The following is a 57671-nucleotide window of genomic DNA, read 5'->3' on the forward strand; positions in this document are numbered from 1 at the left end:
GGAAAAAAACTTTTCATTAAGAAGTAGAATTTAGGCGCTGCGAACCCCTTTACTCATGATTCTAGGATGAAGTGATTATCTTAATCTTTCTCATCCAAAGAATCTACTATGAAGCCAATCCATTTGATTACTCTTTTAGCATTTGCATGCCTTTCAATTTCCGCAAATGCACAGGAGAAAAAACCTGAAGTAGCACCCCGTTCATTCTCTAAAGACTATCAAAAGCCAGTTTTCAAAAAAGATCATAGAGCTGAAAAGATCAAGGAAATCCTACCAGAACTAGAAGCGCTCATGACAAAATACGCCAAGGAAAACCATATTCCAGGAATTTCTTATGGCATTGTGGTGGACGACAAGCTGGTCATAGCATCTTCTACAGGTTTACTAGATGTGGAGAAAAACACCTCAGCATCCACCAATTCAGCTTTCAGGATTGCTTCAATGACCAAAAGCTTTACTGCGATGGCCATCCTAAAACTTCGGGATGAAGGCAAACTGTCTTTATCTGATCCTGCGGAAAAATATGTTCCTGAATTAGCTAATCTCAAGTACTTGACCCAGGATGCAGCGTTAATTGATATCGAAAATCTGTTGACCATGACTGCTGGTTTCCCAGAAGACAATCCATGGGGAGACCGCCAGTTAGATGAGCCAGACCAAATGCTTTTAGATCTGATTAACCACGGCATTTCATTGTCCAATTCGCCCTCTTATCAATACGAATACAGCAATACCGGCTACGCGATCTTAGGTCACATCGTTTCGAAAGTTTCCGGGCAACCCTATCAGGAATACATCACCGACAATATTTTGCTACCGTTGGGAATGACGCATACTTACTGGGAAATTGATGAAGTTCCTGATGAAAAATTAGCAGTTGGATATCGTTGGGAAGATGAACAATGGAAACTGGAGCCAATGCTTCATGACGGAGCTTTCGGAGCGATGGGCGGATTGATTACATCGATTGAGGATTTCAGCAAGTACGTAAGTTTTCATCTATCTGCTTGGCCACCCAAAAATGGCCCAGAAGAAGGTCCGATCAAACGAAGTTCGCTACGTGAAATGCATACACCACAATTCCCGCGGCTTAACTCCAACGGAGACTGCGCTATCATGAGCGGCTATGGTTTTGGATTGGGTATTTATCAAAACTGCAACGGTACCAAGTGGGTGTCTCACGGAGGCGCTTTGCCTGGTTTTGGAAGTAACTTTAGGTTTTTTCCTGAGTTCGGAATCGGGATCATGGCATTTTGCAACTTGACATATACAACCCCCTGGCCACTTGCAGAGATTGAGAAATTGCTTTATGAGAAAGGTGTAATGACCCCGAGGCAGTTACCAGTTTCAAATATTTTAGAAAAGCGAAAGGGTCAAATCGTGCTTTTAATTCAGACAGGCAGCCAAGAAATAGAAGAGTCGATTTTAGCTGAAAATTTCTTTTTGGATCAATCAAAAGAAAGTCGCTATACTCAATACAAAGCTATTTTAGCACAAGCTGGAAAAATCACAAATATCAACGACCTGATTCCTCAAAACCAACTTAGAGGTAGTTTCACGATGGAAGGAGAAAATGGAAATATTTCGATTTTCTTCACCCTAACTCCCGAGAAAGACCCTAAAGTCCAGCAATTGGACATAAGTTTCAAGCCGAAGCAATAAACCTAAGAACCTGAAAATCAATAATCACCAAAAAATATTTTACATGTACATACATTTATCTTCTAAACACGGAACTTAAAGAACCTGTCAGTGTTTAGTAGTCATATCTTTTGATTCTACCATCAAAAGTTTGAAAACTGAACCAACATATTATGCAAGTTTTAGAAAATCTGAATTGGCGATATGCCACCAAATCAATGAACGGAACGCCTGTTCCACAAGAAAAAGTAGATTACATCCTAGATGCTATTAGACTTTCAGCTTCTTCCTCAGGATTGCAGCCTTACGAGATTTTGGTGATCACTGATCAGGAAGTAAAGGAAAAAATCAAACCTATTGCTTGGAACCAAAGTCAAATCACAGACGCATCACACGTTCTTGTATTTGCTGCCTGGGACAATTACACTCCTGAGCGTATCAACGGCGTATTCAAATACAACAATGAGCAGAGAAATCTTCCAGACTCTGTCACGGATGATTACCGCAACATGCTTTTGACAAGCTATACTGCAAAAACTGCAGAAGAAAACTTCACTCACGCAGCTAAGCAAGCTTACATAGCGCTTGGCACGGCACTAATCGCTGCAGCTGAGCAGGAAGTTGACTCCACTCCTATGGAAGGCTTTGACCCAGCGGCACTGGATGAGATTTTGGATCTAAAATCCAAAGGACTCCGAAGTGTAGTGGTGCTACCACTTGGCTATAGAAATGAAGAAGGCGACTGGTTAGTCAACATGAAAAAGGTACGTACTCCAAAAGAGAAATTTGTGACAGTTATCTAACTGAAGCTTTTTCCACACTTACAAAGCGGATTGGGTTAGCACTCAATCCGCTTTTTTTATTTATAAAATCTTAACCTATATAATAAAGCCTAAAAATACACCTGACTATTAACCTGATAGAAAACCAAGGCCAATCTAAACCTTTTGGCGTTCATATTTCTTTTACTTTAACTTAGTGACTCTTAGAAATACTAGCCCATGTCTCCTTCGATACGCAAGAATATCCAAACCCAAAGCTCCAAAGAATTTACTGGAATTGACTTGAAGAAACCAGCTGTTTACGCTGCCGGATTTACTGGAGTAAAAGTAGCCCTTCAGCATACGTTCAAGGAAATGGGAGTGATAAAATCCTTCCAGACTCTTTCTCATATGAACCAGAAGGATGGGTTTGACTGTCCTGGTTGCGCATGGCCTGATCCTGAGCATCCATCCAAAGTGGCAGAATACTGTGAAAATGGAGCTAAGGCTCTGGCTGAAGAAGCTACTTCCAAAGTGGTGGATAACGCATTTTTCTCAAACTATTCCGTACAGGAGATTTCGCGCTGGTCTGACTACAAAATCGGCAAAAGTGGTCGCTTGGTGGCTCCGATGATATTAAAGCCAAACTCAAATCACTACGAGGAATGTACCTGGGAAGAAGCTTTTAGAGTGATCTCAGAGCATCTTCATGCGCTCGCCAGTCCTGACGAAGCCATCTTCTACACTTCTGGAAGATCGAGTAACGAAGCAGCATTTTTATACGGACTATTCGTCAGAGCTTTTGGCACGAACAACATGCCTGATTGCTCCAATATGTGCCACGAGTCCAGCGGAGTCGGACTTTCTGAAACGCTCGGAATCGGAAAAGGCTCTGTGAAACTCGAAGACTTTGATAAAGCCGAAGTGGTAATAGTCATGGGTCAAAATCCAGGAACGAATCATCCAAGAATGCTTTCTGCATTGGAAAAATGTAAGAGAAACGGCGGAAAAATCATTAGCATTAATCCACTTCAGGAGGCCGGACTCATACGATTCAGAAATCCGCAGGAAATCAGCGGAATGCTTTTGAATGGCCATGGATTGACTGATAGTTATCTTCAAGTGAAAATCAATCAGGATGTCGCGCTTTTAAAACTGATTGAGAAAAAACTGGTTGCTTTAGACAAGGTTGACGGGAAGGTATTTGATCATGAGTTTATTGAGAAGTACACCGAAGGCTACGAATCTCTTTTAGCACATCTGGACAGGCATTCAGAACAGGAATTACTAGAACTCTGTGGCGTTGACGAGAAATTGATAGACGAAGCAGTTGCTCTTTTAGCCAAGAAAAGCAAAATCATAATCTGCTGGGCGATGGGTTTGACTCAGCATAAAAATGGAGTGGAGAACATCAAAGAATGCGTCAATCTATTACTCCTTAAAGGAAGTATCGGTAAACCTGGCGCAGGAACATGTCCCGTTCGCGGGCATAGCAATGTGCAAGGTGACCGAAGTGTGGGTATCATGCACTACGTTTCAGAGGAACTGAATGCTGCGATCAAAAACACATTTGGATTTGAAGCTCCTGAGCATGCTGGAGTCGATGTGGTCAAGGCCATTCCTGCCATGCATGAGGGGAAGGCTAAAGTTTTCGTCGCACTAGGAGGCAATTTCGTGTCTGCTGCGTCTGACACAGAGTACACAGCCAAAGCACTTCAGAACTGTGACCTCACGGTGCAGATCAGCACCAAACTGAATCGGAGTCATTTGATCACCGGGAAAACAGCTTTGATTTTACCCACCCTTGGAAGATCTGACAAGGATCTCAAAGACGGGAAGCAACGGCATTTTACAGTGGAAAATAGCATGGGAATAGTCCACCAATCTAAGGGCTTCCTCGATCCAATCTCTGATGACCTCAAAAGTGAACCCGAAATAGTAGCAGGAATTGCCTCCACCTATTTCAAAGGAAATCATCCTGTAAAATGGAAGTTGCTTGGTTCGGATTATGAATTACTCCGTGAGAAACTTGGCGAGGTGATTTCCGGCTTCAAAGACATGAATTCAAAGTCTGAAGGGTCTGGATACTACTTGCCAAACAATGTACGAGAGCTTGATTTCAGCAAACTCCCAAATCAAAGAGCACAGTTCAGCAACACCACTCTTCCAACTCACAATCTTAAAGAAAACGAATACCTGTTGATGAGCATACGCTCACATGATCAATTCAATACGACTATTTATGGCTTGAACGACCGGTACAGAGGTATTCATAATGAGCGCAGGGTTCTTTTCATGAATGAATCCGATATGCTTCGGGAGAACCTCAAGAAAATGGACGTGGTCAATATCCTAAGTAATTATGACGGACAAGAGCGTAAAGTTTTCCAATTTTTAGTCATCCCCTACCAGATCCCAAAAGGTAATTTGGCAGCCTATTTTCCAGAAACAAATCCGCTAATTCCCATTCATGAATACGCGGATAAGAGCAATACTCCGATTAGTAAGTCGGTGCGAGTAAGTGTGGAGAAGGCTGGGTGAATTTTGTAAACAGTAAGTAGTCAGTAGTAAATTTTGTTCTACTACTTACAAAGTTTACGACTAACTACTTACAAATCCCTCCGCTCCACATGCAATCCATTTCGTAAGAAAATCAGCATCCAAGCATCAGCACAGGTTAGTATTAAAAAAGATAATTGCTATTTTAAGCCGATCTTAAAATGATTTTTAGGCAAAACCCAAATTATCCAAAATAACCTTAACCTATTCCCATGCAATCCAAACAATGGAAAATCTTGGTGCTCGCTGTCATTGTACTGACGGTTTGTGCATTCCTCCTTTTATTTAAAGAAAACAAACTTCAGCCCACTCTAGCAGGCATACCCTTCGTGTTTTGGAGTGGATTTCTTGTAACCGCCCTCGTGGTGTTTGCTACATTTCTGGGGTCGAAATTCTTTCCATTTGAAGACCCAAAGAAGCAATGATCGGCTGGTTAATATTCTTCTTTACGCTGTTCCTAGCCATGCTGGGATACGCCTCTTACAGATCGTACAATAAAGAAAGGACCTCGGATGACTTCATCTTCGCAGGATCAAACATTGGCACCATTCTCGGATTCCTGACGTTCTCGGCGGCACTATTCTCCGCATTTACCTTTATGGGAATGCCGGATTTCTTCCGAACACATGGCGTAGGAGCATGGATTTTCTTGGCTTTATCAGATGCTTTGATGGTGTTTTTCCTGATTTGGTTTGGTTATGCGCTGCGCAAAAGAGCTACAATCAATGGGTATAAAGGAGTCGCGGGATTGATGAAATCCTGCTATGGCAACTCCTTTGCTGGCTATTTAGTCTTCGCCAGTGCCTTTCTCTTTTTGATTCCTTATGTAGCAATTCAAATCCGTGGAATTTCCATCTTTCTTGATGCCGCTTTCCCTGACATGTTTCCTTATTGGGCTTGGTCGGTATTGTTGGTGTTCATCATGTTGATCTACTCAGAAATCGGCGGCCTAAAAGCCATCGTATATAGCGATGCAATTCAGGGAGTGATCATGCTTACAGTGATTTGGATTATCGGAGTGACTTGCCTCAGCATGAGCGGCGGACTGGAAGCCGGACTTGAAAAAGTATCCGCTACAAACCCAGATTTGCTTACACTTCCTGGACCGAAAGGTTTATTCACTTCGCCATTCCTGATCGCTTCAGCCATTGCGATTGTTTTGATTCCAGTTTCACAACCTCAGTTCACCACGCGTTTGGTAGTGATGAAAAACCTGAAGTCAGTCCACAGAATGGCTTATGCCGTAGGAATTTTCGCGATGCTGGTAATTTTACCTACAGCATTTATTGGACTATATGGAGCGATCAAGTACCCTGAAGCGAGTACTGCAGATTTCCTGACAAATGCATTGTTATTTGATCAAGCTGTCCCGGTGGCTGCTTTAGCAGTGGTTGGTTTATTTGCTGCCTGTCTTTCTACAACCAACGCGCAGATTTTTGCTCTGGGCACCGAACTTAGATCTTTACTTACTGGATCTGACAAAACCAATATGCGGATCACCAAGATCTCTATTATGGTCTTCTCTCTGATCGTATTAGTGTTCTCTACTTATATGAGCGATGAGCTCGTTTTACTTGCGCGTGTGAGCTTCACCGGCACGTCTATGATCGCACCAGTAGTATTGGGAGCAGTGATTTTCTCTAAGCCTCCCAAATCTCTAATAGTACTTTCCACACTTGCTTTAGCAACTTTTATCGGTTCGCTTCTGGAAATTGTACCAGGAAAAATAGCCGGACAACCTATTGATTACTTGATGTACGGAATCTTATTTATTCTGACTACCATCATTATGATCACTCATTCTCAATCACAAAAGAAACAACATGCAACTCAATCCTAACTTTTCCATAAATGATCTTGAAGTTCAACTCAAACGATTTTGGGAGCTTTCTGGAGAAAAAATAAATTTGATAGAAACATCCTTTGATACGGCGAATGGAGCGCCTGTTTTCACAGAAAAAGGAAAATATGTCACAAGAGGCTGGACGGAATGGACTCAAGGGTTCCAGTACGGCTCGGCAATTCTCCAGTTTGATGCAACTGGCGACGAGCAATTTTTGAAAATCGGCAGAGATAATACCTTGAACAAAATGGCTCCGCACCTCACGCATACTGGTGTGCATGATCATGGTTTCAACAATGTGAGTACCTATGGAAATCTGCTTAGACTGATAAAAGAAGGTAAAATTGAAGGCGCTGATTGGGAGAAAAACTTCTACGAATTAGCCCTGAAAATTAGTGGAGCTGTGCAGGCCATGCGCTGGACACCTACGGTTGACGGAGGCTATATTTATTCATTCAATGGGCCACACTCTTTATTTGTGGACACCATTCGCTCATGCAGAGCTTTGGTCGTCTCACACGGTTTGGGGCATGTGCTACAAGGTGAAAATGACAAACGAATTTCACTGATCCAGCGAGCTATTCAGCATATTTTGAGCACAATTCGATATTCGATTTACTACGGGAATGGCAGAGACACCTATGATGTTTCTGGTAGAACGGCGCATGAAATCATCTTCAACACCAACGATGGAAATTACCGTTGTCCAAATTCTCAGCAAGGCTACACAGGCTTCAGTACCTGGACTCGTGGCTTGGCTTGGGCTATTTGTGGAATTGGGGAAACGTTGGAAATTTTAGATCAAATTGATGAAAGTGATTATGCTGAGATCATTTCTAAAAATGACTTGATCAAAGAACTAACTGAGGCCGCAAATGCCACAGCTGAATTTTACCTGGCAAATACTCCTACAGATGGAATTCCTTACTGGGATACCGGAGCTCCCAATTTGCATAAAATGGGAGATTACCTAAACGAGAAATCTGATCCTTTCAATGCGCACGAACCTATAGATTCTTCTGCAGCTTGTATCACCGCTCAGGGATTGATCAGAATTGGGAATTGGCTGAAAAGCTCCGATCCTGAGCGATCAGAAAAGTACATCAACGCTGGAATTCAGATAGCGGGTAATCTTTTCGCAGAGCCCTATCTATCAACTGATCCAACTCACCAAGGCTTGATCTTACACTCCATTTATCATCAACCGAATGGCTGGGACTATAGACCAGACCCAACTAAAGCTCCTTACGGGGAGTCATGTATGTGGGGAGATTACCATGCCCGGGAGTTGGCTTTGCTTATTCAGCGCATGCAAAAAGGAGAAAACTACTACAGCTACTTTAACTGCGTAAGCCAATGAGCACTGGAAAATACAAACCACAATACCCACGAGTTGCCCAGCTGAAAACAGCAGAAAACCTTCGTGACCATCTGAATAAAGAAGGTATCAACCTAGGTTTTGATGAAGAGTTAAAAACCGGAGACAACTCTCCTTTTGCGAAAGCCCATACCACGCGAGCCGGCAATACGATTGGAAATGCGTTCTGCATTCTTCCAATGGAAGGTTGGGATGGGACTACGGACGGTAAACCTACCGAACTTACCAAAAGACGCTGGAAGAACTTTGCTATCAGCGGAGCCAAATTACTCTGGGGCTGCGAAGCTGTAGCAGTGCAGCCTTCTGGACGTGCCAATCCGAATCAACTCATGATCAATGAGCAAAATCTCGGAGACTTTGATGAGTTATATCAAATGGTGGAAAGTGAGCACAAGGCAGCATTTGGAAGCACCGATGATTTGCTTACAGGCCTGCAACTCACACATTCAGGCAGGTTTTGCAAACCGAATAGCAAAACTCAGATGGAGCCGAAGATTCTATATTCGCATCCAGTGTTGAATAAGAAATTTGGTTTGGCGGATGATTACCCGCTTATGACGGATGGAGAAATATCCGAGCTGATCGATGCTTATGTGATTGCAGCAGTTCGCGCACAAAAGACCGGATACAAGTTCGTGGACATCAAACATTGTCATGGCTATTTAGGACATGAATTCCTGAGTGCTTATGATCGTGAAGGAAAATATGGAAAGTCTTTAGAAAACAGAACCCGTTTTATCCGGGAAATAACCGCCGGAATCAGAGCAGAAGCGCCAGGATTGGAAATTGGAGTCCGCATGAGCATTTTCGACTGGGTGCCATTTAAGCAAGGGACTGAAGGAACTGGAATTCCAGCTGCCGAAAGTCCTTATAACTATGCTTTCGGAGGAAATGAATCAGGCATAGGCGAGAATCTATCGGAGTCATTTGAGTTTCTGAAAGAACTGGAAAAACTGGACATAGAATTACTTTGCACCACAGCAGGCAGTCCTTATTACAATCCGCATATACAGCGCCCAGCGCTTTTCCCCCCTTCAGACGGCTACATGCCACCAGAAGATCCATTGCATGGAGTCGCTCGACAAATCGATGCTGTCGCAGAAGTAAAAAAAGCATTCCCTAAATTCTACACCGTCGGATCTGCCTACTCTTACTTACAAGAATGGCTACCTAATGTGGCTCAAAACGTATTAGAAGCAGGAAAAGCAGATTCTATCGGATTAGGAAGAATGGTACTGAGTTATCCCGAATTGCCAGCAGATGTTCTGCAAGGAACACCAATGAAGCGGGCAAAAATCTGTCGTACCTTCTCGGATTGTACTACGGCGCCAAGAAATGGAATGATCTCAGGATGCTTCCCACTGGATCCTTTTTACAAGAAAATGGAAATACACGAAACACTTAAAACTATCAAAGCATCATGAGCCGAGTAGCATTAGTAACTGGGGGATCCAGAGGGATTGGTTTGGGAATTGCTAAAAAACTCGCTGAGGAAGGCTTTAACCTGGCTATCAATGGAGTGCGTGAGGAGGCTAGTGTACGAGAAGCCTTGGAGGAATTGAAAGGATTTGGTGTACGGGTAGAATACCTACAAGGAAACATTGCTTCCGCAGAGGATCGTGAGGCTATTGTTTCAGGGATGATCGCTAAGTTTGGGAAAATCGACGTGCTTGTAAATAATGCGGGAGTTGCCCCGAGAACGAGATCCGATGTGTTCGATATTACGGAAGACGATTTTGACCATTTAATGAACATCAATCAAAGAGGGACCTTTTTCCTAACCCAAGCTATCGCAAAGTGGATGTCAGAACTTAAGACTGCCACTCCTGATTCCGAAATATCAATCATCAACGTGACCTCTATTTCTGCTACAGTAGCATCCAAGATCCGTGCATCTTATTGCATGTCCAAAGCTTCATTGGCTATGCTTTCCCAAGTCATGGCAGTGAAAATGGCTGAATTCGGAATCCCGGTTTATGAGATTCGCCCCGGAGTGATAGAGACAGATATGATAGAGAAGGTGCGGGAAAAGTATCATGAGGGAGTCAAAAATGGAATGACTTTAGAGCCAAGAATGGGTGTTCCAGAAGATATTGGAAAAGTGGTTGCTGCTTTGGTGAGAGGAGATCTTCCCTACTCCACAGGACAAGTGATTTGCGTGGATGGAGGAATGACTATCGCTAGGATGTAGCGGGAATTATATAGAATTAGCATTGAAGAGCGCTACTTGAATTTCTTTGCATTTCGGGTAGAAAGTCATTTTCCATCAGCCAGCGAGGATAACAGGATATCGAAATTACCTCATCTTTACTGTTTATTATATTCTATATCGCTTCAGCTTATAGTAACTGACGTAGATTTCTTCAAACTAAGTTGAAGGAATCTACGGTTCAAAAGAATTTCATTTTGTAGTTATTATGATGGCTATTCATGCAATTTCTTATCCTCTGCTTGTATAGTCTGTTATTCGCAGACCTACGCATTAAATATTTTTCCGGTGTAGAAAGAGCAAAACAAAACCGCTGTACTGAGCTGAAATTCAATATTAATTCAAACGTCTAAGAAAATCAATTCTATAATTTTCAGTCCTCATTTAGTATAAAAACGTAATAAACCGCAAAAAAAATTGAACAATTGATATCAATTCACGTTGACTTTTAGTTAATTCGCTAACCACAGCTCATACTTAATAAGATTGATTTTCAGCAAAGCCATATATAGCATCATTGCCTTTGGGTTTTTAGTTATACTAACTTCCCTTTTGGTGGTGCCTTCTGTTATTGTGTCAGCTATAGATGAGGAAGTGGATATTTCTATGGTATATTCTTTTGCAGAAGAAGAGACTAAAGAACATGAAGTCAAGGTATCTGCTAATCTGGACGATTATATTTTCTCAAGTACCTATTTAGACGAAAGAACATTCTCTGAATTAATTACTATAAAATATAGCAATGTCGGCTATTTGACGGCCATACAACACGTTGGAATTATCGTTCCTCCCCCTGAGTTTTCCTGATTTTTTCTTTCCCTATGACACCTATCCTGTCATTTGTGGATAATCTAATCGTATAGGTAATACACCTTTTTACTAGTGCAGGAATTTTAACTCATAATTTATTTACATGAAAAGTAATAATCTATTTGCGCATCTGAAATCAGATGTCGCATCAGGTTTAGTCGTATTTCTGGTAGCGCTACCGCTATGTTTGGGAATCGCATTGGCCTCTGGAGCCCCGTTATTTGCAGGAATTATTTCAGGAATCATTGGAGGTATCGTAGTCGGATTTCTAAGCCAATCCCACATAAGTGTCTCAGGACCTGCTGCGGGCCTAACAGCAATTGTTTTCGTCGCTATTACCGATCTTGGTTACGAAGCATTTTTAATAGCCGTTATTCTAGCCGGAGCTATGCAAATACTCCTAGGCTTTGTGAAAGCAGGAACCATATCTAATTACTTCCCTTCCAATGTAATTGAAGGCATGCTTGCAGGAATTGGTGTAATTATTCTAATTCAGCAAATCCCTCTAGCTTTAGGTTCAGACGTCGAAATCAGTTCTGGTTTCGGGCTGTTTGCAGACTTATTTACCGCGTTTCAGGAGATTCAACCTGGCATTTTGATTATCACTGCAGCGTCTTTAACAGTACTTATAGTCTGGAACAAAGTTGCTGCTTTGAAGAAGCTAAAACTTGTTCCAGGTGCACTAGTAGCCGTAGCTACTGGTATCTTGATCAATGGGATATTCATAATGACAAATAGCTCCTTGGTTGTCACCCCTGAATATTTGGTGAGCCTACCTGTACCAACCAGTTTTGAAGAATTCAAAGGCATTTTTACAACTCCATCTTATGATGCGATATTTAATCCAGTTGTATGGGTAGTTGCCTTTACCATAACTATAGTAGCATCGATTGAAACACTTTTATGTATAGAGGCTACTGAAAGATTGGATCCATTAAAGCGATTTGTCAACACAAACGTGGAATTAAAAGCCCAGGGAATTGGTAATATGATCAGCGGAGTATTAGGAGGGCTACCGATGACTTCGGTGGTGGTGAGGTCTTCTGCAAATTCAAACGCAGGAGCAAAAACCAAAATGTCCACTATAGTGCATGGTTTACTGCTACTTATCTGTGTTCTCAGTATACCAACTATTCTGAATATGATACCAATGGCGACACTTGCTGCCATTTTATTAATGATAGGTTACAAATTGGCAAACCCAAGTACCGTCAAGCACTTTTGGCAGCGCGGGAAGTATCAATTTATACCTTTCATCATCACCTTATTAGCGGTCGTTTTCCTAGGTTTACTGAATGGCGTAGTATTGGGAATGTTTATGAGTATTGTGTTCATACTTAGAGGGAATATTAAAAAAGCTTACTATTTCAGAACAGAAGAATACAAACATGGCGACGTAATCCATGTGGATTTGGCTCAAGAGGTTTCATTTCTCAATAAAGCTGCAATCAAGCTTACCCTTAACAAATTACCTGACTACTCTAACGTAATTATTGATGCTTCTGACACCGTATATATCGCTCAAGATGTTTTGGATTTGATCAATGAATTTAAGACGATAAATGCCGAAGAAAAAGGCATAACCGTCGTACTTATAGGTTTCAAAAAAGCCTATAGACTTGAAAATGACATTGAAACGAACAACAATGTCTACACGGAAAAGCGTGTTTTATCAGAAGATAAATACAGTGAATTGTTTCAAAATTAATCTTATCCCTCCACAACCTAACATTAAAAAAATGAAAGTACATACAGCAGAAACTCAAGCTACAATTACTCCAGCAAAAGCTTTAGAAATATTAAAAGAAGGCAATCAGAGGTTTATAAATAATCTGAAAATAAATAGAAATCTCCTTGAGCAAGTGAATGAGACCAAAGACGGTCAATTTCCCTTTGCCGTAGTATTGAGTTGTATTGATAGCAGAACCTCAGCAGAACTGATCTTTGACCAAGGTCTAGGAGATATTTTTAGTATCAGGATTGCTGGGAACATTATAAACAATGACATTTTGGGCAGCATGGAGTTTGCCTGTAAACTTGCCGGGTCAAAACTTATAGTAGTTCTTGGTCACAGCAAATGCGGGGCAATTAAAGGTGCATGCGCAGGAGTGAAAACTGGAAACTTAACGGGCTTACTGGAGAAGATTAATCCTGCTATTGATGAAGTTAAAAATGAAATGCCTGACACAGACCAAACTGATCCTGAATTTATCAATGCGGTGGAAAAACAAAATGTGATTTGCATGATGGACACCATTATCAAAGAAAGCCCCGTCTTAAAAGAATTATTCGAAAGTGGCGAAATAGGAATGGTTGGTAGCTATTACGACGTGGAGACTGGTGAGGTGAGCTTCATGAAAGCCAAAATTGAGGAACCAGTAACTCATTAATTAATACTATCCCATTAAGTGTGTAAACGTTGAAAAGTTATTCATTAATTTTTCAGATTGCTTTACACATTTAATGGGATACTACCTACAAACTCGGAATTGCTTCAAGCAGCTCCTTTTAGATCAGAACATCTCACAAAAGCTTTCTGACTATATCTTTTTGCATATTGGTTAGCCCATAATCCCCAGAAGCCAGTCATTCATCTGATCGCCTTATCATTGGTGAAAACGGGTAGGTAAATCCGAACTTCTCCTTCATCCAAATCATAATCATGATGCTCTTTTATCTCCGAACCTGGAGTTAATTTCATCAACCTCACCGAACATTTTTCTGCTTTGAAGCTTTCCAAGACTGATTAAAAAATAAGGACTGGATTCTAGGCTAGGAGTCGGTACAAAATCATAATCACCTGGAATAGCTATCGCCATTAAGATAGGATGCGTCACTCCTACTCTAGCTGTGAGCGGAATCACTGACCAATTCCCTTGGTAATTTTATGTTTCAAAATGGTTGATCCACACCACTTCCATCAGTTTTTCACCTTTTCCTAAAGCAATTGACTGTCAAATTGAAATGGCAGTTGTATCCTATCTAGGTTAATCATTCTAATACGTACCTTCCTTTAAGGCCTTCCAAAACTGAATGTATTGCAATGGTCGAGTTCTATTAAAACTAAAAATCATCGCATCCTTGCAAAGCCAATCCAATTTCCCGATTTTTTAGTTCTCAAACCTAACTAACCCATGAAAACCCGATTCATTTTCTGTTTAATACTTTCAGTTTTTTTAAGTACTCATTCTTTTGCCCAGCAGAAACGCACAAAAATTGGTGTGGCCGGTCTAACTCATGGGCATGTGGGCTGGATCCTGAATGCTAAAGATCGTACAGATTTAGAAATCGTCGGAATTGCTGAACCGAATAGAGCGTTGGCAAAACGTCTAACTGAGCAGCATGGTATTTCCATGGATTTGGTTTTTGACACCATGGAAGAAATGCTTGAGAAGACGAAACCTGAAGCTGTAACGGCTTTCGGGAATATCTACGATCACTTAGCAGTAGTCGAGGCTTGCGCCCCAAGAGGTATCCATGTGATGGTAGAAAAGCCATTGGCGGTAAGCCTGGAACATGCTAAAAAGATGAAAGCTCTAGCTGAGAAACACAACATTCAGCTCATCACAAATTACGAGACGACTTGGTATCCTAGCACTTTCAAAGCTTATGAAGTTCTTCAAAGTGGTGAGGTAGGTGACCTTCGGAAAATTGTAGTACGAGATGGACATAAAGGACCGAAAAAAATTGGTGTAAGCGAAGAATTCCTAGAATGGCTGACTGACCCGAAATTAAATGGCGGCGGTGCAATCATCGATTTTGGTTGCTATGGAGCAAATCTGGTGACTTGGTTGGAAAATGGGAAAAGGCCTAAATCTGTAACTGCAGTGACTCAACAGCTTCAGCCTGAAAACAATCCAAAAGTGGATGATGAGGCTACGATAATCCTGAATTATGAAGATTCCCAAGCTACGATCCAGGCATCTTGGAACTGGCCAATTGGCAGAAAAGATATGGAAATCTATGGACTTACTGGCGCCATATATGCTGATAATCCAACTGATTTACGCGTACTAAATGCTGAAGGATATTCCGGATTTGAAGAAACTGAATACAAGCTAGAATATCAAAACACTCCTTTCGAAGATCCATTCACGCTGTTTCTAGCTGTGATCAATGGTGAACTTACGCTGGATGAATACGCCCTTCCTTCTTTGGAAAACAATATGATCGTTGTAGAAATTTTATCTACAGCCGTGGAAAGCGCGAAGACTGGGAAGACGGTTTACTTGAAGTAGGAAACTGGAGTCCGGAAGCTTCAGCCCACCCTTTTGAACAAATAAAAAAGCCGTTCGTGAGACACGAACGGCGGCAAATAGTTAGTAACTCTTTAATTCTTGATTCTAGAATCTTGGTTCTCCAATTTGAAACCTTGCTACTTATGTCTTGATACTAGATACTTCTTAAAGCTCTTTAATCTTCAAATTCTTAAATATCACTCCCTGCCCTTCACTTTGTAAACCAATATAACCTTCTTTCAAAAGCTTGCCATCTTCCTTGTATTTAGGGTCAAAATTATTTGCAACACCTCCACCGATCTGTGGTTTGGTGTATTGTAAGACGGTGTCTCCATTTACCATATGAATCACCAACGAGTCTCCATAAACTACCAAATCAGCCTTTACCCACTCATCCCATTTGAAGGTTGGAGAAGTGGAATTGATGCAATGGCGAGGATCCTTTTCACCTTCGAAAAACACATCTGTACCTGGTGAACACATATTCCCCGTGGGTCTAGGCACCCCTTCTTTTTCTTCAGCTAGCATTTGCCATTCCACAGAAATCGGCCAATCCTGCTCTTTTAGAATCGTCTCCGGCGCTTGAGAATGGAACATCACTCCACTATTCCTGTAAGTATAGCTCGCTGCATCCTCCAGCCATTGATCTGTAAATCTGTATTCCCATGTCATGTGGAAGGACGAAAAAGACTTCTTGTAAAACAAGTGACCATAGCGATCATTGAAGCCCTCATTGTAGTCATCGTAATTAACTTCTATAGCGCCGTCAACTACGCGAAACGTATTTTGGTAATTTTCACCGGTCTCGTGATGGTAAATTTTCGGAGTCCAATCTTCTAGATTTTGTCCGTTAAACATTTCTATCCATTCTGCTTTGGGCTCTTCGGAGACCATCACTTCTTTCTTCTCAGAACTACAGGAAATGAGTACGCTGCCCAAAAGGCCAGTAATAATTACTTTTCTAAACATGGAAATCAGGGTTGATGTAAAAAGATAAAAGTAAGTTAAGGAATTCTGGGGTTCTGATTAACTCTTTTAGATGAGTGAACGCTTTCTAGGAAATATGGCAAGCTTTGAATGACTTTCCTGTCAAAAACTGAAATGCATGCTTCTCTATCTTCGCAGTAATTGATTCTGGACTCCCCATTATTTCTCCATCGATTTGAAACTTAGCGCCAGTTGGATTCAAAAGTTGGCATGAATCTACTGACCAAGTCTGCACACTTTCCAATTGGTCCAGATCTCCCTTAAAAAATGCCATTGTCATTTTCAAATAATCCTCAGCAGACTGCGGATTGATGGAAATAACCTCAAATTTCCCATCGCCCATTTTGCCTCTACAGTTCACAATTGCCCCCGTTCCGTATCGATCTCCATTGGCTAGAACGATCATTTTAGCCTTAATTTCAATTACCTCTTCTCCTACAATAAGTTGAAAACGAGCTTCCTCTGCACCAAAAATCTCTGAAAACGAATTCTTCACATAGCCAAACATGCCTCGGGATTCCTCCTCCTCAAATTTTTTGATCAGATTGGCATTCATTCCAAAGTCGGCTAAATGAAGACAAAGTTCGCCATTGATGTAGATAGCATCTATTGCCTGAGGGCTAAAATCATGAATAGCTTCCCAAGAATCCACCAAATCATTAATTTCCATACATTTAGCCAGGCCGTTGGCTGAGCCTAAAGGCAAAATGCAAAGCGGGACATTCTTGCCATGCAGCGTATTTGCAACCAACTTAACTGTACCATCTCCACCACCAATCAGAACCAAATCAGGAAGGAGCTCTTCAAATTTCTTTATTAATTTTTCATCATCCTTTTCACCAGTAGTTTTCCATAATTCAAGGAGAAAATCCGGCAATTTAACTTCAGCTAGTTCCAGAAGCTCCGCTTCGGTAATAGAATCATTCCCAGAAATAGGATTGAAAACTAAGAGACATTTTCTAGTCATTCATTTGAAATGTTAGCCTAATTAAAAATTGATTCATTTTCGACTATTTGAATTGCCTCCTTGGATGAGGATATAAAATGAAAGTGATCAAACCCAGCCAAATTCTTCAACTCATTCTCTCTATTTTCATCCAATTTCCCAACAATTCTAATGAATACATCCTTGATTCTTCCGGGATAGTTCTTAATCACTTCAGCATAAATCTCAGGATCATGCTGTCCACTATCTCCGATCAAATAGAACTGCATCTCTGGATACATTTCCATAAGCAGCTCGATCTTCTTAAGTTTATGCGAATGGTCTCCTCCCCCTGACTTCCATATATTTTTCAGGTTGATATGCTTATCCTTCAGCAAAATAGGGCCATTTGGGATATGCCTATATTTCAGAAAGTCCCGAATCATATCATAAAGCGACCAATCACTACTTGACACATAGAAAATCGGTATTTCCATATCCTCGGTAATCTTCTTATAAAATTCAGACACACCAGGCAAGGGCCTTCTAGTGTATGCATTCTTGGAGATAGAAAGCCAGAACTTTTTCCCCAAATCAGTAGAATGAGATATAATAATCGTATCATCTATATCTGAAATCACCCCAAGATTTCCAGAGTACCTGACTACCTCCATATGTACTACTGAAGACTTTTTAGTCACTGGCTCCAACACCTGATAGGTTACATATTCATTTATCTCTGTACTGGGTTTGGAGTCCCCGATCTGTAGCTCAAAAACCCCATCTTCATCGGTTGATACAATAAAGCTTTTTCCCTGAAAGGTGATTTCAACCTTCGCAAGGGATACAGAAGAACCTGAATATCTTTTGACTGCCGAAATGATATTTGAGAACCAATTATTCCGGGAAGACGGTCTTTTCTCTGTATAGGCCTTTATCACTCTTCCTTTGAAAAAAACCTCATCTTCATTTCCAAAGGCTAAGAAAGGTTCTACAATTATTTTGTCACGTTTCACTAATGCCATACTAAAAGTGGATAGTTGGTACTACCCTTTTAAATCAAAAACCAGGCTGCACTAGCTTGCGAAAAAAATGATGTACTGAATTTAAGGTTATTTAAAGTGGGCAATTTTTGAAAAAATCTTAACTAAAGGAAGGTAAATTGACCTGCATGAATTTGCAATTTCTCAAACTAGCGAGGTACATCTTTCACCAACCTGAAACCAAGAAAAGGACTGGAAAACTCCGTATTACTCAGATCGAAGCTGTAATTACCCTCTATTGCCATCATATCTTTGTCACTAAAAAAACGTCCCCCTATTCTATGGTACACTGTGCCATTTTTTTCTAAAAGCGCAAACTCCTCCACATTTCCAGACATATCATATACCCCCAATTGGTTTGGCGCCAAGGTGCCGACTGGTTGAATTTCCATCTTCGAGTTTGTATCATACCAGCCTACACTATTTGCCTTATTTGAACCAGAATATTTGTAAACCGGTGGCCAAACACCTCCAGCAGCGGCAATTTTCCACTCCCTTACAGTTGGAAGTCTTTTCCCAACCCATTTGCAATAAGCTTTAACATCAGTAATCGTCACTCTGGTAACAGGTAGTTTAGCATACCATTTCTTATCGATCAGCTTTCCATCTTGATTATGACGCCAATTCAACCCTTCAACTAGTTCGGAGGGACTATCACCTGTTGGTTTGGGTCCAGTTCCACGGGTTTCACAGGTAGACTTAAAACCGGTAGCTGAAACAAATTTTTCAAATTCAGCCATGGTCACTTCATGGGTATCTATCATAAAGTCATATCCTAATTCAGTGTTACTCACTACCACCATTTTGTCCGACTCGAACATGGGTAAAAACAAAAAGGATACTATAGAGATCAAGTAATTCATTCGTGCTTTAACTTAATTTTAGCAATGATAGGACTCAAGTATTCTCCTTCAGGTCTGTGCTTTTGCAGGAATGCTTTACCATCCGGAATTCCTTGAAGTCCGCCTATTGCCTCCTCATCTAACACCGCTATTAAGACCTCATTACTCAAATATTTGAAATTGGAGAATATAGGTATATCCAGATCATTTTGAATCCTTTCAGTTAACACATCCTGAGTTTTGCTTTTCCATCGTAATACTGGTTTCTGATCCTTTTTGATAAGAAAAAGATGATTATCCAAATTGCCACTCCAATACCCCATATAAAAAACCCCCTTTTCTTCAGCCATCACCTTCCTATAACTCTCTTCATCAACGATATCTTCTCGGTTGCTTAAACTTGTTATATCACTAAACTTCAATACTTCACTGATTTGTCCTTCATCAGATATGGAAAATATACTTGAATCATACATTTTTGAAGCAAACAATTCTTTTCCTGAACGAACTAGTGCAAAGTCTTGGGATAAAATTATCTTGGTTTTTGAAAGAGGAATGGCTTGATCTAAGACTTGCCCCTTATCAAAATCATAAGTAAAAAGTTGACTTGGTAAATCCACTTTAGACTCTTCTGTCATATCTCTGAAAAATGCGAATTTATTTTGTCCCAAATAACCTAAGGAATGAATGATAAAGGAACTAGGTATTTTATATTGTCTGCTTGGGTTTCCGTTTTCATCAAATACAAAAATCTTTCTTTGGGATCCAGAAAAGATAAAAATCTCGCGGGAAATAGGGTCATAATCAAAATCTGAAATTTCCACAAACTCATCTGGGCCACCCAATCCTATCTCCAACGAGAATAAATAGGTGCCTACATCTGTGTAAACAGCCAATGTTTCAGTGTAAGAATTATCCAAAATGAAAAATCTACCATTTTCATAGATCAATTTATCTACGCCATAGATCACAGCATCTGACTCTATATCTAAAATCACATAATCGATACTTTCGGCGACCTCGGAGAGTAGTACCCCATCTTCTATTTTTCTATTACCTAGTTTTACTGCCTCCTCTGCAGGTTCCACACAACTAATTAGGCAAAAAAGCAACATTGTAAATCTTCTCATATTAACCAAATTAAAATGGGGTTCTTTCGAACCCCTTTCTATTTCAAGGTTGTCTTAATGTGCGCGCTGTCTCGCCTGAGCATTGATCATCTTGAGAAGTTTTACATTTAACTTGATCACCTACATTAATCCAAGCAGTAGGTTCACCATTCACATTGGAGCCTCCTAGTCTAATGTAAGCGCCAATCGTTTTTCTTCTATTATCCTGATATTCTGAACATTCTGGTCCAGATAAAGTCTGGCCATTAGTTTTTGTTAGAAAAGTAGTAAAACAAACCGTTACTCCTAACACCGCTGATAAACAGGAATTCTTAAAGTTTTTCATTTATTAAATTTAAGTCGAACTAAAAAAATTAACTAGAAGAAAGAAAAAAACAACTTATCAAATAGGCGAACTTAACTTAATAAATATTTAACTGAAAATGAGACAATTAATTTTGAGTTTAATATTAATACTAACCCAATATCAGAAGTTTATACAATTGAATTATAATTAAAATAAGAAAATCAGTGCTTCCAGTCGTACTGATCTATCTCTTCTAAACAGGTTTTCAACAATGCTATTGAGTCTGCTATATCTTGCTTATGAGCCATCTCAATAACCTGATGAAGATGTCGAGTTGGGATAGAAATAGCTCCTGCTATTGCACCCTGCTTGCCCATACGCTGCACACCTGCTGTATCTGTTCCGCCGGCTACAAGAATCTCAGGCTGCCAAGAGATCTTTGCTTTGTCTGCTGTTTGCTTCATAAATTCTACCATGCGGTAATCACAGATGGTCATCGCATCCATTATCTTGATCGCCGTACCTTTACCTAATTCAGTTACTTTTTCGTGAGCCTGAGCTCCTGGCACATCAAAAGCAATCGTGGTGTCCAAAGCAATCCCAAAATCGGGATTAATACCATGCGCTGCTACATTGGCGCCACGTAATCCAACCTCTTCCTGCACGGTGAAGGTAGCATAGACATCATAAGCAGGGTTTTCAAGTTGCTTAAGAGTTTCAATAAGAATAAACACAGCAACGCGGTTATCTATAGATTTACAATTCACACAATCACCCATCTCGATCAATTCCCTATCTCGTGTTACTGGATCTCCTACTGTAATGTATTTTTCCACCTCTTCTTTAGACATTCCTAGATCTATGAAAAAATCTGTCGACTTTGGAAGTTTTGTTCTCTCCTCAGCTGACATTACATGGATAGGTTTACTTCCCATCACACCTACCAGATCTTTTTTGCCATGAACGATCACTCGCTGAGCAGTTAAAGTCTTCGGATCAAAACCTCCCAACGTATGGAATCTCAAAAAACCATTATCGTCAATATGTGTGACGATAAAGCCAATCTCATCCATGTGAGCAGCGATCATTACCCGCTTACCATCGGGATTTCTTTTACCTTTTTTGATGGCAATTACATTTCCTATGTTATCTACTTTGACTTCATCGGCTAAGGGAGTGACCAAATCAATAACTAAATCTCTTACTCTTTTCTCAAAACCAGGTGCTCCGGCTATTTCACAGATTTCCTTAAGGAGGGCTACGTTTATATCCATTTTATATTTTTTTCTGATTAGGTGAAATTAAGAATTTGAACTGTCTTGAAAGAAAAAAGGCACAAAGAATAACCTCTCTGTGCCTTAATAATTCTATTACTATATTCGAAATATTTTTGCTTAATATGCTCTCACAGTCTTGCCTTCCATGAAGTTTACAAAAGATCTGTTGACAACTCTCATCCCACCAGTGGTAGGATAATCACCTGTAAAATACCAGTCGCCTAGATGGTCCGGACAGCATTTATGAAGATTATCAACTGTCTGATAAATCACTTGCACTTCAGCTTTGATATCATCATTGGTAACAATCTCAGAGATTTTCTCTGAAATCTCATCATCCGTAAAAGAGCTATAAACGCCTTTGACGAAATTCTCGGTAGAATAAGGATGTGCTACACATGAATCATGAACCTGTTCAAGTGTATAGTCGATTTTCCGTTCCTTGATCAAGGCTAATGCCGCTCTAAAAGCAATAAATTCCTTCATTTTCGACATATCGATTCCATAGCAATCAGGGAATCTAATCTGTGGAGCAGAAGAAACTATAATGATTCGCTTTGGATTTAACTTATCCAACGTAGTCAAGATACTTTTCTCTAGTGTAGTTCCCCTTACGATACTGTCGTCAATTACCACTAGGGTATCCACACCTGGCTTGATTACCTCATAGGTGGTATCATAAACATTGGCGACTATGGAATCACGATCTTCGTCGTTGGTGATGAATGTACGCAATTTCACATCTTTGCTCACCAACTTTTCCACTCTTGGTCGAAAATTCAATAGTTCATCCAAATCCCCCATATGAGGTTTGCCGTCCACAAAGACTTCTCTTCGTTTGGCCGCCAAATAATCCTCCAAGCCTTCAATCATTCCTAGGAACGCAGTTTCAGCAGTATTTGGAATGTATGAAAAAACAGTGTTTTTAAGATCAAAATCAATCGCTTTCAAGATCTGAGGGATCAATGCCTTACCCAGATTTTTTCTTTCCTGATAGATATTTGGATCAGTTCCTCTAGAAAAATAAATACGCTCAAAAGAACAAGATTTCTTTTCTCTTGCAGGCATAATTTCTGATTCTGCAAAAGATCCATCTTTATTGATTACCAAGGCATGACCTGGCTGAATTTCTTTGATGGAATTGAAATTAATATTGAATGCAGATTTTATCGCAGGTTTTTCTGATGCGACTACAATTACCTCATCATCCGCATAATAATAGGCTGGACGAATGCCTGAAGGATCCCGCACTACGAAAGCTGAGCCATTCCCTACGATGCCAGCCATAGCATATCCCCCATCAAAGTCTCTACAAGATCTCCTAAGTATTCTAGCCATATCCAATTCGTCCTCAATCACCTGAGTGATCTGCTCATTGGAGAATTGGTGCTTATATTTATCAAAAATTCGTTGATTTTCCTCGTCAAGGAAGTGACCGATTTTCTCCATCACGGTGACAGTATCAGTCTTTTCTTTTGGGTGCTGCCCCAGCTGAACTAGCTTATCAAAAAGTTCTTCCACATTCGTCATGTTGAAGTTACCAGCCATTACCAGGTTACGGCTTCTCCAGTTGTTTTGCTTCAGGAAAGGATGACAAGTCTCGATGGAATTCTCTCCATGTGTCCCGTATCTCAAGTGACCCAGCCAAACTTCTCCAGTAAAAGCAATATTTTCTTTCAACCAGTTTCCGTCAGAAAGTGCATCGTGACCTCCGATTTTCTTGGCCTTCTTATATTTCCTGTTGATTTTGTCAAAGATGAAATTGACAGCTGAAGGCTCAATAGATCTATATCTACTGATATATCTAGTCCCAGGCTTTGTGTCTATTTTGACATTGGCGACTCCTGCACCATCCTGACCTCTATTTATTTGTTTTTGCATCAGGACATAGAGCCTATTAGAGGCAAAAGCTGCTGTCCCATATTTATCGATATAATATTGGGCAGGTTTTCGCAATCTAATCATTGCTATGCCGCATTCGTGTTTGATGGCGTCACTCATAGAGTATGGCAAATGTTATTTTGAAGAATCAAAGTTACTAGTTTTTAAAAGAATTTTCCCTCAAAAAAGTTCGCTTCAAAGATTAAATATTCTGTCAAATCCAGCTATTCAGAATAACCTGCGAAATAGCTGAGATAGCCTATGTTTTATTGGGTGTTTTTAGATTTATAAAGAACAATCTGAGGCATTTTTATACAAATACATTTTGACTTATATCAACAAATAGCTCAAAAGCGCATTTTCACTAATAGGCATACCCTCTGCATCTCCTATTTCCCTGGTGTATTTGGCAATACTTAAAAGAAAAGCTGAAGAAAAAAGGAAACAAAATAAAAGACTAGTTGCTTAATCTCTCAAGTAAAAAAGCATCGGGCACTTGTCTGGTGCTTTTTTTGTTAACTAGCTCTACAAAGAAAGATATTCATGAAGCGCATATTATTAGTAGAAGATGATCTGACTTATTCCAGAATAGTCAAGACCTTTTTAGAGAAAAATGGATTCATAATTCAGACTGCTATCAAAGTCAAGGAAGCACAGCAATTGTTTAGCAATTCTAAGTTCGATTTGATCATTGCCGATTTCAGGCTACCGGATGGCACTGGCATGGAGTTGCTCCAATGGTCTAAAAGCAATTATCCTCATACCCAAGTGATTCTAATCACTCACTACTCCGATATACGAATTGCAATTAAGGCAATGAAACTAGGAGCTTTCGAATACATCACCAAGCCGATCAACCCGGATGAGCTGTTGGCAACTGTAAAAGAATCTCTTTCAGCCAAAATCCAAGAGCATGATTCTACGGAGAACACTGCAGCTCCAACAAGTTTTTCACCAAAAAACAAGGTAAAAAGTAGCTATGTAATAGGGACTTCTGCTGAGGCCGAAAAACTTGAAAAGCATATACAACTCGTAGCACCGACTGATTTAAGCGTATTGGTTCTAGGAGAAACCGGTACAGGCAAGGAATTTATTTCAAGAAGAATTCATGATTTATCCACCAGAAAAGATGGAGCTTTTATTGCAATTGACTGTGGAGCTTTGCCCAAAGAACTAGCTGGCAGTGAACTTTTTGGACATGTAAAGGGTGCCTTTACGGGAGCTTTAGAGAACAAAACAGGACATTTTGAGATGGCGAATGGTGGCACCATCTTCTTGGATGAAATTGGAAATCTGAGCTATGATGTGCAAATACAACTACTGCGAGCGATTCAGGAGAGAACCATCCGAAAAATCGGAGGTAATAAGGAAATTCAAATCGATGTACGGATTATTGCTGCCACAAATGATAATCTGATTTTGCAGGCTGGGGATGGGCATTTCCGTGAGGATCTATATCATAGATTGAATGAATTTACCCTAAGCGCTATCCCACTAAGAAGCAAGAAAGAAGATTTGCAAGATTTCGCAGATCAATTCTTGGAAGAGAGTAATGCCCGTCTTGGCAAAAATGTCAAAGGGTTTTCTCCTGAAGTTTGGGAGATTTTCCTTGCCTATGACTGGCCAGGCAATTTGCGGGAGTTAAGAAACATAATCAAACGCGCGGTTCTTTTGACGTCAGGATCATATGTGGAGAAAGACTCTTTGCCTGCAGACATTTATGAGCCTTCTGTGAGTCTAGTTGGGTCAAACGGAAGCTACCCCTCCAACTCAAGCAAGACTGATAAGCTTTCGCCAAAAGATTATAAATCCCAGTGGATAGAGCAGGAAAAAGAATTGATTCAAAAAGTACTGATGGACACCAAATTTAATAAGTCCAAAACTGCCCGAATTCTAAATATGGATCGTAAGACCCTTTATAGTAAAATGGAAAAATACGGCTTGGATTAACTTTGTAAATCCGCAGTTTTTTCAATGGTCTCGGAAAGCGCTGACAGCAAGATGTTAATTTCTTCATCCAGCTGATTTAACGTTTCACCGAGGCCATTTTTATTCCCTATTTTCAAACTGTTCTCTACCTTCCTAGCCGTCTGACCTGCAGTACTTTTGACTTGACCTAAGCGACTTCCTAATTGATGACAAATCTCGAGAATCTGCTCATAATCATCCTCTAACCTCGCTTTTTTCAATTTACCGAGATCCTTCCTAGTCTCCGCTATCAGCTCACGTACAATATCTTGCAGAAGAAGTTCGTCGCCCATACAAAATCTCGCCAGATCTTTCAACTGAAACAACGTATTTTCCGATTCACTGATTTTAGGGCTTAAAGGAGAGTTTTTAACCACATTATTTGGGAAAAATTTACCTAAGCACTCGACCAATACCCGCTCTTGGAAAGGCTTGAAAATAATCTCCGTAAAACCACTTTCCATCATTTTTTCCCGCTCTTCCACAAACACATTCGCTGTCATAGCCAGGATCGGAATCTCTTTATACTTATCAATGGATCGTAAGTTAGCCACCACATCAAATCCTGAGAACTCAGGCATTTGTATATCCAAAATCGCCAAGTCAAAATCAACCTCAACAAACTCATCCCGGAAATTAGTACCCCCAGGATAGGCGATAATAGATCCCCCAAAGTAACTCAAAATAGTCTCCAAATACCTGATACCCACCTTGTCGTCATCGACCAAAAGTATCTTCAGCCCCGTAAGATCAATGGTTGCTATTTCATCGGGGTTAAACTCAACGCGCTGGGACTCTGTAGCTACCATAGGCAAAGTCACCAACATGCAGGTTCCTTCATGCTCTACACTTTTTGCGCTAATCTCTCCTCCCATCAAGTAAACCAAGCGCTGAACTATGGCCAAACCTAGACCTGTTCCTCCATATTTTCTAGAGATCGAGGTATCGGCCTGATCAAATTCCATAAAGACCTTTTCGAGCACTGCTGGAGACATCCCAATACCTGTGTCCTTTATTTCCACAGTCAGTTCATTTTTCACCCACCCCACATTTACACAAATCGAGCCTTCTGAAGTAAATTTAAATGCATTACTAAGCAGATTATTTAGGATTTGTTTCAAACGAAGCTGATCACCGATCAACCATTTGTCTTTTGGTAGATCCAAAGCCCATTCAAAATCGACTTTCTTTTCTCCAGCCTGCAATTCAAAGAAGCTTTGCAAGGAGGAAAAGAGAGCCTCCGGGTCGAAAGGCCTTGCCTCTAACTTCAACTTACCGGCTTCCAGTTTCGAAAAGTCAAGCACCTCATCGACGATTTCCATTAAAGTATCTGATGCAAACCCTATCATTCTTAAATGGGATTGCTGACTGGAGTCTAATTCTGATTTTTCTAAAACTGATCTATAGCCTTGAATTACGTGAAGAGGGTTTCGAATCTCATGACTCATGTTGGCTAAAAATTCCTGCTTAGACCTAGCTAACTGCTCCGACTTCTGTCTCGAAATTTCGAGATTTTCCTGATATTTCTTTGTAACCTGGATCTCCTTCAAAATCGAATAAACCATTACCGCAGCACCTATAACTGCTAATACCACGATCATGATCAAGAAATAAGTCATGTCATAAGTAAGCTGATAGGCGGAGTCATTTTGGCGATCCGATTTCTCAATCGCACGCTGTTGCAGGGTGCTTACGAGACTTTGGATAGTGTTGATAATTTTGCTTTGGCTGATGGAAATATCGGCTTCCATCTTGGCAAGTTTCTGCCGCTGTATAGACTCCTCCCGATTGACTCTGTTGATTACACCTTTGATGTTATATAGAACACTATCTAGAGTCTGCCCTTCTGGCAAATTGGAGTCTTTGAAATTTTGCTTTTGTAAATCACGAAGGAAGGCAATTGACTTGTCATCTTCATTAGTAATAATGGTCTTTTGCTGAACTTTACCTGTCTTTGCCTCTTGGCGAGAAGTCATTTCTTCCTCCAGCTCATTGAACAAGGAAGCTTTTGGATTGATCTTCTCTATGGGTTTTTGCTCCAGACTCGCTGCACGCCTTCTAATTCCCAATTCCACCTTGTTCAACGCTTCTTGGGTGAAATTCCGATTAGCCAAACTAGATTTAACCTCATACAAGTTGATATAACCCAAGATGAGGGTATCGAGATTGGTTCTTATACTCTGGATATAGCTGTTTTCTAAGGAGTCTTCAGCCAATAATGCTAATTCCTGAAGCTTAAGTTTAAGCGAAATCACACTTGAATCCTGAACTCTAAAGTCCTGATCAACAGTAGAGTGATCCATCTGGGTGATTTGAATAATCTCAGATTGAAGATTATTGAGCAGGTTTTGTTTCTGATTTGGCTCCGCAAGTTCCTTCATGGTTTCAAGGAGCCTATTCTGAGTGTAATAAGTCAACCCTGCCATTCCAATCAGGAAAATGGCGGCTATGAAAAAGCCGGTAACGACTTTCCCAGCAGTACTGGAACTAGGGGATTTCTTATTCATTAAAAACACATTACCCCAGGAACCAATAATTATTCCAATTGGGGATTAAAATTTTAAGATCGTGTAGCCTTTTGGAGCATAGGTAGTCACTGTGGTCATAGCTGACAAAGCTACTTCCACGCCCTCATAAAGATCTGATTTTTCTAGATTTCTAGCTCGAAGTGACTGCCCACACACCAGCACTTCTACTCCTGCTTCTTCCAATGCCTTGAAAACAGGAATATTCGGGTTATCAGAATTATATCGCTTTTGATATACTTCATTGTTCATAACGGTAGCAATCGCTCCACCATGTACTACCACTTTTACATGCATGCGATCCTTAGAAACACCCGCAAGGCCGTGAAGATTCATCATTCTGGCAATATTATCCACCCAGCGACTGATCTTAGCATTATCTTCAGCTGCTGAGGTCATGTCTATTAGGATGTAATAATCCAAACTCCCATCTGGCCTTTCAGAGGCCTCAGGAACTTCATAAATCCCCCCAAAATCTTTTACGAGAGGGAATTGAGCAGATTGGCCAAATGAAAATTGTGTTGTAAAAATCGTCGCACAAAATAATGCTGCTTTAACTAGTCGGTTCATAGAAATCAAATTTGGCTCAAAATGTAGGAAAAAAATATGGAGAGGAATGCCGATGGTGGAAAAAAGTCAGTTCCCCTCCACAAGAACCTCAATGATGGTATATCTACCCGAAAGCTCAGTTAAGCATAAACCCAACTAACTATCAACCAGTTATAGATTCAACCTTAGTATGATGATCAAATCACTTCTGATTATTATATTAGTACATGTGATCAAACCAATGTAAACTGACCTATGTGCAAAACTGTGAATAAGGTTTAGTGAAATTGGTACTCTTCTTACTTTTTTTAACAAAACTTCCTATGACTGTTCGAAAATTCACACTTGAAATCGAGGGATTATTTAAAGCCTCAGGAGAAATTGACATAGACGATTCTGTGGTAAACACCTCCCTCCTTTCGACTATCCCTGCACCCTCTACTCCAACTCCTGAGCATAAACAAGAACGAGAACCATACAAGCCAACACCTATTCCTGAGGATGCAATAAGTATTCATGAGTACGGAGTTGAGCCAATAGATTCCCAACTAGAGGGGTTAACGTTTCAAGGCTGCTGTTACCCTGGACATTCCACACCGATGGGTGATGGATACTGGATAGAGCAAAACAATGGGGTGAGAATAATAAAAATTAAAAATGGAGTTAAAACCAGCGAGTTGGCCAGAAGCTACATTGGAACTCCTGAATTTAATAATCTTGATCTCTCCAATGTAAACCTATATATACCCAAAGGGACTTACATCCACTTGCAGGGAGCAGGAATGAACGCACTTTGGTATCAGAAGACTAAAAGTATATCGGGTGAAGGGACGTTGATAGGAATTAAAAATGACAACAATCCATCTTTCAATAAAATATCCACTAAAGTACAAGGTATAACTCTAAAGAATATCATTGTAGAGTGTACTCCTGATAGACATGCTGACCAGATCTTACATGGTCTAACTATTAACCTAAACTCTTTAGAAAAAAGCAGGAATCCTATTACCGTTGACAGTTTAAAGGCAACAATCGAAGCTGATGGAGTGGTAATTGAAACAGAGGCTCAATTGAGGTCAGGTTTTTACATTGACCACGCAAAAAAAGTAAGTATAAAAAATTCCTCTATCGTCGCGAGTTATGCCGATAACGGTATTCGTGTAAGCCGCGTACTTCAAACCTGTGAGCTCATTGGAAATACATCCGGCAAAGGCTTCAATACAGCTTTACAAGCGTCCGCAAATAGGGAAGCTTTGTCCATAGGATTTAAATTTCATGGAAATACAGTAAATGAAGTATTGGAAGAAGGAGCAGGATTTGATTCCTATGCAAACTCGCTGAATCTATTGCCTGTTATTACCAAATTTTATATTTCCAAGGCATACAGAGGAGATCACGGAACAGTAATAGAAATTGATACTCTTTACTTCATTGAAGAATTAATAGCCGGTAAAAAATATGGGAATAAAACTGTGAATGCCGCTTTTGTAGGAGATGCTAAAAACTTCCTTTTCGTGATTGATGGCGAGTATAAAGATTTCAGAGTTATTTCTTCTGAACCATACAACAATGGTAATTCCCTTAAAATCGTTATTGAAAGTGACTATATCCCCTCCGTAGGTTCTGAAGCTTCGCTGGTAACTGGATTTTATAAATGTTCTATCTCCGAAAACACAGTAAATGGTGTAGTACCCAAGACCAATCAGCCTGGACATGCACTAAGTCTTTGGGGAGGTGGATTTCATAATATAATTGCAAGAAATGTGGTAAGAGGGGGCCGAAGTGGCTTAAATATGGCTAGTCTTGGAGCTTTTGGGGTAGAGAATCCAGATTACTTTTGCCATGCAATAGGCAACATAATCGAGGAAAACAAGATCTACGACACTATTAGTGCAATCCGCATTACTAGCGAGTACAGTAAAAGATTTGGATATGGCAACAAACTTTTGAAGAATGAGGTATCAGGGGGCGAAATTTATATCAATAACCAACGTGACTTTACTATGAGAGGAAATTACCTTTCAGGTAATACTGTGATGATCGAAAATGTATCAGGAATTCTGGAAGGCGGTGCCTTGACAGATACACTAATTGAAATCAAAAATTGTCCTGATTTGGTCTTAGGATCTATAGATCTGGTAGGCAAATCTGAAATAAGGAGAGTGTAGTGCTATAAAAAATGCTATAAAATAAATGAAAAAAGGCCTATATGATGAGTATAGGCCTTTTCTGTGCGCACGAGAGGATTCGAACCTCCACACTACTTAAAGCACCAGCCCCTCAAGCTGGCGTGTCTACCAGTTTCACCACGTGCGCGGTTAACAGACTGCAAAAGTATCAGACTTGCCTATTCTAAGCAAACCCGATGCTAACCTTTTGCATTTATTTTCTTAGGAATTACTTTAACGCCTCTGTTCGGGCCTGTCTTGCCGCTAGAAAGATTCCACTAACAGAAACGCATCATCATCACCCGTAAACCTTCTTCTCAGCTGACAAGAGTGTATTATAAAGCAACGATGCAATCGTCATAGGTCCTACTCCACCTGGTACTGGTGTGATCGCAGAAGCGATTTCAGAAACTTCCTCAAATTTCACATCTCCAACCAATCTGAAACCTGATTTCTTGCTTGCATCTTCAATCCTGTGAATCCCCACATCGATTACCACAGCGCCTGGCTTCACCATATCAGCAGTTACGAAATGAGGCTTTCCTAAAGCTACGATCAGAATATCAGCAGTTTTAGCGATCTCTGGAAGATTGGCAGTCCGGCTATGAGTCAACGTCACCGTAGCATTTCCCGGATAGCCATTTCTGGCCATCAGGATACTCATCGGACTTCCTACGATATGGGATCTACCGATCACCACGCAATGCTTGCCTGAAGTCTCGATATTGTATCTCTTCAGCAATTCTACGATGCCGTAAGGAGTCGCCGCAACGTAAGCAGGCCAGTTCAAAGCCATACGTCCAACGTTTGCTGGAGTAAATCCATCTACATCTTTCTCAGGCTTGATCTTATTGGTTACTTTCTCAACAGAGATATGCTTAGGCAGCGGAAGCTGTACGATCAATCCATCGATATCAGCATTCTCATTAATATCCTCCACCACTTTCAACAATTCCTCTTCGGAGACATTATCCTCCAGTCTTACCAAAGTTGATTCAAAACCACATTCTCCACAGGCCTTCACTTTTGCATTTACATAGGTTTGGCTCGCTCCATCACTTCCCACAAGAATAGCTGCTAGGTGAGGTGTTTTGCCTCCTTCAGCTTTTATTTCCGCCACTCGGGTAGCGATTTCGGATTTGATTTGCGTTGAGGTGAGTTTTCCGTCGATGAGAATTGCCATATTTTATTATTTACGGATTCAAACTTCGAAATTCAACATTCGAAGTTCGCCATTCATTATTCAATTATTATTTCTTTCAGCTGTTCCAACACTTTTTACAAATATTGAAATTAACTGGTTGCATTCATTCTGTATAACTTCAATTGCATTTTGATCAAGATGAAGTTTAGCTTTTTCAACAATCTTGATAGCAACTCCACTTTCTCTTAGTTCTTTCAAAACTACTTTCATTTTATGGATAAAGTCCTTTCGGGATTCTCCTGACTGTGCTTCTCCATAATTCAAAGCAGGCGATGTTCCACTTCTGAGAAGCTGATTAGCCATGTGATTTCCTGCTTTTGAGTTAACCATAGAATCGGTAAAAGATATAATAGCAGCAGCGAAATCTATTAATCGCGCCTCTAAATCATACTTTCTTTCCATTGTACCCAGGTATAGTGTTGAATTCTAATACTTCATTATTTGAAATTCATCATTCTAAATTCACAATTTAATCCATCAATGGTTGAAGTTCCGTTGAACCCCACTTCATTATTCGAACTTCATCATTCTTCATTTGAAATTAAATTAATAATGAATGTCGAATGATGAATAATGAATAACCAACTTTTGGACTCCGAAATAACCTCCGACTAGTCCAGCTTCAGCACCGCCATAAATGCTTCCTGAGGCACCTCGACGTTTCCGACTTGTCTCATTCGCTTCTTACCTTTTTTCTGTTTTTCAAGCAATTTACGCTTACGGGAAATATCACCTCCATAACATTTAGCCAACACGTTTTTTCGCATCGCCTTTACTGTTTCTCTAGCGATAATTTTCTGACCTATAGCCGCTTGGATAGCGATTTCAAACATTTGACGTGGAACCAGCTCCTTCAGTTTCTCACAAAGTCTTCTGCCCCAATCGTACGCTTTATCTCTGTGAACTACCGCTGACAAGGCATCAACTGGCTCGCCATTTAGCATCACATCCAATCTCACCATGTGCGAGATCTCGTATCCTTTCAACTCATAATCCAAAGAAGCATAGCCTCTGGATATGGTTTTCAATTTATCGAAGAAGTCAAAAACAATCTCCGCCAATGGCATATCGAAAGTCAACTCCACACGCTCAGCAGTAAGGTAAACTTGGTTTTTGATCTGACCACGTTTGTCCATACAAAGCGTAATCACCGCACCCACATATTCGGAAGCAGTGATTATAGAGGCTTTCACATAAGGCTCTTCAATATGCTTCATCCGAGTTGGATCAGGCATATCGGAAGGTGCATTGATAATCTGGTATGTATCGTTTGTCATGAGTGCTTTGAACTGTACCGAAGGCACAGTCGTGATCACAGTCATGTCAAATTCCCGCTCCAAACGCTCCTGGATAATCTCCATGTGGAGCATTCCCAAGAATCCGCAACGGAATCCAAAGCCCAAAGCCATGGATGTTTCAGGCTCCCAAACTAGCGAAGCATCGTTCAGCTGAAGCTTCTCCATGGAATAGCGTAGCTCTTCATAGTCCGTAGTCTCCACAGGATAAATACCTGCGAAAACCATAGGTTTTACGTTTTCAAAACCCTGAATAGCTTTATCACAAGGTCTTTTGATGTGCGTGATTGTATCACCCACTTTGATTTCTTTGGCAACTTTCACCCCAGAGATCAGGTAACCTACGTTACCGGCGCTCATGGTTTGTTGTGGAATTTGGTTTAATCCCAAAATCCCGATTTCATCTGCCTCGTATTCCTTTCCAGTGTTGACAAATTTGATCTTGTCTCCTTTGCTGAAGGTACCGTTGAAAATTCTGAAGATAACCTCCACACCTCGGAATGGATTGTAAACCGAGTCAAAAATCATCGCTTGAAGAGGTGCATCCGGATCTCCTTTAGGAGCGGGGATTCTAGTTACCACTGCTTTCAGGATATCGTCAATACCAATACCTGTTTTGCCGGAGGCCAAAATAATATCTTCTCTATCGCAACCGATCAAATCAATCACCTCATCGGCAACGGATTCTGGATCAGCTCCAGGAAGGTCAATTTTATTTAGTACAGGGATGATTTCCAGATCATGACCCAAGGCCAAGTATAAGTTGGAAATCGTCTGAGCTTCAATTCCTTGGGAAGCATCCACGATTAGCAAAGCACCTTCACAGGCAGCGATAGATCGGGAAACCTCGTATGAAAAATCCACGTGACCGGGGGTATCAATTAGGTTCAGCGTATAAACCTCACCTTCATGTGTATATTTCATTTGAATCGCATGAGACTTGATCGTGATGCCACGCTCCCGCTCAAGATCCATATTATCCAACAACTGATTTTGCATATCGCGATCTGCGACCGTATCAGTTTGCTGTAATAGTCTATCCGCCAAAGTACTCTTCCCATGATCAATATGGGCTATAATACAGAAATTCCTTATTTTTTGCATATCCATTCTGCCCGCAAAAGTAGTAAATAAGTAGGAGATAAGAGAATTTTCAAACTCAATGATCAAGTTTCAAATTCAATATTCAAAATAGCAATCCTCCAATAGTTCGCCTGAAAATTGAAAATTGGTAATTGAAAACTGAAAATTTCTCGAACTTTGCACTTTCAAAACCTAGTAAAATGCAGTCAGTAGCCGAAAACAAAAAGTCAAACAACATCGCCGAATACATCATCTACATGTACCAAATGGAGGATCTTATCAGATCTTACCAAGGAAATCCTGATGAAATCAAAACCTTCGTAGTAGAGAAATATCCAGTTTCTGAGGATGAGAAAAAGCAAATTGCTGATTGGTATTTAGGTCTTCTAGATAAAATGAAAGCTCAGAATATTTTGGAAAAAGGGCATTTGGAAGAATTGAATAATCTTGTTTCTGAGCTGGCTCAAATCCACTGGAACCTACTAAAAACTGACCCTGCATACTTTGAAGCCTATAAAAAAGCCAAACCATTTATTATAGAAGCTGTAATGCAGGCCGAAGGTCAGGATCTGGGAAATGAAATTCAAATCTGCCTAAATGGGGTTTACGGTCTTTTGCTTTGTCGCCTTCTAGGCAAAAAAGTATCCGATGAGCAATTGAAATCAGCTGATGCTTTTGGGGATATTCTTAGCACGCTGAGCTATCATTTTAAAGTGAAGAATACGATTTCGAAGAATTGAAAAGAATTATAAATTTCCAATTTTCAATGTCCAATTTTCAGAAATTATATCCTCCATCATCCCAGAAACTCCCACACACTTTTATACCCCTCATTTTTCTCAAAATACTGAAGTAATTGATCAAAGAATGGGTTTTGGGCTAAAGTGCTACTATCGCCAATCAGTACCAGTTTTCTCTTTGCCCGCGTCAAAGCAACATTCATCCTGCGAGTATCTGCAAGAAAACCAATCTCCCCTTTTTCATTGGACCGAGTAAGGGAAATCATCATCAGATCACGCTCCTGACCCTGGAAACCATCCACCGTATCGATCGTAATCACATCAGAAAAAGCTCGCAGATTTGGATATTCAAAACCTTCGAAAATCAAAGATCGAAGCAAACGAACCTGTGCTCCATAGGGAGCAATCAGACCAATAGTCCAGCCTTCTTGCTTAAAATCCGAAATCCCAATTCGTTTAACAATATCATTCAGATAGCGGCAAGCAAAAGCAGCCTCTTCGGGATTGCAGGTACTCAAGCTATCTTGTTCCTTTTGATCCAAATACCCAGCACCGGCCGTATCAATCCATTCCAAAGCATTGCTCTCATCAGGAAAAGTATGGGATTTTGTATTCTCGGCAGCTTGAAGCTCTCCTTTATAGAACTGCTCATTGGAGAATCCCATAATTGCTTCCGGCATTCTGTATTGCACTTGTAGCATTTGTGAAGACTGAGGTTTCCGAGCGATCACTTTTTCAAATAAGGTTTCAGCCAACCCTTCCTGAGCCGCCTGAAAAGACTTTATCGTAGGCGGAAGTTGGCAGTGATCACCTGCAAACACCACTTTCTTTGACTTCAAAATGGGAATCCAAGTTGCCGCCTCCAGTCCCTGAGCTGCTTCATCGATAAAGACCACATCAAACTCCATCCCTTTCAAATTGTAAGATGATGCACCTACAAGTGTGCTGGCAAAAACCTTTGTCCTCTGAAAAATATCGTATTGAATGTATTCTTCCAGCGATTTGGATGCCTCCCTCAGTCGGGAAACTTCCGCATACATAAGCTTTCTTTGTGCACGTTCTTCATGACCAAAATTGCGCTTGTATTGCTTGGCCAATTTCAGGTATTGGTCAGTTTCTTTTCTAAGCTTTTTTAGATCACGGTAACTCGGATGGTAAGCTGTTTTGGCATCCAAAGTTTGATTCAGAATCTTCTCCTCCACTCTTGCCGGATGGCCAAGACGCAAGGTTTCAATCCCTCGATCGATCAGCTTTTCTACCAAAAGATCCACCGCGGCATTACTTGGTGCACAGACTAAAATCGACTCTCCGGCAATCACCGAATCTTGTATCGCTTCGATCAATGTTGTCGTCTTTCCAGTTCCCGGAGGTCCGTGAACCACCGCCACATCTTTGGCATTTGCTATCAGTTCACAAGCTTTGTTTTGGGAAAAATTGAGATTGGGTTTTGTGTAAATCTGCTTTTCAGAAAACTGGGGGGCTTTTTCACCCAGCAGAATTTCCTTTAACTCATCTACCCGTTTGTTTTCAGAAGAAATCACTTTTTTCAGCGCAAACTCCATTTCCCGGTAGCTCGCTTCATCAAAAAGAAGATCCACCCCAAGCTTACCTCCATCCATCCATTCTGGCAATTCATCTGCCTGCAACGTGACGGTCATGGTATTTTGTCTGACAAAATTTATGACACCGTTTACCCGATTCTCAGTAGCATTATAGTATTCATGAGTACTGAAAAAGGAAACTGATTTACCCGAATTAAACGAAGATGCATAACTAGCGTCCGAGCGCTCCACCTCCACGATAAGGCGTTCACCCATTCCGATTTTACTCTTTTTCAGTTGAATCGGGTGCCAAGTAATTCCTGCTTTTTTCTTCTCAGCAAGCGAAGTATTCAGGAATTTCTGCTTGTATTGGGCGAGATCTTCCTGCCATTCCAGTTTTAAAAGTTTCAGTCCTTTCTTTAATTCCTCAGTGACTTTGTCCATCAATCCGTATTTTAGACGAAACTAATCAAAACCGTTTGAGTTTTCCCAACTCAACATTGCCTATGAACTACCTAGCCCATGCTTATCTTTCTTTTGGTCAGGATCAAGTGCTTGTAGGGAATTTTATTGGTGATTTTGTGAAGGGAAAAATGATGAGCAGCTTCCCTCAAGGAGTACAAAATGGAATTAAGCTACATCGTGAAATTGATTTATTCACAGATACTCATCCATTAGTGCGAGCTGGACAGAGTTATTTGAGGCCAACATTCAGACATTATTCCACCGTGATTACGGACATTTATTTTGATTATTTCCTGGCAAAAAATTGGACAAAATACAGCAGCATCCCTCTGGAAGATTTTATCCAAAACACATTTGCCACACTGAGACACCATCGGCTGCTTTTCCCGGATCGCTTCGCAAACATGTTTCAATGGATGGAAAAGGACAACTGGCTTTTGAAATACCGAGAAATTGATGGCATCCAACAAACGCTTACTGGAATGTCCCGAAGAACCCGATTCGATTCTAAAATGGATGTAGCTCATCTGGCTTTACTGGAAAAAGAAGCAGAATTTGAGGTGATTTTCTTCGCTTTCTTCAAGGATTTGGAGACTTTTGCACGAGAGAAATTAATAGAAATTCAAGATTCCAATGCTGGTCATTAAACCAAAAGTATCCACCTACATTTCATTAAGCCTGGTTTTGCTCATACTTATCTCTGGCTTAGTATTCATCCTGAGAGACTTTGCCTACAAAGGAAGTTTTGGAATATGGTTTTATTTGATTGCCTGCTCGCTGATTACGTTAGTGATTTTGATGTTACTGGTGAAAATGCTGGCTGGATACCGATTCATCACAGCAGGAAGAGATCAGATCATTGTCAAATTGCCTTTGAGAGGGTACACCAAAACCTATCCAGTCAGTCAAATTTTAGCTTGGGAAGAGGAAGTAGTTATGGCTAATAAAAAAGAGTTTCGTCAAGTAACCATCGCATTTTCAGATAAACAATCCATTTCGGTATCTAATCACGAACATGAAGCTTATAAAGATCTAGTGGCTTATTTGGCTAAAAAGGCGGGGAAGCAGAAGGTTAAAAATAAGAAGTAGGAATTCAGAAATCTGAAGTGAAAAATCTTATCACTAGACAAAGCATATAATCTCAATCTCACATAAACCTTTGTGACCACAGCGGTGAAAAACGAAAAAAGCCTGAGATGATCTCAGGCTTTCAGTTTATTTTCTAGTTCGGAAGTTTTGATCATATAAATCGACACTTTCCTGAATAATTCTCATGGCGTCTTCTTTACCAAGGAAGTCTTCAACTTTCACTTCTTTGTTTTCGAGTTTTTTGTAATCCTCAAAGAATCGGTGAACCTCCTTCATCAAGTGTGGAGGAAGATCGTCAATATCATTGATGTAATTCACTGACTGATCACCAGCAGCTACCGCTATAATCTTATCATCAGCTTCACCACCATCGACCATTCTCATCACACCAATCACTTTGGCCTCCACTAGACACATTGATGGAATGTCAATTTGAGAAATAATCAAAATATCCAATGGATCATGATCTTCACAGAAAGTTTGTGGAATAAATCCATAGTTTGCTGGGTAATGCACCGCCGAGAAGAGTACGCGATCGAGCATCAACATTCCAGTCTTCTTGTCTAGTTCATACTTACCTTTGCTACCTTTTGGTATTTCAATTACACCTGTTACAAATTCAGGGGCATTTTTCCCGATGTTGACGTCATGCCAGGGATTAATCATAATATCTTGAATTAGTTAATAAAAAGTGAAGCTTTCACAAAGCCCATGCAAAGATACAGTTTAGGACGAAAATGCACAGAAACCGCTCATTATTTCATATTTGGCAAAGTGACCTTGAATGTTGCCCCTTCACCAAATACCGAAGTTAGAACTACCTTTCCTCCCATTTGCTCTACTGCTTCCTTCACCATGTAGAGACCTAGTCCAGTTCCTACATTTTTTTGAGTCGCACGGGTAAATAAATTAAAAACATCTGAGCGATGCTTTTCCTCTATGCCGATACCATTATCTGAAAGCGTGATGGTAGCGAGATTTTCTTCCACTTCAATACTCAAACTTATCTTGTTATCAATTTGATCTCCTTTCTGGAATTGAACCGAATTGCTAAATAAGTTATTGAGGATAACCCGGATTTTCGCATCATCTGAATAAAAAGGACTAGATTGATTAATTTGGACATCAAGCTGGATATGGTCAATAGGAAACTTTGCCTTGTAAGCAACGAGCTGTTGCTCAACAACTTGCCCAAAATTAATCTCAGAGATTTTATTATCAATCTTCGTTGACCTATAGAAGTCAAGCATTTTATAGATATAATCGTCCAACTTGCCAGTTGCACTATCTATCATATCAAAATACTCGGCCGCAGCAGGATCTTTAAGCTCCATTTTTGCCAACTTAGAGACACCAGAAATACTCATCAGCGGACCTCTTAATTCGTGTGACAAGCTGTAAACAAATTGATTCATCTCTGAATGAAGCTTTTTTAGCTTTATGTTCTTTTCTTTAAGCTCACGCCTCATAAAATAAATATCGGCAGCATTCTTTATCGAATTTTTAATCTGCTCAATATTCCAAGGTTTATCAATAAAACGATAAACTTCACCCTTGTTGATTGCATCGATAACAGAAGCTATATCGGAATAGCCGGTAAGCAAAATTCGGATTGGATCAGGATTGAACTTTACCAACTCTTCAAAAAATTCTGTCCCAGTCATCCCGGGCATTCTTTGATCAGCAATAACCACATGGATTTCTTCCTCTCTGGCGATTTTCAACCCTTCATCAGCATCAATAGCTGTAAAAATTTTAAAGTCCTTTCTTAAAGTAGCTCTGAAAGACTTTAAATTATTGTCTTCATCATCTATATAAAGGACATGGATTTTATCATTCATAGCGTTGAGAGCTTTGGTAAATAGGAAGTGTTATTTTAAATGTAGTCCCCTGGCCCTCTTCCGTAATTACTTCCAGCGTTCCTTTGTGATTTTCAATAATAGAGTAAACAATTGAAAGCCCCAAACCTGTACCTTTACCGACTGCCTTTGTGGTAAAGAAAGGTTCAAATATTCGTTGTTTTACATTATCAGGCATACCTGGCCCATTATCTATAATTTCTATAGTTATAAAATCCTCCAATGACCTCGTTCTAAGTTCAATCTTAGGGTCAACAATCGTATCAATATGATCGGCTAGGGCATGAACAGCATTGTTGATAATATTCATGAAAACCTGGTTGATTTTACCTGCCAAGCATTCTACCAATGGAAGCTCACCGAAGTCACGAACAATTCGGATTTTCGTGGGCATAGTACTATTTAATAGGATAATTGTACTGTTGATCCCATCATGTACGTCCACTTTTTTCATATCCTGCTCATCCACCCGTGAGAACAGCCGGAGACCTTTCACAATTTCCACTGTCCTTTTTGCCCCATCATCCATTCCTTTCAGCAATTGGTCAACTTCATCGAGCACGTATTCCAACTCAAGATCTTCTTCAAGCTGCTTTGCTTCTTGCTGCGATTCTGGAGTAAACTCCCTCGCACCGGTAGTTCTATAGAACTCAATCACTTCCATAATATCCTTAATATCCCGCTTGAGAGGCATGATATTAGAACTCACAAAGTTGATCGGGTTATTGATTTCATGAGCAATACCAGCTGTCAGCTGACCTAAAGAAGCCATTTTTTCTTGATTTACCAGCTGGCTTTGCGTATTCTGAAGATTTCGAAGTGCCTGTTCTAATTCATCAGTTCTGATTTTGACCTTGTCTTCCAGCATGACGTTTTGCTCACGTACTAACTGTTCATTTTTTGCAAGTATGAGTAGGCGTTCAGCTTGTTCTTTTTCCTTTTCTTTCTTTAGAATATTTATTTTATCAGCAAGAGCAAATGATAGTAAGAGTGCTTCGAATACAGAGCCAAAGGTGAACACATAGCTAGTGAAGAAGCTATTAGGTAATATGTTTAAGTCCCCAAGTAAGAATACAATCATACTGCAGATCAATAATGACCAAGAAATCAAAAAGAATTTTGCAGGTCTATATCCTCTGGCAAGGCTGTAGGACGATATAAACAGTAAGTAAAATGGCACAATGCCCAAGAAAACCTGTAAAAATCTAAACTTCAATTGGCCTATACCAAAATCAAATAAAAAGGCTGATAATATGAATACATAAACAACTATTATACTTACTCCAATGGCATATAACTTTTTGTTAAATACTTTAGTTTTCAGAAAGCTTAATGAGTAAAATATCCCAACAATATTCACTAATGCAGTGCTGATGTAAAAACCATATTCCTTCAGAAAAACACTAGATGGCCATACAAACGCATCAACATATCCCCCTAATATTCCTTGAGTTACACCGACAAAAAATATGTAGGTGATATATAACCCATATAAAGAATCCCTTGTAGAAATCCATAGGAAGAGATTGTAAAAGAACATCGCCAATATAATCCCAAAGTAGATCCCAAAAATAAGATTCCGCTCGTCTAAAGTCAGGTAATTTTTGGTGTCGGTATTTAAGCTTATTGGAACATTTACATTACCGAAGCTCTTCACTTTTACATTGTAGGTCAATGACTTATCTTCTGAAATATCCGCAAAATTAAAAAGAGAATTAAAGTCCTGATCTGCTACATTAACTCTTCCCATTTTCTTCACCAAGACTCCTTCAGCATTGTAAACTTCAATCTCATTGAGCATAGGATTACTAAGAGAAAGAATTTGCTTCCCTGAATTCTTTGGTACTTCTGTGAGCACTACGCGTATCCAAAAACTAGCATCAGAATACCCTAACGACAAGAATTCGCCTTCGGAATTCTCAAGGCTTGAGTTTGGCAAAGCTATAAAATCCTCAACACTATTAACCCCCTGATTTTCAGAGACCCAGCCTATAAATTCAAATTGATTCTTGGATTGCTCCTTGCAAGAAGACAGTAAGACTAATGCTAAAAAAAAGTATAAATATTTTATCATTGTACATAGGATGTATAAGTCAATTTAATTTCTCTCCCTCTATAATTTTCTTCTATCACAAGGGTGTCGTTATCTCTGATTTTAAAAATAGAATCTCTATGTTCCTGAGTAGTCATAGGCAAATTTTCAGAATCATACATTTTCATAGCCGTAGCTATCAAATCCAATTTTGGATAGTAAAAAGTACCGTTGTTCCCAACTTGAGTTAAAATTTCATAGCCCATTTCTAATCCAAGTTTAACTGTCACCGGAGCGAATAATGCATATAAGGAAGTAAGATTAAGCTTTGGAGTAAGCGCTAAGCAAGCTTTGGACATAAAAATTGCCCCTATACCAAGACCGGTGATTTTTCTTGAATTCCACATTCCACATATTTCACCGGTTCCCGCATCAATATCCTTTTCTATTACATCTTTGATACTGCTGTCTAAATCCTCAATTGCTTCTACCATTGGTAATGGAAAATCTGCGTTAGCACGGTGAATTCTCGCGCCTCCATAGATTAAACCATCTTCATCTGACTCCACTATGACCACGATGACATCAGGATTTTTCACCCAACTATTATTAGCAGAAGTCACTTTCTTTACTCCAATACTTTCCAGTACCTGCCTATGTCCTTCTATGAACTTCTGACACCGTTCGGGATCATTAATTGCTCTAAATGCTATTAATTTGAACATCCCGGTTACAGTAAAATCAAACTAGCTGAAACATCTCTTCTAAATGCTCTCATTGATGGCTCGCCCGCTTTATTAATCCTCACCATAAACACCTCTTGCTTGCTTAAGCCTCTATTGAAAATTTGGTTAAGGTCATTTTTAAACTGTTGAATCATCCCCTTTTCATTCTCTGAAAAACCGGTTATTTTTTCCCTTAATACTCTATGAAAAATAAAAAGAGAAGATGAAATCGGCTGAAAACTATAGCCGGATAAATTAGCTTTTATCCAGACTCTTTGAATTGCTGCCCCTGCTTTGAGAAAGGCGCTTGGTGTATATTCATCCGCAGTAAACATAAGCACTGCTGATGCAGATAGTATAGTCTGATCAGAAATCTTAGTTAACCCATAGCCTAAATCATTTTTCCTAAAAAACTCAATGGTTCCAGGATCACGAACTAGCCCTACTGCTGCACGCTCTGAATTCCCCATTTCAAGTGTGGCAATATCAATCCCGTCTTTCGTTTCCAACGCTTCTTCTGCCGACCATCTTATTTCACTTATAAAATCTTTATAGCCTTGATCATGAAGTAGCCTTAGACGATCCATTCCCCCTACTATAGGAGTCAGTGCTCTTAGTTGCTCAAGGCCATCAATGATTTCTAAGCTAACACCATCTGAAGTAGCAATATTTTTAAATTCGTCAAGTGTCTGCTTTTCTAAAGGCACTCGCTCAGCATTTTTACGATTTGTACATCGCATAGAAATGCCCGCTACTAAATCCCCGTTCAAAATAGAAATCGGATCTTCTGATCTTGAATCAAACACAATGGAGGCGATAAGTTCCTCTTCAAAATTTTGAATATGCTGATGGATGGTCAGCTCTATACCCATAGAAGCTGCCACAAGTCTAAAATTCTGTAATGCAGCCCCAAATGCCAACAAGGATCCAGTGCCTAGGTAATCAAGTAAAGATTCACTTTTAGATTTATCATGAAGTAGGTGGAGGACGCCACCTTGATCAAATATCCATTTCCAAGGCTGACTATTCCCTCCTGAAGGAGCTGTATTGGCTTTTTCTATTATAAAAAATAAATCCTGATGAGAAATCTTATAGTTTGAAACGTATCTGTTCTTTGGTAATAAGTCTATAAAGTCCTTGTCTGTATTTGGGGTGTTGGTAGGTTCAGGTTTAGCCTTTTCGCTTTTGCTTAATACTAGCTCATCCAAATCCACGTAATACCTACCAGATTCTACATTTTCCCCTAACAACACTTTTCTAGAAGCATTTGCCACCGTAGCACCCCCCAAATACACAGCAGAAGCTAACTGTGGCCAAGATGAAATTGACTGACTTAGCTCTAGCAAAGAAACCTTCATTCGTGTGGAAATGGTGTTTAGTCCGATAATCTTCAATCCAACTGGGACTTTTTGCTGACTTGTTAAGTTTTTTAAATCCGAAAAATTAAAATCTCCTAACAGGCCATGAAAAATTTCACGGGATGGCTCCCGATCAAATCTTTCAACATCCAACATTCCACGGTCTGAAGTTTCCATCAAAACAGGAATCCTTTTAGCCTTAGCTCTTTCTCTTGCCAGCACCTTGATATCCAGGCTATCACATTCGTCAATCAGTAAGTCTAAATCCCCTCCATTCGAAAGAAAATCATCAATATTATCCTCGTTTACACCATTTCTATACAAGGTGATTTTGAGATACGGATCTATTTCGAAAATCTCTCTCGCCGCCAAAACAACCTTCTCAATCCCCAAATCCAAAACTCCGGCTTTGATCCTATTGAGATTACTCAACTCCAACGTGTCAAAATCTGCCAACCTTAATTCACCACAACCTCTTTCCAAGGCTATGGTTACAGCGATGCTCCTCCCTACAGATAGTCCAATTAATCCAATTTTCTTTTTTCTGAGCTCTTTTTGCTCTTTGGTAGTGATTTTATAATTGTTACGCTGAGTTCTTACTTTAATAAAATCCTCTTCGGGAAGAAGTCTGACCAAAGCCTTTTTCCAAGGAAAGTAAACCCAATTACCATAGCTTTCCCTATCTCGTTCAACAAAAAACTGAATCACTAGTGAGGACAATTCGGCCTCCGTAAATGATTTAGAAGGATTGTTGGCCTTAATCAACTCACTTACCTGATCTTCCAATAAGTCAATTATTGTGATTTGAGGACTATCATACAACTCTCTAAAAATTAAAGAATCCGAAAAATCTGAAGGCGTAAAGATTAACGGAAACACTTGGTCATCAAGATGGAACTGTGTACTACTTAACATTTTGTATTATCGGGGGTGATAAATTGAAGTAAAGTTAATTTTTTCAACTATAAGTCCAATTTTTTAATACTCTTTATAGGGTATCTTTTTATATTGGTTATTGAAAATTCCTAGAAAACAATTTTCATTAGTTATTTTTATAAAAAAACACTGTTTAATTGTAACGTATCGATTGTTTTAGACAAATTTGTTGAATGGAAACTAAGCCTCAAGAAAAAATTAAAATCCTCTATGTCGATGATGAAGAAAATAACCTTCAGGCATTCAAGGCTACTTTTAGAAGAGATTACCAAATTTTTCTAGCAATTGATGCTACAGTAGCTAGAGAAGTTCTATCGAAGCAGGAAGTTGACATAATTATCACGGATCAAAGAATGCCTGGGGAAACTGGCGTGGAATTTCTGGAATCTATTATTCCTATTTACCCTAACCCCATAAGAATACTATTGACTGGCTATACTGACATCCAAGCCGTAATTGATGCTATTAACAAGGGACAGGTTTATCATTATCTGACAAAACCTTGGGAGGAAGATTACCTCAGGACAGTAATTAAAAACGCATTTGAGATATATCAGCTTCGCAGGGAAAACGAAAAATTAACTAAAGCATTGATTAAGGCAAATGATCAATTAGAATTTATTTTAAGACAGAACCTACTGTCTTGAGTTAATACCTTGCAGCTAGTAACAATTGTAGCTCTTTATGGCTCATTCCAAATTTCCTTCCCAGATAGGCATTTGTAAGACTTCCTCTGTAGGTATACACCCCTCTCAAGAACCATTTATAATTGAATATCATTTCTTCAGCCCCACCTAGATCAGCCATCTGAAGTATAAGTGGAGTGAAGATGTTACTCAAGGAATAGGACGCAGTTCTTGCTACTCTAGAAGCAATATTCGGAACACAATAATGAATAATATCATGAACCTCGTAAACAGGTTCGTCATGTGAAGTCATTCTGCCCGTTTCGATACAACCTCCTTGATCTATGGCTACATCTATAATAATACTACCATGCATCATGTTGGCGACCATTTCTTCGGAGACCACGATTTTATTTCGACCTTTTTCAGCACGTAATGCACCGATTACCACATCTGCCTCCGAAAGCGCTTGATTTAAGCTAAAATTATCAATGGTAGAAGTGTAAATCTGCTGACCGAGCAATTGCTTAAGTCTTCTTAATTTATAGATATGGTTGTCGAAAACTTTGATATTAGCTCCTAATCCCAAGGCTGTTCTAGCGGCATATTCAGCCACTGTGCCCGCGCCTATGATTACTACTTGAGTTGGTGGCACTCCAGTGACGCCCCCCATAATTAATCCTTTGCCGCTATTTTCGCTAGAAAGATACTCTGCAGCTATTAGCATCACCGTACTTCCGGCGATCTCCGACATAGCACGCACTACTGGCATTCCTCCTACTTTATCCTCTAAGTATTCGAATGCTACTGCTGTTATTTTCTTTTCGTTCAGCTTCTGAATAAATTCCTGACTTTGTCTTTCCAGCTGTAGAGCTGATATAAGGCAGCTACCAGTAGTCATGTAGCTCAACTCTTCTTCTGTTGGCGGATCTATCTTTAAAACCACCTGTGATTCGAAAACCTCTTTTTTTGAACTGGTGACTTTCGCTCCGGCATCAGAAAAATCCTGGTCGGAAAACTTTGATTGTAAGCCAGCACCTGCCTCCACTACAACGCTAATCCCATTATTAGTAAGTAAGCCTACAGATTCTGGGGTTATGACTACGCGCTTTTCCTGTGTAGAAACTTCTTTTGGCAAACCTATAACCAAGGAGTAGTCTCTTTTTTTCACCTTGGCAGGCGATTCCTTCGGTATCAGCCCTACAGCAGTAAGTTGATCGATTTCAGCTGGCATCTTGAATATGTTGAAAGTTCAGGGTTCGTTTTGTGTCGGATTCATTGATGATCCGAATGAGGAAAAATTTCTCAGGCAAAAATGCAGCAACTTTCTCTGCCCATTCTAACCAGCAATAATTTCCACTATAAAAATACTCTTCTATTCCGATATCCAAGGCTTCTGTAGCATCATCCATTCTATAAAAATCAAAGTGGTAAAATATTTCACCAACTTGATTTTCATAGTGATTTACTATTCCAAAAGTAGGACTACTGACTTGATCTAGGATGGAATATGATTTGGACAGCGCTTTGATAAGAGTGGTTTTACCCGCTCCCATATCACCCTGAAACACCCACACTTTTTCATCAGAAGCGGCTTCAATAACAGCTGAAGCTGCTTTTCCTATCTCATCTAGCTCGTATGTAAACTGGGTCAAATGCTCAATTATTTTGGTGACAAATGAACGATCGGAATGATCATTTCCTCCAAAGATACACCTCCATGCTGGAAAGTATCCTTATAGAAGTTCACATAATAATTGTAATTATTCGGGTATGCAAAGAAATAATCTTCAACGGCAAATACATAAGTAGAAGAAACATTCAGCCGTGGCAATTTGGCGTCTTCAGGTCTTTTGATTTCAAAAACTTTCCCCTGCTCAAAGTTCAAGTTTTTGCCTTGCTTATACCTCAGGTTTGTAGTCACATTTTTATCACCTATAATTCTGTAAGGCTTATTAACTCTTTTGGTACCATGATCAGTAGTAATGATCACCTCCGCTCCTGCATCATGAATCTTTTTCAAAAGCTCAAACAAGGAAGAATGCTCAAACCAACTTGTGGTTAATGATCGGTAAGCTGACTCGTCAGGAGCTAGTTCCCGGATCATTTTCATATCTGTTCGTGCATGAGAAACCATATCCACGAAGTTATAAACTAAGACATTTAGATCATTTTGAAGGAAAGTATGAAACTGCTCTAACACAGCCTTTCCTTGGTGTGCCTGAATTATTTTATTATAGCTGGACTTAATCGACAATCGGTTTTTCTCCAAGTTGATTCTCAACCAGTCCTCTTCGAAGTTATTTTTCCCCTCATCTGAATCCTCATCTTCCCAGAAATTTGGATAAAATCTCGCCATATCCATTGGCATCATTCCACTGAAGAGTGCATTTCTCGCAAAAGCAGTAGTGGTGGGCAAAATACTATAATAAGTATCCTTGTCTTTTATATTGAAATAAGGAGCTATGATCGACTCTATATCCTCCCATTGATCTAATCGAAAATTATCTATCACGATAAAGAACAGCGGTTTTTTATCCTGAAGCTGGGGAAAAACCTTTTTCTTCATTACCTGAGGCGAAAGCAATGGTTTTACAGGGTTTTTCTCTTCCATCCAATCGAGATAATTATCTTTAATGAATCTGCAGAAATTAGCATTCGCTTCTATTTTCTGTGATTCCAGCACAGGAAGCATGTTTTTATTTTCAGTATCATCGATCTGCATCTCCCAATACGTCAGTTTCCTGTAGATATCTGCCCAATCTTGATGATCTTCAGCATCGCCAAAAGCCATACTGATATTCATAAAATCCTGCTGATAACTTTGGGTGGTTCGCTCGTCAATCAACTGCTTGTTTTGAAGTAACTTCTTCACCGAAAGCAAAATCTGGCTTGGGTTAATCGGTTTGATCAGGTAATCAGCAATTTTCCCTCCGATCGCATCATCCATGATATGTTCTTCTTCACTTTTGGTGATCATCACCACAGGAACTTGAGGCTTCATCTGCTTGATTTGTTGCAAAGTTTCCAGACCAGTCATTCCAGGCATCATTTCATCTAGAAAAATTACATCAAAGTTTTTTTGCTCTACTTCTTCGATAGCATCCACCCCAGAATTCACCGTGGTAATTGCATATCCTTTTTGTTCGAGGAAAAGAATGTGTGGTTTGAGCAAGTCGATTTCATCGTCAGCCCAGAGTATGTTGAATTTTTGAGACATTTCAGGTTCCGTTTCTTTTAAAATTATAATTACTTTTGAGGCAAACAAAAAAGGCCTCCTTGAAAAGCCAGAAGATACTAAACGACCCGGTATACGGATTTATCACGATCCCAAGCGAGTTGATTTTTACGATTATCGATCACCCATACTTTCAGCGACTGCGGAGAATAAAACAACTGGGTCTGACTGATTTTGTCTATCCCGGTGCTCTCCATACCAGATTTCATCATGCGATTGGGGCAATGCACTTGATGAGCATTACGCTAGACAATCTACGAAATAAAGGTACTGAAATCACAGACGAAGAATATGAAGCCGCATTAATCGCGATTCTTTTGCATGACATTGGACATGGACCTTTTTCACATGCCTTAGAATACAGCCTACTCAAGGGCGTTCCCCATGAAGAGCTTTCTCTTTTGACTATAGAACTCTTTAATCAAGAGTTTGGTGGCAAATTAGACCTTACTTTAAGAATATTTAAGAATCAATACGAGCGAAAATTCTTTCATCAGCTGGTATCCAGCCAGTTAGACATTGATAGATTGGACTACCTTCAGCGCGATTGTTTTTTCACTGGCGTATCCGAAGGAACTATTGGTGCAGATCGCATTATCAAGATGATGGATGTGAAAAATGACCAAGTAGTGATCGAAGAAAAAGGAATCTATTCCATTGAAAACTTCCTGAGTGCTCGTCGATTGATGTACTGGCAAGTTTACCTTCATAAAACCACCGTCAGTGCGGAGAAAATGCTCATCAAACTGATCGAGCGGGCTCGGTTTCTACGCCAATCAGGCACAAGCTTTACAATCACGGAGGAATTTGACTTTCTTTTGAGCCAAAATTTATCTTTGTCCGACTTCCAAACTAATCCTGACTATTTACGATTGTTCCTCGAAATGGACGATCTGGATATCTGGGGCGCTATAAAGCTGTGGAAAAATCACCCTGATTACGTCCTTAGAAATATTTCTCAGATGTTTTTGACTCGAAATCTTTTCAAAATCAGCTTGACCAACGAGGCGTTTAAGCCTGAAGAAATCGCTCTGCTGAAAGAAAAGACGATTTCCAAATTGGGAATTCCTCCGCAAGACTTAACTTATTTCTTTTCGCATGGGGCAGTAAGTAACTATGGATACCTCGCTAAGGATAGAATTAATATTTTGACAAAAAAAGGTGAAGTAATAGATGTAGCTCAGGCGGCTGACCTACCGAATATAAAAGTCATGAGTAAAATCGTAGAGAAACACTATGTATGTAAGGCCAAAAGCCTAAATTTAGATTATTAACTCCGTTTATATTGTTTATGGAATTTACCCTCGGACAAGTAGCTGCAATCCTACAGGGAATAGTAGAAGGTGACGAAACCCAAAAAGTATCCAGACTGGACAAAATTCAAGAAGGAAAACAAGGAGGTATTAGTTTTTTGGCGAATGAAAAATACACTCCCTTCATCTATGAAACTGATGCCACAGCGGTAATCGTCTCCACCAGTTTCGTCCCCACTAAAACTCTGAAGACTAATTTAATCAGAGTGGAAGATGCCTATACAGGCTTCACCAAATTACTGGAAGCTTATTCCATGTTGATGAAAAGCAGTCTAGTTGGCGTCGAAGAGCCATGCTTTTTCGATGCTAGTTCGTCGATTGGCGATCAAGCTTTTCGAGGTGCTTTTTCTTACATTGGCAAAAACTGTGTAATCGGTGATTCTGTAAAAATCCACAGCCATGTACATATTGGTGACCGTGTAAAAGTAGGAAACAACGTTATTATTCACGCTGGAGCCAAAATTTGCGCAGATACAATTATTGGAAATAATTGCGAAATCCATCCAGGAGCAGTTATAGGCTCAGATGGGTTTGGCTTTGCTCCGCAGGGAGACGGGAGTTACAAAGCTATACCTCAGATTGGGAATGTTATCTTAGAAGACAATGTGAGCGTTGGTGCAAACTCAACAATTGATTGTGCGACTATGGGGTCTACGATAATTAAAAAAGGGGCTAAAATCGACAATTTGGTACAAATCGCCCATAATGTGATCATCGGAGAAAATACGGTGGTTGCTTCTCAAACAGGAATTTCAGGATCTACCACAATTGGAAAAAATTGTGTGATTGCTGGCAAAGTTGGCATTGTGGGGCATATAACAATTGCTGATAATACCACTATAGGAGCCAATACAGGCATTAGTAAGTCGATCAAAAAATCAGGATCTACCTTATTTGGATATATAGCAATGGATATGAAGGATTTCTTAAAATCATATTCAATCTTTAAAAAGCTCGGATCGATAGAAGACCGAATAAGAGAACTAGAAAAAAAGCAGTAAATTTGCAGCCTTTAGCATGCTGAACGGTTCAAAAATCAGATGAAAGTAAAACAACACACCATTAAAAAGCAGGTGGAATTATCCGGAGTGGGACTACATACCGGAGTTATTTCAAACATGACATTCCTCCCTGCACCTCCAAACCACGGATATAAATTTCAGCGAATTGATCTGGAAGGCAGACCAACCGTAGACGCAGACTGCGACTTGGTGGTAGATGTTTCCAGAGGTACCACATTGGAGCAAAATGGTGCCCGCGTCTATACCGTAGAGCACGTATTGGCAGCATTGGTAGGTTTAGAAATAGATAACGTACTAATCCAATTGGATGGTCCTGAGCCTCCAATCATGGACGGGTCTTCTATTCAGTTCATCGAAGTATTAGAAGAAGCAGGTCTAGAAGAGCAAAATGCACTGCGTAGATTCTACGAAGTTCAAGAAAGTATTCAATACAAAGATTCTGCTCGCGAAGTAGAGATGGTGGCATTGCCAACAGATAACTATCGCGTCACAGTAATGGTAGATTACAACTCTCCAGTATTGGGTAGTCAGCATGCATCTATCACCGACATTGGCCAATTCAGATCAGAAATCGCTTCTTGCCGTACTTTTTGTTTTTTGCATGAGCTAGAAATGCTTTACAATTCCAACTTGATTAAAGGTGGAGATTTGAACAATGCCATCGTTGTAGTTGATAGAATCGTAGAAGAGAAAGAATTGGTTAATTTGGCTAAGATGTTTAATAAGCCAAAGGTTGAGGTTAAGAAAGAAGGCATTTTAAATAATGTTGACCTACGCTACCGTAATGAACCAGCTAGACATAAATTACTTGATGTAGTTGGGGATTTAGCCCTTGTGGGACGCCCTTTGAAAGCTCAGATTATGGCAGCGAGACCTGGTCATGCCGCAAATGTAGCTTTTGCAAAAAAAATCAAGCGTGCGATGGAGAAATCATCTTCTTCCCACATCCCATATTACGACCCGAAACTACCTCCTGTAATGGATATCAATCAGATCAGCAGCATTTTGCCGCACAGATATCCATTCCAGCTATTAGATAAAATTATCTACCTAGATAATACAGTGGTGGCAGGAGTGAAAAATGTAACTATCAACGAACCTTTCTTTATGGGGCATTTTCCAGCTAACCCGGTGATGCCAGGTGTACTGCAGGTAGAAGCAATGGCCCAAACAGGTGGAATTTTAGTATTGAGTACAGTGGATGATCCAGAAAATTACTGGACTTATTTCCTGGGAATCGAAAACTGTAAGTTTAGAAAAATGGTTCTCCCTGGTGATACTCTCATTTTTAAATGTGAACTTTTGGCCCCGATAAGAAGAGGAATAGCAAAAATGCGTGGTGAAGCTTATGTCGGAAATACACTAGTATGTGAGGCCGTAATGACAGCAAGCATAACCAGAAAAGAATCATGATCAGTCCTTTAGCACATATCGACCCAAAAGCAACAATAGGTAAAAATGTTCACATCGATCCTTTCACAATGATTGGTGAGAATGTCACTATTGGTGATAACACATGGATCGGACCAAACGTAACTATTTTTTCTGGGGCCAGTATAGGTAAAAATTGCAAAATTTTCCCTGGTGCTGTTATTGCCGGAATCCCTCAGGACCTGAAATTCCAAGGAGAAGACTCTACAGTAATGATAGGTGACAACACCACCATTCGTGAGTGCGTGACCATCAGCCGTGGTACAGTAGAAAAGCAGACAACCGTAATCGGAAGTCACTGCTTACTTATGGCCTATGTCCATGTTGCACACGATTGTGTAATCGGGAGCCATGTGATTATAGCCAATTCTGTGCAAATTGCTGGACACGTATCTATTGATGACTGGGCGATCGTGGGTGGATCCAGTGCTGTTCACCAATTCGTTAAAATTGGTATGCATGCCATGGTTTCTGGTGGTTCTTTGGTTAGAAAAGACGTACCTCCATTCACTAAAGCAGCACGTGAGCCACTTTCTTATGCAGGTGTCAACTCTCTTGGCTTAAGAAGAAGAGGCTTTTCCAGCGAATCTATTTCCCACATTCAGGAAGTCTATCGCTACCTTTTCTTAAACAGCATGAATAACAGTCGTGCTTTGGAAGAAATTGAAGTGAATTTACCTGCTACTAAAGAGCGGGATGAAATCTTGAATTTTATCCGCTCTTCTGAAAGAGGTGTGATGAAAGGCTACATCAATTAACAATGTTAAAAATCCGCTTAGAAGAAGCTTCAAAACGCTTCCAATACGAATGGGTTTTTAAAAATCTAAGCCTTGAATTGACTCAAGGAAATTCTTTAGCAATTACAGGAAGTAATGGTTCTGGGAAATCTACTTTACTGAAATGTCTAAGCGGAGCAATCCCTATTACATCCGGGAAAATAGAATATTCACTTAATGAGAAATCAATCTCAGAAGCGGATTGGTTTACTTATCTGGCTATTTCCGCTCCCTATATGGAAGTTCCTGAAGAATTCAGTTTAGAAGAATTGCTCAACTTCCACTTTAAATTTAAAAAGCCCCTTGATTCCATCCCTTTGGAAGAAATCATAGAAAAGCTCTACTTATCTCAACATAAGTCAAAGCAAATCAGTCAATTTTCTTCCGGAATGAAACAGAGACTTAAACTTGGGCTAGCCCTTTTTTCGGATGTTTCAATTATACTTCTGGATGAACCAACTTCTAACCTCGACCGTAAGGGTATAGAATGGTATCAGGAAATGATAAATCAATATGCGCAAAACAGAACGCTAGTAATTTGTTCTAATGAGCCTAGAGAGTACGAGTTTTGTGAACAAAAAATAGCACTTGAAGATTATAAGTGAACACTAGCATTAAACTTTAATTCCTATCTTTAAATTCACTGGTAATTAAGTATTACGCCTATCTATTCGATCATATTGAAAACAATAAGCGTTTGAATTTCCCAAAATATAATAGCTAGCAGAAAAAAATCGCAATCCCAACTATCCTCTGAAAAACAAATATAAACATATGAAATCTTCTATAATTAGACTTTGTATCCTAGCGTTTGCCATGTGCATTATTCAAAGTTGTGGTGGAGACGATCCTGATCCTGATCCAATCAAAACTCCTGAACAAATAGCCACGGAAGCATTAACAGGTACAGGTACTCAAACGTGGGGGGTCGATGGCGGCGGATCTGTCCTTCGTGACGGCACGGCGGTTACAGACCTATATTCCGGTTTTGAACTGGTATTGACCTCAGGGTCATCTAAAACATACACTTCCAAAAACAATAATGATATTTTTGATGCTTCGGGCTCCTGGTCTTTCGCCGGTACAAACTTCGACAAGTTTATGCTCTCAGGAACCAAGCCAGCCGCTGGAAGGGAAATTTCTTTTACGCAAACCAACAGTAATTTAACACTTACCTTCACAATCCCTGCCCCAGGTGCACGTGTAAATGGAGTATTAGCTGTTGCAGGAAATTACACTTTCAATCTGCTTAAGAAATAACCTGACTTAATCTTTAAACAAAAATGGGGAGCAAATTTGCTCCCCATTTTTGTTTATTTCAGGGTTATCAGCGTGACTCCTGCCCCACCTCGATCTGCATGCTCATCCTCCATATGTCTTACTTGACTCATGTCTTTCAGAAAATTTCGTGTCAAATCTCTCAATATCCCATTGCCTTTTCCATGGACTATTCTGAGATCTTTAAGTCCAAGCATAAATCCTTCATCAACGAAAGTTTGAATCAATGAGAGTATCTCTTCCCCTCGTTTTCCTCTCAAATCAAGATTAGGTGAATAATCCATCATCTTTTCATTGGTATTATACCCACTTCTTGAGGCAGCAGCCTTCTTTTCTTTTTTTACTTCACCTTGAGATATCTTCTCTAATCTCGAAAGTTTCACTTTCGATTTGAGTTCACCGATGGAAAGTTCAATTTCATTCCCTTTCACCTGAAGCACTTCTGCTATCGCTCCATTATCTTTAAGTCTCACCCAATCTCCTACGCCTATTTTCCCACCTAATATTTTTATCTCTGGACTCTTGACGACATTCTTTTCAGGCCTGACTGTTTCTTTAAACTCCTCCAAATCTTTCCTCACCAGCTTAGTGACCTCTTTCTCAGCCTTGCCTTCCTTAATCTCACGAATAGTAGCTTCAATTTTCTTGTTTGCCTGATCTAATAATTGCTTGGCCTCCTGCTTTGCTTCTTGGAGATATCGTTTTTTAGTTGTCTCCATGGTCTCTTTCAGCTCATTATATTCCTGAAGTCGTGTTTTCAACAAACGTTCTTTCGCCTTCACATCGGCTAGCAAAGTGGAATATTGATTCTTCTCGTTTTCTACTTGAGTGAGTAATCTATCGTACCGAACTCTCTCTTCACCAATCTGTTCTTTGGCATACTTCAAAATCTCCCTAGGAATACCAATTTTGGAAGCAATCTCCAAAGCGAAAGAAGAACCCGGTTTACCAATTTCAAGCTGATAGAGTGGCTCTAGCTTATCTACATCGTAACGCATGGCGCCATTTACCATGCCTTGGTTTTTGTTTGCGATTTGCTTCAAATTGCCGTAGTGAGTCGTAATCACACCATACGCACCGAGTTTATTCAGTGCCAATAGAATGGATTCGGCTATAGCACCACCAAACTGCGGCTCTGTACCTGTACCAAATTCATCTATAAAAAGTATGGTTTTCTTATTTGCAAAAAGCGAAAAATGCTTCATACTCATCAAGTGTGAGCTATAAGTACTTAGGTCATTTTCCAGATTTTGCTCATCGCCAATATCTATAAAGAAATTATCAAATAAGGAGCTTTTGGAATCGGGGTGCACTGGGATAAGCATCCCACACTGTAGCATATACTGAAGAAGTGCTACGGTTTTTAAGGTCACCGATTTCCCTCCGGCATTTGGCCCTGAGATTACTAGTAAGCGCTCATGTCCACTGAGTTTTACATCGAGCGGAACGATGTTTTTCCCCTGCGATTTTAGCGCCATTTCCAACAAGGGATGTCGCGCTTTGGTCCAAGTTAATTGTCTTTCCTTGGTGATTTCCGGTCTACAGCTATCAGTCTTTTGAGCAAATTTTGCTTTGGCACGGATAAAATCCATTAGCCCAAGAAAATTTGTTGCCTTCCTCAAGGCAGGTATAGCAGGTCGGATCTTATCAGTCAGCTGAATGAGAATCTTGATAATCTCCCTGCGCTCCATATACTCCAAGTCACGGATCTCATTATTGATATCCAAAGCCTCTTCTGGCTCCATAAATACCGTCTGCCCTGTCGCTGATTCATCGTGAATAAAACCTCTGAGTTTACGCTTATTTTCTGCAGCAATGGGAATCACTAATCTACCTGAACGCACTGTAATTGCAGAATCCTCCGTGGTAAGTCCTTTTGCTCTGGCTTCCTTGAAGACCCGATCCATCACCTTCCGAAGACGGCTTTCTTCATACAATATCTGAGTACGGATAAGCTGCAATTCCCGACTGGCATTACTCCTCATCTTGCCTTTCTCATCAATTATTAGCTCAATCGCTTTGAGTAAACCCATATCGAGATCCATCAGCAATCCTAGTAGCTGGCTGAGTACTGGATATTCTTCTTCTCTTTTCTGAAAAAAGGAAATACAACCTCTGAGTGTATCCAGAGAAAGTTTGATCTCATAAAAATCCTCCACATCAAGAAAAGCGTTCTCCAGTTTGGCTTTCTCTAAATAGGGGTTCAGATTGGTGAAATTAGAAGAAGGAAAAAGGTCTCCGGAGATTAAAATCTGGCGAAATTCCTCGGTTTGATCAAGTAATTTGGTCACCAGATTAAAATCTGATGAGAAAGCCAAACGATCCACATATTGCATTCCAAGTGGGGAGGTACACTCGGTTTTGAGGAGTTCTTTGACTTTAATGAAATTTACTTTGTGTTCGAGATTACGAGGGTATAGCATTAATATTGGTCAATTTCTTTTACTCTTACATCAAGAGAATCAAATACTCGGAAGTAAATCCGCTCCATTTCAGCAACATCATGGAGGTAATACAACATACTTCTGGTAAAAACAGAATCACTCACCTCATGTTTGAGAAAAACATCTTTTTCTAACAGTTTATAAAGCGCATTCAAGGAATCATTCGAAAATGGCATTTCCTGAACAAGGGTCTCTG

General features: G+C 40.0%; 49 protein-coding genes and 1 tRNA gene (2 of these 50 running past the window's edge). 24 read left to right on the top strand and 26 right to left on the bottom strand.

Features of this window, described 5'->3' with window-relative positions; all coding sequences use genetic code 11:
* From QOL76_RS19090 to QOL76_RS19140, 11 genes are all read left to right on the top strand, one after another.
* A protein-coding gene (locus tag QOL76_RS19090) for a DUF808 family protein (protein ID WP_283414560.1) crosses the window boundary here: on the top strand, positions 1-27 show its end. The gene continues 843 nt to the left of window position 1, outside the view; the window shows 27 of its 870 coding nt (coding positions 844-870); the start codon falls outside the window, past its left edge; its stop codon occupies positions 25-27.
* Positions 28-108: 81 nt separating this feature from the next.
* The gene (locus QOL76_RS19095) at positions 109-1662 is read left to right on the top strand and encodes a serine hydrolase domain-containing protein (RefSeq protein ID WP_283414561.1); all 1554 of its coding nucleotides are present in this window, start codon (positions 109-111) and stop codon (positions 1660-1662) included.
* Between the two features lie 152 nt (positions 1663-1814).
* Positions 1815-2444, top strand: a complete 630-nt coding sequence (locus QOL76_RS19100; protein ID WP_283414562.1) for an NAD(P)H-dependent oxidoreductase — start codon at positions 1815-1817, stop codon at positions 2442-2444.
* 198 nt (positions 2445-2642) lie between these two features.
* Positions 2643-4943: an FdhF/YdeP family oxidoreductase gene (locus tag QOL76_RS19105; RefSeq protein WP_283414563.1), complete on the top strand. Its 2301-nt coding sequence runs from the start codon at positions 2643-2645 to the stop codon at positions 4941-4943.
* Between the two features lie 481 nt (positions 4944-5424).
* Positions 5425-6801 (top strand): sodium:solute symporter family protein, encoded by a 1377-nt coding sequence (locus tag QOL76_RS19110; protein WP_283414564.1) that lies wholly within the window; start codon positions 5425-5427, stop codon positions 6799-6801.
* Positions 6785-8164, top strand: a complete 1380-nt coding sequence (locus tag QOL76_RS19115) for a glycosyl hydrolase (protein ID WP_283414565.1) — start codon at positions 6785-6787, stop codon at positions 8162-8164. Before QOL76_RS19110 ends, QOL76_RS19115 begins: the two co-directional genes overlap by 17 nt.
* Positions 8161-9606: an oxidoreductase gene (locus QOL76_RS19120; RefSeq protein ID WP_283414566.1), complete on the top strand. Its 1446-nt coding sequence runs from the start codon at positions 8161-8163 to the stop codon at positions 9604-9606. The genes QOL76_RS19115 and QOL76_RS19120 overlap by 4 nt, the downstream gene beginning before the upstream one ends.
* Positions 9603-10373: a 3-ketoacyl-ACP reductase gene (locus QOL76_RS19125; protein ID WP_283414567.1), complete on the top strand. Its 771-nt coding sequence runs from the start codon at positions 9603-9605 to the stop codon at positions 10371-10373. The genes QOL76_RS19120 and QOL76_RS19125 overlap by 4 nt, the downstream gene beginning before the upstream one ends.
* Positions 10374-10877: 504 nt before the next feature.
* Positions 10878-11198: a hypothetical protein gene (locus tag QOL76_RS19130; RefSeq protein WP_283414568.1), complete on the top strand. Its 321-nt coding sequence runs from the start codon at positions 10878-10880 to the stop codon at positions 11196-11198.
* 106 nt (positions 11199-11304) lie between these two features.
* Positions 11305-12909, top strand: a complete 1605-nt coding sequence (locus tag QOL76_RS19135; protein ID WP_283414569.1) for a SulP family inorganic anion transporter — start codon at positions 11305-11307, stop codon at positions 12907-12909.
* A gap of 31 nt (positions 12910-12940) precedes the next feature.
* On the top strand, positions 12941-13591 hold the full coding sequence (locus tag QOL76_RS19140; RefSeq protein ID WP_377919213.1) for a carbonic anhydrase family protein: 651 nt from the start codon (positions 12941-12943) through the stop codon (positions 13589-13591).
* A gap of 200 nt (positions 13592-13791) precedes the next feature.
* Here QOL76_RS19140 and mtrB read toward each other — a convergent pair whose 3' ends face one another.
* Positions 13792-13941 carry a trp RNA-binding attenuation protein MtrB gene (gene mtrB / locus QOL76_RS19145; protein WP_283414571.1) on the bottom strand — a complete coding sequence of 50 codons (150 nt, stop codon included), beginning with the start codon at positions 13939-13941 and terminating at the stop codon, positions 13792-13794.
* A gap of 394 nt (positions 13942-14335) precedes the next feature.
* On the opposite strand from mtrB, the gene QOL76_RS19150 reads away from it, so the two are divergent.
* A complete protein-coding gene (locus QOL76_RS19150; RefSeq protein ID WP_283414572.1) occupies positions 14336-15439 on the top strand; it encodes a Gfo/Idh/MocA family protein in 1104 nt (367 codons plus the stop codon).
* A 165-nt stretch (positions 15440-15604) separates the two neighbouring features.
* Here QOL76_RS19150 and QOL76_RS19155 read toward each other — a convergent pair whose 3' ends face one another.
* From QOL76_RS19155 to QOL76_RS19190, 8 genes are all read right to left on the bottom strand, one after another.
* Complete coding sequence (locus QOL76_RS19155; RefSeq protein ID WP_377919221.1) at positions 15605-16333, bottom strand: 3-keto-disaccharide hydrolase; 729 nt, start codon at positions 16331-16333, stop codon at positions 15605-15607.
* A gap of 160 nt (positions 16334-16493) precedes the next feature.
* Entirely contained in the window at positions 16494-17393 is a 900-nt protein-coding gene (locus QOL76_RS19160) for a diacylglycerol/lipid kinase family protein (protein WP_283414574.1), read from the bottom strand.
* Between the two features lie 17 nt (positions 17394-17410).
* Positions 17411-18376, bottom strand: a complete 966-nt coding sequence (locus QOL76_RS19165) for a phosphatase domain-containing protein (RefSeq protein WP_283414575.1) — start codon at positions 18374-18376, stop codon at positions 17411-17413.
* 167 nt (positions 18377-18543) lie between these two features.
* Positions 18544-19257, bottom strand: coding sequence for an SUMF1/EgtB/PvdO family nonheme iron enzyme (locus tag QOL76_RS19170; RefSeq protein WP_283414576.1), 714 nt, complete (start codon positions 19255-19257; stop codon positions 18544-18546).
* Complete coding sequence (locus tag QOL76_RS19175; protein ID WP_283414577.1) at positions 19254-20366, bottom strand: DUF4934 domain-containing protein; 1113 nt, start codon at positions 20364-20366, stop codon at positions 19254-19256. Before QOL76_RS19175 ends, QOL76_RS19170 begins: the two co-directional genes overlap by 4 nt.
* A gap of 43 nt (positions 20367-20409) precedes the next feature.
* A complete protein-coding gene (locus QOL76_RS19180; protein WP_283414578.1) occupies positions 20410-20691 on the bottom strand; it encodes a hypothetical protein in 282 nt (93 codons plus the stop codon).
* A 182-nt stretch (positions 20692-20873) separates the two neighbouring features.
* Positions 20874-21926 (bottom strand): M42 family metallopeptidase, encoded by a 1053-nt coding sequence (locus QOL76_RS19185; RefSeq protein ID WP_283414579.1) that lies wholly within the window; start codon positions 21924-21926, stop codon positions 20874-20876.
* A 120-nt stretch (positions 21927-22046) separates the two neighbouring features.
* A complete protein-coding gene (locus QOL76_RS19190; RefSeq protein ID WP_283414580.1) occupies positions 22047-23930 on the bottom strand; it encodes an amidophosphoribosyltransferase in 1884 nt (627 codons plus the stop codon).
* A 423-nt stretch (positions 23931-24353) separates the two neighbouring features.
* On the opposite strand from QOL76_RS19190, the gene QOL76_RS19195 reads away from it, so the two are divergent.
* Complete coding sequence (locus QOL76_RS19195; protein ID WP_283414581.1) at positions 24354-25760, top strand: sigma-54-dependent transcriptional regulator; 1407 nt, start codon at positions 24354-24356, stop codon at positions 25758-25760.
* Here the strand turns inward: QOL76_RS19195 and QOL76_RS19200 are convergent.
* Together QOL76_RS19200 and QOL76_RS19205 are read right to left on the bottom strand one after the other, a co-directional pair.
* Complete coding sequence (locus QOL76_RS19200) at positions 25757-28285, bottom strand: hybrid sensor histidine kinase/response regulator (protein WP_283414582.1); 2529 nt, start codon at positions 28283-28285, stop codon at positions 25757-25759. The genes QOL76_RS19195 and QOL76_RS19200 overlap by 4 nt on opposite strands.
* A 45-nt stretch (positions 28286-28330) precedes the next feature.
* Entirely contained in the window at positions 28331-28873 is a 543-nt protein-coding gene (locus QOL76_RS19205; protein WP_283414583.1) for a DsrE family protein, read from the bottom strand.
* 302 nt (positions 28874-29175) lie between these two features.
* On the opposite strand from QOL76_RS19205, the gene QOL76_RS19210 reads away from it, so the two are divergent.
* The gene (locus QOL76_RS19210; RefSeq protein WP_283414584.1) at positions 29176-31020 is read left to right on the top strand and encodes a hypothetical protein; all 1845 of its coding nucleotides are present in this window, start codon (positions 29176-29178) and stop codon (positions 31018-31020) included.
* A gap of 64 nt (positions 31021-31084) precedes the next feature.
* Here QOL76_RS19210 and QOL76_RS19215 read toward each other — a convergent pair.
* The 4 genes from QOL76_RS19215 to lepA all read right to left on the bottom strand — a co-directional run bounded on the left by QOL76_RS19215 (position 31085) and on the right by lepA (position 34629).
* Positions 31085-31168: transfer RNA gene (locus QOL76_RS19215), tRNA-Leu, on the bottom strand.
* A 150-nt stretch (positions 31169-31318) separates the two neighbouring features.
* Positions 31319-32203, bottom strand: coding sequence for a bifunctional 5,10-methylenetetrahydrofolate dehydrogenase/5,10-methenyltetrahydrofolate cyclohydrolase (locus QOL76_RS19220; protein WP_283414585.1), 885 nt, complete (start codon positions 32201-32203; stop codon positions 31319-31321).
* A gap of 60 nt (positions 32204-32263) precedes the next feature.
* Complete coding sequence (locus QOL76_RS19225; protein WP_283414586.1) at positions 32264-32626, bottom strand: four helix bundle protein; 363 nt, start codon at positions 32624-32626, stop codon at positions 32264-32266.
* A gap of 209 nt (positions 32627-32835) precedes the next feature.
* Positions 32836-34629, bottom strand: coding sequence for a translation elongation factor 4 (gene lepA, locus QOL76_RS19230; protein ID WP_283414587.1), 1794 nt, complete (start codon positions 34627-34629; stop codon positions 32836-32838).
* A gap of 173 nt (positions 34630-34802) precedes the next feature.
* On the opposite strand from lepA, the gene QOL76_RS19235 reads away from it, so the two are divergent.
* Positions 34803-35342 (top strand): DUF4924 family protein, encoded by a 540-nt coding sequence (locus QOL76_RS19235; RefSeq protein WP_283414588.1) that lies wholly within the window; start codon positions 34803-34805, stop codon positions 35340-35342.
* Positions 35343-35398: 56 nt separating this feature from the next.
* Here QOL76_RS19235 and QOL76_RS19240 read toward each other — a convergent pair whose 3' ends face one another.
* Complete coding sequence (locus tag QOL76_RS19240) at positions 35399-37327, bottom strand: IGHMBP2 family helicase (RefSeq protein WP_283414589.1); 1929 nt, start codon at positions 37325-37327, stop codon at positions 35399-35401.
* Between the two features lie 62 nt (positions 37328-37389).
* Here QOL76_RS19240 and QOL76_RS19245 point away from each other — a divergent pair, with 62 nt between their 5' ends.
* Positions 37390-37995, top strand: a complete 606-nt coding sequence (locus QOL76_RS19245) for an acyl carrier protein phosphodiesterase (RefSeq protein ID WP_283414590.1) — start codon at positions 37390-37392, stop codon at positions 37993-37995.
* A complete protein-coding gene (locus QOL76_RS19250; protein WP_283414591.1) occupies positions 37982-38437 on the top strand; it encodes a hypothetical protein in 456 nt (151 codons plus the stop codon). The genes QOL76_RS19245 and QOL76_RS19250 overlap by 14 nt, the downstream gene beginning before the upstream one ends.
* Before the next feature lie 126 nt (positions 38438-38563).
* Here the strand turns inward: QOL76_RS19250 and QOL76_RS19255 are convergent, their stop codons facing one another.
* The 5 genes from QOL76_RS19255 to QOL76_RS19275 all read right to left on the bottom strand — a co-directional run bounded on the left by QOL76_RS19255 (position 38564) and on the right by QOL76_RS19275 (position 45326).
* On the bottom strand, positions 38564-39103 hold the full coding sequence (locus tag QOL76_RS19255; RefSeq protein ID WP_283414592.1) for an inorganic diphosphatase: 540 nt from the start codon (positions 39101-39103) through the stop codon (positions 38564-38566).
* Positions 39104-39192: 89 nt separating this feature from the next.
* Entirely contained in the window at positions 39193-40278 is a 1086-nt protein-coding gene (locus tag QOL76_RS19260) for a hybrid sensor histidine kinase/response regulator (RefSeq protein WP_283414593.1), read from the bottom strand.
* The gene (locus tag QOL76_RS19265) at positions 40271-42370 is read right to left on the bottom strand and encodes a sensor histidine kinase (RefSeq protein ID WP_283414594.1); all 2100 of its coding nucleotides are present in this window, start codon (positions 42368-42370) and stop codon (positions 40271-40273) included. The genes QOL76_RS19260 and QOL76_RS19265 overlap by 8 nt, the downstream gene beginning before the upstream one ends.
* Entirely contained in the window at positions 42367-43053 is a 687-nt protein-coding gene (locus tag QOL76_RS19270) for a hypothetical protein (protein ID WP_283414595.1), read from the bottom strand. Before QOL76_RS19270 ends, QOL76_RS19265 begins: the two co-directional genes overlap by 4 nt.
* Before the next feature lie 5 nt (positions 43054-43058).
* Entirely contained in the window at positions 43059-45326 is a 2268-nt protein-coding gene (locus QOL76_RS19275; RefSeq protein ID WP_283414596.1) for an Rv1355c family protein, read from the bottom strand.
* Positions 45327-45520: 194 nt separating this feature from the next.
* Between QOL76_RS19275 and QOL76_RS19280 the strand changes: the two genes are divergently transcribed.
* Positions 45521-45994 carry a response regulator gene (locus tag QOL76_RS19280; RefSeq protein WP_283414597.1) on the top strand — a complete coding sequence of 158 codons (474 nt, stop codon included), beginning with the start codon at positions 45521-45523 and terminating at the stop codon, positions 45992-45994.
* A 1-nt stretch (position 45995) separates the two neighbouring features.
* Here QOL76_RS19280 and QOL76_RS19285 read toward each other — a convergent pair whose 3' ends face one another.
* Genes QOL76_RS19285 through porX form a run of 3 tightly spaced genes read right to left on the bottom strand, consistent with a single transcriptional unit; the run spans position 45996 to position 49193 of the window.
* Positions 45996-47207, bottom strand: a complete 1212-nt coding sequence (locus QOL76_RS19285; RefSeq protein WP_283414598.1) for an alanine dehydrogenase — start codon at positions 47205-47207, stop codon at positions 45996-45998.
* Positions 47197-47628: a tRNA (adenosine(37)-N6)-threonylcarbamoyltransferase complex ATPase subunit type 1 TsaE gene (gene tsaE / locus QOL76_RS19290; protein ID WP_283414599.1), complete on the bottom strand. Its 432-nt coding sequence runs from the start codon at positions 47626-47628 to the stop codon at positions 47197-47199. The genes QOL76_RS19285 and tsaE overlap by 11 nt, the downstream gene beginning before the upstream one ends.
* 8 nt (positions 47629-47636) lie before the next feature.
* Complete coding sequence (porX, locus tag QOL76_RS19295; RefSeq protein WP_283414600.1) at positions 47637-49193, bottom strand: T9SS response regulator signal transducer PorX; 1557 nt, start codon at positions 49191-49193, stop codon at positions 47637-47639.
* 59 nt (positions 49194-49252) lie between these two features.
* Here porX and QOL76_RS19300 point away from each other — a divergent pair, with 59 nt between their 5' ends.
* From QOL76_RS19300 to QOL76_RS19325, 6 genes are all read left to right on the top strand, one after another.
* A complete protein-coding gene (locus QOL76_RS19300; protein ID WP_283414601.1) occupies positions 49253-50485 on the top strand; it encodes an HD domain-containing protein in 1233 nt (410 codons plus the stop codon).
* A 17-nt stretch (positions 50486-50502) separates the two neighbouring features.
* Positions 50503-51525 (top strand): UDP-3-O-(3-hydroxymyristoyl)glucosamine N-acyltransferase, encoded by a 1023-nt coding sequence (gene lpxD, locus QOL76_RS19305; protein WP_283414602.1) that lies wholly within the window; start codon positions 50503-50505, stop codon positions 51523-51525.
* 39 nt (positions 51526-51564) lie between these two features.
* Entirely contained in the window at positions 51565-52959 is a 1395-nt protein-coding gene (locus tag QOL76_RS19310; RefSeq protein ID WP_283414603.1) for a bifunctional UDP-3-O-[3-hydroxymyristoyl] N-acetylglucosamine deacetylase/3-hydroxyacyl-ACP dehydratase, read from the top strand.
* Positions 52956-53735 (top strand): acyl-ACP--UDP-N-acetylglucosamine O-acyltransferase, encoded by a 780-nt coding sequence (lpxA, locus tag QOL76_RS19315; protein ID WP_283414604.1) that lies wholly within the window; start codon positions 52956-52958, stop codon positions 53733-53735. Before QOL76_RS19310 ends, lpxA begins: the two co-directional genes overlap by 4 nt.
* A 2-nt stretch (positions 53736-53737) precedes the next feature.
* Positions 53738-54358, top strand: coding sequence for an ABC transporter ATP-binding protein (locus QOL76_RS19320; RefSeq protein ID WP_283414605.1), 621 nt, complete (start codon positions 53738-53740; stop codon positions 54356-54358).
* Between the two features lie 169 nt (positions 54359-54527).
* Complete coding sequence (locus QOL76_RS19325; RefSeq protein WP_283414606.1) at positions 54528-55013, top strand: hypothetical protein; 486 nt, start codon at positions 54528-54530, stop codon at positions 55011-55013.
* 53 nt (positions 55014-55066) lie between these two features.
* Here QOL76_RS19325 and QOL76_RS19330 read toward each other — a convergent pair whose 3' ends face one another.
* Together QOL76_RS19330 and QOL76_RS19335 are read right to left on the bottom strand one after the other, a co-directional pair.
* Positions 55067-57454, bottom strand: a complete 2388-nt coding sequence (locus tag QOL76_RS19330) for an endonuclease MutS2 (RefSeq protein ID WP_283414607.1) — start codon at positions 57452-57454, stop codon at positions 55067-55069.
* Positions 57454-57671 carry the 3' portion of a DUF4296 domain-containing protein gene (locus tag QOL76_RS19335; RefSeq protein WP_283414608.1) on the bottom strand. It continues 124 nt past the right edge of the window, so the window shows 218 of its 342 coding nt (coding positions 125-342); its start codon lies beyond the right edge, outside the window; the stop codon is at positions 57454-57456. Before QOL76_RS19335 ends, QOL76_RS19330 begins: the two co-directional genes overlap by 1 nt.

This window comes from Algoriphagus winogradskyi, assembly GCF_900182815.1.
Taxonomy (GTDB): Bacteria; Bacteroidota; Bacteroidia; order Cytophagales; family Cyclobacteriaceae; genus Algoriphagus; species Algoriphagus winogradskyi.

Excerpts from the sequence above, each read along its gene's own strand:
- QOL76_RS19095 (WP_283414561.1), top strand. The coding sequence starts at position 109 with ATGAAGCCAATCCATTTGATTACTCTTTTAGCATTTGCATGCCTTTCA.
- QOL76_RS19100 (WP_283414562.1), top strand. The coding sequence starts at position 1,815 with ATGCAAGTTTTAGAAAATCTGAATTGGCGATATGCCACCAAATCAATG.
- QOL76_RS19105 (WP_283414563.1), top strand. The coding sequence starts at position 2,643 with ATGTCTCCTTCGATACGCAAGAATATCCAAACCCAAAGCTCCAAAGAA.
- QOL76_RS19110 (WP_283414564.1), top strand. The coding sequence starts at position 5,425 with ATGCTGGGATACGCCTCTTACAGATCGTACAATAAAGAAAGGACCTCG.
- QOL76_RS19115 (WP_283414565.1), top strand. The coding sequence starts at position 6,785 with ATGCAACTCAATCCTAACTTTTCCATAAATGATCTTGAAGTTCAACTC.
- QOL76_RS19120 (WP_283414566.1), top strand. The coding sequence starts at position 8,161 with ATGAGCACTGGAAAATACAAACCACAATACCCACGAGTTGCCCAGCTG.
- QOL76_RS19125 (WP_283414567.1), top strand. The coding sequence starts at position 9,603 with ATGAGCCGAGTAGCATTAGTAACTGGGGGATCCAGAGGGATTGGTTTG.
- QOL76_RS19135 (WP_283414569.1), top strand. The coding sequence starts at position 11,305 with ATGAAAAGTAATAATCTATTTGCGCATCTGAAATCAGATGTCGCATCA.
- QOL76_RS19140 (WP_377919213.1), top strand. The coding sequence starts at position 12,941 with ATGAAAGTACATACAGCAGAAACTCAAGCTACAATTACTCCAGCAAAA.
- QOL76_RS19150 (WP_283414572.1), top strand. The coding sequence starts at position 14,336 with ATGAAAACCCGATTCATTTTCTGTTTAATACTTTCAGTTTTTTTAAGT.
- QOL76_RS19155 (WP_377919221.1), bottom strand. The coding sequence starts at position 16,333 with ATGGTCTCCGAAGAGCCCAAAGCAGAATGGATAGAAATGTTTAACGGA.
- QOL76_RS19160 (WP_283414574.1), bottom strand. The coding sequence starts at position 17,393 with ATGACTAGAAAATGTCTCTTAGTTTTCAATCCTATTTCTGGGAATGAT.
- QOL76_RS19165 (WP_283414575.1), bottom strand. The coding sequence starts at position 18,376 with ATGGCATTAGTGAAACGTGACAAAATAATTGTAGAACCTTTCTTAGCC.
- QOL76_RS19170 (WP_283414576.1), bottom strand. The coding sequence starts at position 19,257 with ATGAATTACTTGATCTCTATAGTATCCTTTTTGTTTTTACCCATGTTC.
- QOL76_RS19175 (WP_283414577.1), bottom strand. The coding sequence starts at position 20,366 with ATGAGAAGATTTACAATGTTGCTTTTTTGCCTAATTAGTTGTGTGGAA.
- QOL76_RS19180 (WP_283414578.1), bottom strand. The coding sequence starts at position 20,691 with ATGAAAAACTTTAAGAATTCCTGTTTATCAGCGGTGTTAGGAGTAACG.
- QOL76_RS19185 (WP_283414579.1), bottom strand. The coding sequence starts at position 21,926 with ATGGATATAAACGTAGCCCTCCTTAAGGAAATCTGTGAAATAGCCGGA.
- QOL76_RS19190 (WP_283414580.1), bottom strand. The coding sequence starts at position 23,930 with ATGAGTGACGCCATCAAACACGAATGCGGCATAGCAATGATTAGATTG.
- QOL76_RS19195 (WP_283414581.1), top strand. The coding sequence starts at position 24,354 with ATGAAGCGCATATTATTAGTAGAAGATGATCTGACTTATTCCAGAATA.
- QOL76_RS19200 (WP_283414582.1), bottom strand. The coding sequence starts at position 28,285 with ATGAATAAGAAATCCCCTAGTTCCAGTACTGCTGGGAAAGTCGTTACC.
- QOL76_RS19205 (WP_283414583.1), bottom strand. The coding sequence starts at position 28,873 with ATGAACCGACTAGTTAAAGCAGCATTATTTTGTGCGACGATTTTTACA.
- QOL76_RS19210 (WP_283414584.1), top strand. The coding sequence starts at position 29,176 with ATGACTGTTCGAAAATTCACACTTGAAATCGAGGGATTATTTAAAGCC.
- QOL76_RS19220 (WP_283414585.1), bottom strand. The coding sequence starts at position 32,203 with ATGGCAATTCTCATCGACGGAAAACTCACCTCAACGCAAATCAAATCC.
- QOL76_RS19225 (WP_283414586.1), bottom strand. The coding sequence starts at position 32,626 with ATGGAAAGAAAGTATGATTTAGAGGCGCGATTAATAGATTTCGCTGCT.
- lepA (WP_283414587.1), bottom strand. The coding sequence starts at position 34,629 with ATGGATATGCAAAAAATAAGGAATTTCTGTATTATAGCCCATATTGAT.
- QOL76_RS19235 (WP_283414588.1), top strand. The coding sequence starts at position 34,803 with ATGCAGTCAGTAGCCGAAAACAAAAAGTCAAACAACATCGCCGAATAC.
- QOL76_RS19240 (WP_283414589.1), bottom strand. The coding sequence starts at position 37,327 with ATGGACAAAGTCACTGAGGAATTAAAGAAAGGACTGAAACTTTTAAAA.
- QOL76_RS19245 (WP_283414590.1), top strand. The coding sequence starts at position 37,390 with ATGAACTACCTAGCCCATGCTTATCTTTCTTTTGGTCAGGATCAAGTG.
- QOL76_RS19250 (WP_283414591.1), top strand. The coding sequence starts at position 37,982 with ATGCTGGTCATTAAACCAAAAGTATCCACCTACATTTCATTAAGCCTG.
- QOL76_RS19255 (WP_283414592.1), bottom strand. The coding sequence starts at position 39,103 with ATGATTAATCCCTGGCATGACGTCAACATCGGGAAAAATGCCCCTGAA.
- QOL76_RS19260 (WP_283414593.1), bottom strand. The coding sequence starts at position 40,278 with ATGAATGATAAAATCCATGTCCTTTATATAGATGATGAAGACAATAAT.
- QOL76_RS19265 (WP_283414594.1), bottom strand. The coding sequence starts at position 42,370 with ATGATAAAATATTTATACTTTTTTTTAGCATTAGTCTTACTGTCTTCT.
- QOL76_RS19270 (WP_283414595.1), bottom strand. The coding sequence starts at position 43,053 with ATGTTCAAATTAATAGCATTTAGAGCAATTAATGATCCCGAACGGTGT.
- QOL76_RS19275 (WP_283414596.1), bottom strand. The coding sequence starts at position 45,326 with ATGTTAAGTAGTACACAGTTCCATCTTGATGACCAAGTGTTTCCGTTA.
- QOL76_RS19280 (WP_283414597.1), top strand. The coding sequence starts at position 45,521 with ATGGAAACTAAGCCTCAAGAAAAAATTAAAATCCTCTATGTCGATGAT.
- QOL76_RS19285 (WP_283414598.1), bottom strand. The coding sequence starts at position 47,207 with ATGCCAGCTGAAATCGATCAACTTACTGCTGTAGGGCTGATACCGAAG.
- porX (WP_283414600.1), bottom strand. The coding sequence starts at position 49,193 with ATGTCTCAAAAATTCAACATACTCTGGGCTGACGATGAAATCGACTTG.
- lpxD (WP_283414602.1), top strand. The coding sequence starts at position 50,503 with ATGGAATTTACCCTCGGACAAGTAGCTGCAATCCTACAGGGAATAGTA.
- QOL76_RS19310 (WP_283414603.1), top strand. The coding sequence starts at position 51,565 with ATGAAAGTAAAACAACACACCATTAAAAAGCAGGTGGAATTATCCGGA.
- lpxA (WP_283414604.1), top strand. The coding sequence starts at position 52,956 with ATGATCAGTCCTTTAGCACATATCGACCCAAAAGCAACAATAGGTAAA.
- QOL76_RS19320 (WP_283414605.1), top strand. The coding sequence starts at position 53,738 with ATGTTAAAAATCCGCTTAGAAGAAGCTTCAAAACGCTTCCAATACGAA.
- QOL76_RS19325 (WP_283414606.1), top strand. The coding sequence starts at position 54,528 with ATGAAATCTTCTATAATTAGACTTTGTATCCTAGCGTTTGCCATGTGC.
- QOL76_RS19330 (WP_283414607.1), bottom strand. The coding sequence starts at position 57,454 with ATGCTATACCCTCGTAATCTCGAACACAAAGTAAATTTCATTAAAGTC.